The following is a 57,437-nucleotide window of genomic DNA, read 5'->3' as shown; positions in this document are numbered from 1 at the left end:
GTATGTCGGTGAGCGAATTCGCCCTCGGGACGATGATGCTCGGCGCGATGGGCAACACCGACCACGGCGAGTCCGTGGCGATGATCCACACCGCGCTGGACGCAGGCATCAACTTCGTCGACACCGCGGACGTCTATTCCGCGGGCGAGAGCGAGGAGATCGTCGGCAAGGCGCTGAAAGGGCGGCGTGACGAGGTCGTCCTCGCCACCAAATTCGGGCTGCCGATCGGATCGGACGACAACCGGCGGGGCGGATCGCGCAGGTGGATCACCCAGGCGGTGGAGGGGAGCCTGCGCCGTCTCGGCACCGACCGCATCGACCTCTACCAGATGCACCGCTGGGATCCGTTCACGGACCTCGACGAGACGCTTTCCGCGCTCTCGGACCTGATCCGGGCCGGGAAAGTACGGGCGATCGGCTCGTCGCTGTTCCACCCGGAGCAGACGGTCGAGGCGCAGTGGGCCGCCGAGCGCGGCCACCACCACCGCTTCCGGTCCGAGCAGCCGCCGTACAACGTCCTGCTGCGCGGCGTCGAGGCCACCACGCTGCCGACCGCCCAGCGATACGGCATGGGCGTCCTCACCTTCGGCCCGCTCGGATCCGGCTGGCTCTCCGGCCGCGCCGATCCCACCGCCGGTCACCGCAACGCGGGAGCTGCCACGCCCCTGTTCGACCAGGCGGAACCGGGGAACCGGGCCAAGGCGAAGGCCGTTGGAGAGCTCACCGAACTGGCCGCCGAAGCGGGGCTGAAACTCGCCCATCTGGCCACCGCGTTCGTGCTGACCCACCCGGCGGTCACCTCGGTCCTCCTCGGCCCGCGCACCCCCGCGCAGCTCACCGACCTGCTGGCCGGCGCCGACGTCGCACTCAGCGACGACGTACTGGACCGCATCGACGAGATCGTCCCGCCGGGGGTCAACCTCAACCAGAAGGACATCCTCTTCCTGCCCTCCACCCTCGGCGACAAGCACACCCGCCGCCGCCCCCGCTGACGCCGCCCCAGGACGAGTTGCCCCCGACGACGGGCTCGGTCCCCTCCAGGTGCGCGGGGACCAGCTTGGGGCTGTTTCCTCCAGGGACGACCGATGACCCCGGGGGCCCAGCGGCACACCGGGATGGGGTCCGTACGGGCAGTGACCTGTACGGGCCACGATCTTTCGGAGGGGGCCGCACCGGCACCGGGCTTGACATCGTGACGACGCGTTCGCGCGATCCTCGGGGGTAGACGACTGTCCTTGTGGCGACGGCAGTTGGGGGCGCGGATGAGCAGCGAGTACCGCCAGGACGGGGATGTGGACTGGGACGGTGAACGCCGTTGGTACGACCGCCTGTGGGTGCGTGTCGGGACGGCAGTGGCCTTCCTCGCGGTGATGTACGCCGCGCTGTGGTTCTGGCTGGGCTTCAACTTCGGCGGTTTCGCGGGAGGCTTGGGCGCCGCCACGGCGGGCTTGTGGCGGCAACGGACCTTCCGGCGACACCTCGCCCAGGAGGCCGGAATCCGGCCCCGGCAGATCCCGGTGATCGCCCGCCGCCTGCGCAAGGGACGCGTTCCCGCGGACCCGGCCGTACGGCACGCCATGACCGTCCTTCTGCGACGCCAACGCAAGGCGGCGCGCAGCGGCCTTCGGTGGCTGCCCTGGCTCGCCGGGTTCTATCTCGTCCTCGGCGCCATCTTCCTGATCGTGGGTACCACCGGCTTCGGTGTCTTCTGCCTGACGATCGGCGTCCTCCTCGCCGCCGCCCGGGCCGCCCACAGCCGCACAACCAGACGCCTCGACCGCGCCGAAGCCCGACTCATCCCTCCGCCGCCCCCTCCCGCCACCATGGCTCGCGGCTGACGGTGACACTCTCCGTCGTGCATGGTCGCCTTCAACGAGGTGCGTCGATCCGTCAGGGGTCGAGTGGGGAATTCTGGGATGCGGCCTCCGCTCGTCGGAGCTCTGGAGATTTGTCGGCGCCGCGTAATGCGGAGATTGGGAAGCGTTGTGCTCGAATTGCTAGATGTGGTCCTGGAAACAGTGTTTGCAGAAGAAGCTCCGGACGGCGTCGTGCCGGTTTTGGCTCAAGGTGAGAGTGATACACCCATATTGCTCTCAAACGGTACCGGCTACGATTTTTGGCGTTGGGACCCTCGCACCGGTGAAATGCTCTGGAGGTTTGCGGGTGAGGATCTGATATCGACGCTTGCGGTGGCCACCCCGACGAATGGTGATGCCGTCGTCGCGGTGGCCACGGATATCGGGGTGGTGCGGGTTGATGCTGCAAGTGGCAGGCCCGTGCCCGTTGGCGCGATGGCTGAGTTTGATGACACCGCTTGGGACGTCACCAGTGGGCCGCTGCCCGGTGGGCGAGCGTTCATCGCTGTTGCCGCGCAGTGTGAGCCGTTCATCCACTATTGGGACGCGACTACCGGCGAAGCGTTGAGCCCTCAACTGACGGGGCCGGATTATCCGCTGAAGACCATCACGTCACTGTCGCTCAAGGACGGCACGGTCCTCATCGCGGCGGAGGACGAGGCTGGAGTTGTGTATCGGTGGGTCGCCTCGACCGGCGAGCCATTCGGATCACATATTCATGGTTTCGGCGAATACAACATGAGGATGACCGCGCTGACGCATCCCGACGGCCGGGCTGTCCTGGCGTCACTCGACATGAATGGAAACTTGTCTCGGTATAACGGGGTGACTGGTGAGCCGCTGGGTCCTGCTTTGTCGATGGGCTCGGACGTCGGTGCCATCGCCGCGGGCTGTTTGAATGAGTCCGCGCTTCTGTTCGTGTCTTCCGGTGCGGGCCCTGTGCACATTCTCGATGCCTTCACGGGTGAAGCCGCCTATGCGCCGATCCCGGGTAACAACCCAGCGGTTCTCGAGTGTTCTGACGGCGCTATCCTGTTGGCTACGGTTCACGCATCCGACGACTATGCAACGGTGAGCCGATTGACTCATCCTTCCGGCTAGCTTGGCCACTGCGGGCGGCCCGCCGAAGTCGGCGGAACCGCCATCGGCCGGTGCTGGGCTTGGAGCCGCCCGGGAATGGATCTTCGCCCACCTGAGGCACCTGCGGTGAGCCGAGGAGGCTGCGCCGATCCGGTCGCGCGTCCGCTCGCCGGGCATCTTGCGGGTCCTCGTCCACGCCGCCGCCCGTGCGCTGTCGTCCGCTGGGCCCACGTGCGTCCCCAAGGTCCCACAGGCCGTCCAGTTCGCTTGCCTCCGGTGAGGCGCGTCCGGGCCGGCCTCTTCCTGTCTGCGGGGGCTTTCGGTTCGGAGGGGGTGGGTGCGGCGGGGTGGGATTGGATACGACCGGTGGTTCGTACCAGAGGGAGGGCGGGGGGTCGGGGGGAATCGCGGGGGAGTTGGGGTCGACGGGGGCGGCGGCGCGGGGTGTGCGGGTGGGGCGGGGGGAAATTTGCTGGTCACCTCGGTGTAATACCAGTGGTTTGCTTAGGTTATCGAGCTGTAATACCAGAGGGTTGACCACTGGTTGATACCAGATCTAGCTTGAGGCAACTCACCCCGCTACACATGGCTCAGAGGTGGACGAAACTCTCATGAACGTTACTTCTCATTCACACCGCCGACGCATGGCCGTTGCGGGGGTGGCTGTAGTTGGAGCCCTCATGCTGGCCTCGTGCTCGTCGGACACATCCGACGCGACCTCCGGCTCGACCGGCGGCTCCGGCGGCGGCAAGGCCAAGGACAAGCCGATCGTGGCGCTGCTGCTCCCGGAGAACGCGACCGCCCGGTACGAGGCGCGGGACAAGCCGACCTTCGAGAAGCAGCTCGCGGAGAGCTGCCCCAAGTGTCAGCTCCGCTACTACAACGCGGCCGGGGACGCGAGCAAGCAGCTCAGCCAGGCCGAGTCCGCGCTGACCGAAGGGGCCAGCGTGCTGGTGATCGACCCCGTCGACTCCAAGGCCGCCGGGGCCGTGGTCGCCAGCGCCCGCAGGCAGGGCGCGAAGGTCATGAGCTACGACCGCGTCATCTACAACGCGGCCGTGGACTACGGGGTGAAGTTCGACAACGTCCAGCAGGGCGCCGTCGGCATGCAGTCCCTGCTCGACAAGCTGAAGAAGGACGGCAAGACCTCCGGCAACGTCGTCATGATGAACGGCGACCCCGTCGACTCGGGCGCCAAGCCGGAGAAGGACGGCGCGCACAGCGTCATCGACAAGTCCGGCTTCACCGTCGCCGCCGAGTACGACACCAAGGGCTGGTCGGCGGCCAACGCGCAGAACCAGATGCAGCAGGCCATCACCAAGCTCGGCGCGTCCAAGATCGCCGGTGTCTACGCGGGCAACGACGGCATGGCCACCGGTGTCGTCGCCGCGCTGAAGAGCGCGGGCATCAAGCCGATGCCGCCCGTCACGGGCCTCGACACGCAGCTCGACGCCATCCAGAACATGGTCGCGGGCGACCTGTACGAGAGCACGTACCTGCCGGTCGAGACCGAGGCGCGGATCGGCGCCAAGGCCGCCGCCGCCCTCGCCACCGGGCAGAAGCCCTCCGGCGAACTGCTCAACGGCACCATCGACGACGGTGCGGGCAAGGTGCCCGCCTACCTGCTCGAATCCATCGCCGTGACGATGGAGAACATGAAGGAAATCCTGCTCGACAGCGGCTATCTGACCGTCGATCAGATCTGCACGGCCAACTACAAGAAGGCGTGCGTCGAGGCGGGACTCATCAAGTGACCTCCTTCTCCACCGGCGATGCCGCCCAGGTCGTCGCAGTCGACCTGGGCGGCACCACCGCCCGCGCGGCGCTCGTCGACCGCGGCGGAACCGTGACCGCCAGGCTCAAGGAGCCCGTCCGGCACGACGCGGCGCACGAGCAGGTCGCCGATCTCATGACGCGGATCGCGGCCGGTACGGACGCCGTCTCGGCGGTCGTCGGACTGCCGGGACGGGTGGACCACGTCGAGGGCCGTCTGCACGTGGCGCGCAATCTGCCGTCCACCGACCTCGGCCGCCTGTCGGCCGCGTACCTCTCCGAGGCCACCGGACTCGCCGTCGAGCTGGCCGGTGACGCCGAGTTGGCCGCGATCGGCGAGGCGTACTTCGGCGCCGGGTCCACCGCGGGGACGACGGCCTATCTGACCCTCTCGACGGGGATCGGCGCGGCGGTGGTGAGCGACGGCCGCGTGCTGTCCGGACGCGTGTCGGGGTTCCAGATCGGATTCCTGCACCTGCTCGGCGCCGGGCGCCCCATGATCGAGGACCTCGGCTCGGGACAGCGCGTACGCGAGGCCGGGCGTGAACTGGGCAGGGACGTCGACTACCGCGCCCTGACCGACCTCGCCTCAAGCGACGGCGCCCCCGGCGCCGACCCCGTACCGACCGCGCCCCACCCCCGCGCCCTGGCCGCCGCCGCCCTCACCGACATCGCCGACGCGGCGGCCGCCGCCGCGATCCTCCTGTGCCACGTCGTCTCACCCGACGTACTGGTCGTCGGCGGCGGCCTCGCCCGCGCGGCCGGCGCCCAGCTCCTCGACGAGCTCGACCGCCGCATCGGCGACACCGCGCGCTCGCACGTCTCCTGGGACGTCGACGTACGCGCCGCCGTGTGCGGCGACGACGCCGGTCTCGTCGGCGCCGGCGCGTGGCACCTCGCCCAACCGATCGCGGTCGCCACCGCGGCGGACCGACTCGGCATGAAAGGAGACCGCCGATGACAACGACCGTTGACAGGGCGGCCGACCGGGCGGGAGAACGCCCGCCGCCCGTGCTGGAACTCGAACACATCAGCAAGAGCTTCGGCGCCGTTCAGGCGCTCAGCGACGTCAGCATGACCGTCGCCGCGGGAGAGGTCGTCGCGCTCGTCGGCGACAACGGCGCGGGCAAGTCCACCCTGATCAAGACGATCGCCGGTACGCACCCCCGCGACGGCGGCACCATGGCGGTGAACGGCGAGCCGGTCTCCCCGCGCAAGCCCACGGACTCCACCCGCCTCGGCATCGCGACGGTGTACCAGGACCTCGCGCTGTGCGACAACCTCGACATCGTCGCCAACCTCTTCCTCGGCCGCGAGAAGCACCACGGCGGCTTCCTGAGCGCGCTCGACATGGAAGAGGTCGCCGTCGGGCTGCTCAAGCGGCTCTCGGTCAAGATCAAGGACCTGCGCGCGCCCGTCTCCTCGCTCTCCGGCGGGCAGCGCCAGTCGGTGGCCATCGCGCGGTCCCTGCTCGGCGACCCGCGGCTGGTCATCCTGGACGAGCCCACCGCGGCGCTCGGCGTCGAGCAGACCGCCGAAGTGCTCGAACTCATCGAGCGGCTGCGGAGCGAGGGGCACGCCGTCCTCATGGTGAGCCACAACCTGGCCGACGTCTTCGACGTGGCGGACCGCATCGTCTGCCTGCGGCTCGGGCGCAGCGTCACCGAGTTCCCCGTCGAGGGGACCACAGAAGAACAGGTCGTCGCCGCCATCACCGGCGTCGCCGACAGCAGTGCCCAAAAGCGCCGGACGCTGCGCCGCGACCGGGCTCAGGAAGGATGACCGTGACCACCAACACCGCAACCGCCCCCGCCGGGCAGAGCGTGCTGCCGCCAGGACCGCCGGCGCAGGAGAACTGGGTGCGCGAGCGCGTCCAGCGCCTGCGTACCGGCGACTTCGGGGCGCTGCCCGTCATCCTCGGCCTCGTCGTCATCTCGCTGGTCTTCCAGATCGCCAACCAGCGGTTCCTCTCGCCGCAGAACCTCTCCAACCTGAGCCTGCAGATCGCCTCGACCGGCGTCATCGCGCTCGGCATCGTGTTCGTCCTGATCATCGGCGAGATCGACCTGTCCGCCGGATCGGTGAGCGGGATCACCTCCGCCTCCATGGTGGTGCTGAGCATCAACCAGGGCTGGCCGCCGGTCCTCGCGATCGTCCTGGCCGTCGTGTTCGGCGCCGCGATCGGCCTGTTCCACGGCTTCATCTTCACCAAGCTCGGCGTTCCGTCGTTCGTGCTGACCCTGGGCGGCCTGCTCGCCTGGCAGGGCGGCCAACTCCTCGTCCTGGGCAACCAGGGCACGATCAACATCCCCTACGACGGCACCATCGCCTCGCTCGCCAACACCACGCTCCCCGCGTGGATCGGATACGTGATCGCCGCTGTCTACGCGGGCGCGGCCTTCGGCGGGACGGTCCTCACCGCCAGACGGCGACGCGAACGCGGCCTGACCGTACGGCCGCTCACCGGGGGCCTGGTGCGCGCCGGAGTGATCACAGTCCTGATCGTCGCGGCGACGACCGTCTTCGCGCGGTGGCACGGCATACCCCTGTCGCTGATCATCTTCGTCGGACTCGTGGTCCTGGTCGACCTGCTGCTGCGCGGCACGACCTTCGGCCGCAAGCTGTTCGCCGTCGGCGGCAACGCCGAGGCGGCCCGGCGCGCGGGCATCCAGGTCGGCACCGTCAAGGTCATCGCCTTCACGATCGCCTCGTCGCTCGCCGCCTTCGGCGGTGTGCTCGCGGCCTCACGCCTGTTCGCGGTCAACCAGGCCAGCGGCGGCAGCGACATCCTGCTCAACGCGATCGCCGCCGCGGTCATCGGCGGCACCAGCCTGTTCGGCGGACGCGGCACCGCGTACTCCGCACTGCTCGGCATGCTCGTCATCGGAGCGGTGTCCAACGGCATGGATCTGCTGAACCAGACCTCCGCCGTCAAGTACGTGATCACCGGCGCCGTACTCGTGGCCGCCGTGGTGATCGATTCCCTGGCACGACGAGGAAGGGCGGCCAGCGGCCGATGAGTGTCAACGCGTTTCTGCGCCAGGGGTTCATCCCCTTCGACGAGGGCGTGCTGAGCCAGACCAGCCGGCTCACCGAGGTCGCACCGGTGCTGCGCGAGCGGGCGCTCGCCGCGGCGGGTGCGGTCGGCCGCCCCGACCAGGCCACGTTCATCGGCATCGGCGCGAGCCTCGCGGCGCTCGCCGCACCGGTCGCCCACCTGTCGGCGCGCGGCATCCCCAGCGTCCGGCTCAACGCGGCGCAGGCGGGGCCGTTCGACGAGACCACCACGCTCGTCGCGCTGTCCCAGTCGGGCCGCAGCCGCGAGACGGTCGACGTGATGCGCGCGGCCACCGGCCGCAAGCTCGCGGTCGTCAACGTCACCGACTCGCCGATGGCCGCCGCCGCCGACTCGGTGCTGACCCTCGGCGACCTGCCCGACAGCCTCGCCTCGACGATCGGGTTCACCGCCTCGGCGATGGCCGTCTCCATGCTCGCCGAGACCTGGACCGACGGCGAACCGTCGCCGACGTGGCTCAGCCTGGGGGAGCGGCTCGCCGGGTTCCTCGACGCGACCTCCGCGCAGGCCGAGGAGATCGCGGACCGGCTGTCGGCCGCGTCGATCATCGACCTGGTGGCGCCCGCGGACCAGTACGGGGTCGCCGAGAGCGGCGCGCTGCTGCTGCGCGAGGTGACGCGGGTCCCCGCGGCGTCGTTCGAGACGCGGCAGTACCTGCACGGGCTGATGGAGTCCACCCACCCCTCGACGCTGCACATCGTTCTCGACGGTCCCGACGACGGGCAGATCCTCCGCGCCCTCGGCTCGCTCGGCCGTCAGATCGTCGAACTGCGGACGGGCGCCCCCGTCGTCCACGGCGAGCGGACCCTGGTCGTGCCGGTCGAGGCGCACAACCCCCTGGAGATACCGGTGTTCGTGGCGGCGCTGCTGCAACAGGTGGCGCTGCGCTCGGCGCGGGCGCGGGGGATCGATCCGGACGAGTTCCTCTTCCTCGACACCGGAACCAAACTCGACGACGGCGAATAGCCCGGCCGGGCGGCCGTACGAGGGCGGTACGGCCGCCTTCGCACCGTGCGACACGGGCTGCTGATTACGTTCATTCCCACCAACTCCACGAGACACAATCGGGGTCATGTCTACTTCGCCAGCACTGCACCGCAAGGTGGCGCAGCACCTCAGGGAACGCATCGAATCGGGTGTGATCGAGCCCGGTTCGAGACTGCCTTCCGAGCGGGTTCTCGCTGAGCAGTTCGACGTCAGCCGGGTCACCGTCCGTCAGGCACTGAAGGATCTGGAGGCGGCCGGCCTGGTCACCGTCGTCATGGGCGCCCGGTGGGTGCGCGGGCAGACGCCCGCGCCGGCCCCGGCCCGGCCCGCGGACCAGGACGAGGCGGAGTCGATCGAGGAGGGCGCCACCGGGCTGGTGAGCTTCTCCGACCTCGCGGAGGCGAACGGCCTGACCTCCAGCTCGAAAGTGCTGAAGTGCCTGACCCGCGCCAGCTCGCTCGACGAGGCGGACCTGCTGGGCGTCGCCCCGGGCGCACCCATCGTCGACCTGGTCCGGCTGCGGTATCTCGACGGCATCCCGACCCTGATCGACTTCTCGCTCATCCCTGAGCAGTTGGCGCCGGGCCTCGGCGACCACGATTTCACCACCGCTTCCCTGTACTCCACGCTCTCCGACGAGTACGGCCTGCACGCGGTCAGAGCCGACTGCGTCATCGAGGCGCGCGGGGCCACCGCCGACATCGCAGAGAACCTCGGCCTTGCTCCGGGCGACCCCGTCCTGGGGATCGTCCAGACCACGTTCGACGAGAACCGCCGGGTCGTGCAGTGGTGCCGCAGCGTCTACCGCGGTGACCGATACCGCTTCCGCGCCGCCCTCCAGGGCCAGGCCGGCCGCGCGCACCGCCATCAATCCGCCGCAGAGCCGACCGGCCGCGGCCCAGCCCCCCATATAGCGAGGTTGTATCCATGAGAATTTCCGCACGCGGCGCCGTCGTCGCCGGCGCCTGGGTGAAGGGCGACGTCGAGGTCGACGGCGGACGGCTGGTACGCACCGGCCTGCCCTCGACCGGCACGGGGTACGTCCTGCCCGGCCTGGTCGACCTCCAGGTCAACGGTTACGGCGGGGTCGACTTCAACGCGGCCACGGCCGAGGAGTTCGAGCGGGCGCTCGCCGCCCTCACCCGCGACGGCGTCTTCCACGTACAGCCCACCGTCATCACCGACTCCGAGGAGAACGTGGTCCGGCAGCTCGGCGTGCTGGACAAGCTCCAGGCGTCCTCGCCTCCCGGCGCGAAGGTCGTCGGCGTGCACGCCGAGGGCCCGTTCCTGTCGCCGCACCACCGGGGCGTGCACCGGCCCGAGTACCTCCGCGACCCCGACATCGGCATCGTGCGACGCTTCCTCGACGCCGGGCCGCTGCGTACGATCACCGTCGCCCCCGAACTGCCGGGCGCGGCGGAGCTGATCGCCTGGGCCGCGGGCCAGGGGGTCATCGTGCAGGCCGGGCACTCGGGCGCCGACGCGGCGACCGCGTACGCCGGTTTCGACGCGGGCGCCCGCGCGGTCACGCACCTGTTCAACGGGATGATCGCGTTCAGCCACCGCGCGCCCGGCATCGCGGGCGCCACGCTCAACCGGGAGGAGGTCGCCATCCAGCTCATCGCCGACGACATCCATCTGGCGCGGGAGACCTCGCTGTTCGCGCTCAAGGCCGCCGAGCACCGCATCATGCTCGTCACCGACGCCGCGTCGCCCGCGGGGGCCGGTGACGGTGTCTTCACCGTGGGCGGTTTCACCGTCGAGGTCACCGACGGGGTGCCGCGCCTGCCCGACGGCACCCTCGCCGGCAGTACGGTGACGCTGCTCCAGCAGGTACGCAAGCTGGTCGAGCACGACTGGCCGGTCGACCGGGCGGTGAACCTGGCCAGCCGCGCGCCCGCCCGCTTCTACGGGCTCACCGGCGCGGGGGAACTCACCCTCGGCGGCCCGGCCGACCTGATCGTCACCGACGAGGACGTCGCCGTCGAGCGCGTCCTGGTCGCAGGAGAGGAGTTCGCGGCGTGAACATCCTTCCTCGCGGCCTGATCGTCTCGCTCACCCCGTCGCCCCAGTCGCCCTGGCAGAACATCGACGATGTCGTCCGGCTCGCCGCCGCCGCTCAGGCCGGTGGCGCCGTCGCCGTGAAAATGGACGGCCCGGACGCCGTACGCGCGGTGAAGCGCGCGCTCCCCGGCTTCCCCGTGCTCGCCGTGAGCATCGACGGCTCGCACGGCGGGGTCGTCCGCATCACGCCGACGCTCGACCACGCCGCCGCCCTGGTGGACGCCGGGGCCGACGTCGTGGAACTGGAAGCGGACGCGGCGGCGCGCCGACACGACGGCCAGGACCTGGCCGAACTCGTCGCGTCCTTCGTCGCGCTGGGCAAGCCGGTCAAGGCGGGCGTGCCGGGGATCGACGACGCACGCACCGCCGTGGAGGCGGGCGCCGCGATCGTCAGTTCGTCCACGATGGGCTACCCCGCCAAGGCGAACTCCGGGCCCCTGCCCGACCTGGGACTTGTGGCCACCCTCGTCGCCGGCGCCGGGGTGCCGGTCGTCGCCGAGCGCGGCTACTCCACGCCGGACGACGTACGCGCGGCCCTGGCCGCGGGCGCGCACGCCGTCGTGGTCGGCTCGGCCATCGTCGACCCCGTCTGGCTGACCGCCCGCTTCGCGGGCGTGGCCTAGGGCCCGTCCGGCCCCACGCTCCTCGCCTTCGCGGTCCGAACGCCCAAGCCGACCAGCCCCGTTGCCGCCGGGTGACGGCGTCTCCTGTCGAGGCGGGCGGGGCGTCGCACGGCGGGTACGGCGCCTCGGACCGAATCCGCGCGGGGCTGGCAGAATCGGGGTGTGAGCGCCGAGCGGAGGATGCGGGACCCTGGCGGGGCGGTTGTCGTGACGGGAAGCTCGGGCCGGGTCGGATCGGCCCTGGCCGCGGCCTTCGACGCGGCGGGCCGGGAGGTCCGCGGCGTGGACAGGGTGGCCGGCCGCTGGACGAGCGTCGTCGCCGACCTGCGGGACCCGCGCGAGCGGCGGGCGGCGCTGCGGTCGGCCGACGTCCTGGTCCACACCGCCGCGCTGCACGCCCCGCACGTCGGGCGCGTGGCCGATGAGGAGTTCCGCGCCGTGAACGTCGGCATGACCGCGGAACTCCTCGACGACGCCGCGCGCCTCGGTGTCCGGCGCGTTCTCTACATCAGCAGTACCAGCGTCTACGGCCACGCCCTGGTGCCCGCCGACCGCGCCGTCTGGGTGGACGAGCACCTCACGCCGCTTCCCCGGGACATCTACGACGAGACCAAGCTGGCCGCGGAACGCCTGGTCGCCGCCTGCGGCGTCTCCGCGGTCACGCTGCGCATCGCGCGGTGCTTTCCGGAGCCGCTGCCCGTACGCGCCCGCCATCTGCTCCACCGGGCGGTCGACGTGGCCGACGTCGCGGCGGCGGGGGTCCTGGCCGTGACGCGCCCTGAGGTGACCGGCACGTTCAACGTCTCCGGGCCGCACGTATTCCAGCGTGAGGACTGCGTCGCTCTCCACCGCGACGCGGACGCGGTCCTCGCCGGTCGGGCTCCTGACGTGGTCGAGGCGTTCCGCGACCAGGGGTGGCCGGTGCCGGATCGTCTGGACCGCGTGTACGACTCCACCGCGGCAACGAACGCCTTCGGCTACCGCCCTGTTCGCGGCGTCCGGGAACTCTTGCGGAACGCCCGCGCGGTCTGACGGCACGCTGTCCGATCGACGGCATGCGGATCGTGGCGGATGTGACGCGGGCCGAAGCGGACGCGACGACCTCGGCGACGCTGACCCCTGATCGAGGTCCGGTCCCGCGGACGGCGGCTCCCGGGCGGGTTCGCGCATTACCCTGGCGGCTGTCCGACAGTGGGATTCGCAGACTTCACCTTATCGGGGGACCGCGTGGCAGTTCACCAACAGCCCACCGGGGCAACGGACTTGGCCGAGCTGCGGCGGCGGGCCGTCGCGGCGCCACGGCGGGAGGAGGGGCTGGTCGTCTGCGAGAACCTGGTGCGGATCTACCAGACCGAGGGCGTCGAGGTGCAGGCGCTCCAGGGCCTCGATCTCGCCGTGGCCCAGGGCGAGATGATCGCGGTGGTCGGGGCGTCCGGCTCCGGGAAATCCACCCTGCTGGGCATACTCTCCGGCCAGGACGTGCCCACCGCGGGCGCCGCCACGGTCGCCGGACACGACCTGCTGACGATGAAGCGCCGCGAGCGGCTCACCTACCGGCGGGGCACCGTGGGCTTCGTCTGGCAGCAGACCTCGCGCAATCTGCTGCCCTACCTCTCGGCGGCCGAGAACGTCATGCTTCCGATGACGTACACCGGGATCAAGCGCTCCCAACGCCGGGCGCGGGCCGAGGAATTGCTCGACCTGCTGTCCGTCGGACACTGCCGGGACCGTACGCCCGACACGCTCTCCGGCGGCGAGCAGCAGCGGGTCGCCGTCGCCGTGGCCAACGCCAACGAGCCGCAGGTGCTGTTCGCCGACGAACCCACCGGCGAACTCGACACCGCCACCAGCGACGAGGTGTTCGCGGCGCTGCGCCGGGCCAACGAGGACCTGGGCGTCACCGTGATCGTGGTGACCCACGACGCCCTGGTGTCCGAGCAGGTCCAGCGCACGGTGCGGATCCGCAACGGCCGCACCTCGACCGAGGTGCTGCGCCGGGTCACCACCGGCGAGGACGGCGTCGAGGTGCTCACCGCCGAGGAGTTCGCGGTATTGGACGCCAGCGGGCGGCTGCAACTGCCCGGCCAGTTCACCGAGCGCCTGCACATGCGCAAACGGGTGCGGCTGGCCCTGGAGACCGACCACATCGGCGTATGGCCGGACGAGGCCGCGCGGCGGGCGAAGTCCGCGGCGGAGAGCGCCGCGGGCGCAGGAGACACGGAGGGCGACACGGAGTCCACCGAGAGCGCCCCGTAAGCCCTGCGCTCGACGGCCGCACCCTGAGCCGCGGCCGTTCACGTGAGCCGCAGCACGGCCCCCAGTCGCCGCCGACGCGCGAGGACGGTCTCGGCCGCGGCGGCGACCAGGATCAGCGCGGTCACGGCGACGACGAGGGCGAGCGTCAGCGAGTAGTCGGTGCGCAGGGCCGGTTGGGCCGGGCCGCCGGTGAACTGCCGCAGGTCCAACGCCGGTGCCATGAGCCGCGGTTCGAGCAGCCCGAGCAGCGTGCCGCCCACCGCGGAGGCGACCGCCAGCGGCAGCAGTTGCAGGAAGTGCAGCGCCCCGGCCTCCTTGCCGCCGAGCCCGAGCGTGCGCAGGAACGAGGCGGTGCGACCGCGCTCGTGCGCGGTGAGGGTCAGTTCCAGGGCGAGCGTGAGCAGGCCGGCCAGCGCGGCCAGGATCGACGTGACGGCGTAGGCCGTGTCGAGTCCCCGCGTCAGCCCGTCCGCGCGCAGGGCGCTCAGCGTTTCGGAGCGGACGCGGATCCGGGCCAGCGGCCCGAGCGTCTGGGCCGCCGCCGACCGCAGCGCGGCGGGCGTGGCGGGGGCGGTCCCGTCGGGAGCGCCGCCCTTGAGCAGCATGACGGTGCTCCCCGAGGACTGCTCGGGCATCAGGTGCTCGGCGCCCGCCGTGGTGATCAGCAGCGGCGTCCCGGCGGGGATCCGCGCCGTGACCGGCCCGAGGAGAGGGTCGTGCAGGTCCGCGCCGGTGAGGGTGCCGACCGGCGTGAGAACCAGGTCCACCGGGCGCCGACCGAGGATCGAGACACTGGAGGTGAAGCCGCCGGTGCGCTCGCGCGCCCGCAGGTCGGGCGAGAGGAAGGACGGCAGCGGGACGCGCGCGTCGATCCGGGTTCCCGCCGGGGTGGCCAGCCCGGACAGCAGGGCGGTGGCCAGCGGCGACTTCGGTGCGACGGCGGCCAGTTGCCGGGGGTCCACGGTGATCACGGCGACCTGCGTGATCAGCGCGCCGTCGACCTGTCCCACCAGGTCGAGGGTGTGCAGATGCTGGACGACGGTCCGTATGCCCTTGCCTGCGCCGGTCCCCGGCGTGGCGGTCCCGGTCGTGGCCCCGTTCGCGGTCCCGGCCACGATCGCGCTCGCGTCCGCGCCGGTGGTCCAGTCCGCGCCCGCGGCCAGGCCGTCGCCGATCGTGCGCTGTACGAGTCCGCCGAACACGGCCGTCCCCAACGTCAGGACCAGGACGAACAGCGCCAGCCCGGTCGCCGGGGCGTCGTGGGCGGCCCGTGCCGCCCCGATGAAGCCCACCGCTCCCCGGGCGCGCCGGGTCCGCCGCAGCACCACGCGCAGCGCGAGCGGGGAGATCCGCAGCAGGAGCAGCACGACGGCCAGCGCCACCAGCACCGGCACCGCGCCCAGAATCCCGTCGGGCCCCTGCGAACGCAGCGCGACCACGCCCGCCGCCGTCGCGAGCAGCACCGTCAGCTCCAGGACCACGCGGCGGCCGGTGACAGCGCGGCGGCGCGAGCGCCGCGGTCGGCCGGGCCTGCGCGGCTCGCGGACCGCGAGCCACGTCATCAGCGGCACCGTCACCATCACGACCGCGGCGGCGAGCGCGGCGGGCACCGGCTGCGGCGATCCGGACGTGCCGCCGGGAGCCAGGGCCCGCCCGGCCGCCCAGCCGAGCGCAGCGCCGATCAGCACCACCGGCCAGGCCACGGCGCAGCGCAGCAGCACCAGCCGCGCGGTGGACGCGCCCCGAGCGCGCTGCAACCGCAGGTGCGCCCGCCGTCGGCGCAGCAACAGCCGTACGGCGACGGCCACGGTCGCCAGCGCGACGGCGGCCAGCGCGTCGACGGCGTACATCGCCAGCGCCCTGGCCTGATGGTCCTGAGCGGTGAACTCGGCGAGCAGCGGCGTCAGGAAGTCGGTCACCAGCAGGGACCCGGTGGCCTGACCGCGTACGTGGCAGCTGATGTCGCCGGAGATCCAGTCGGTTCCCTGGCACAGGACGGCACTCAGGTCCGCGCCGTAGTGCGACAGCGGCCCGGCCAGCGCGCGGGCCTGGTCGAGCGCCGCTCCCGACAGGTCGGCCCGCAACTGCCAGGTCACCCGGGGCCCGACGACCCCGGCCCCTGCGAGAAGGTCGGCGGCGTCGAGGCCGACGAGGCCGCTGACGGCGAGCACCGTGCCGGCGGAGCGCTCCGCCGGGTAGCGCGTCGGCTGGTCCAACGACGCCCGCCCGGCCCAGAAGCCGTCGGCCGCGGCCGTGGTGCGGTAGACGCCGCTGACCAGCAGGTCGACCTGGGGCGGCGCGTTCCCCACCGCGGGCGTCCTGGCGAATTCCAGCGTCAGTCGGCTCCCGGCCGTGACGCCCAGGGCCCGCGCCGTGGCCTGCGACAACCCGATCTGGGGCGCGGTGCCCAGCGGTGTGCGGTCGGCCGGGGCGCGGCCGCTGACGTAGCGCAGATGGGCCCGCGCGGACGGCAGGTAGCTGAGCGCCAGCTTGGTAGCGGTGTTCGCGGGGCCGGGAGGCGGCGGTGCGACCAGGGACGCCGGGTTGTAGTCGTAACCGCCGCCGACGGAGGTCAGGCGGCGCGCGCCGGTGCCGCTGAGCTGCTCGGTGAAGGTGCTTCCCGCGCCCAGCAGGGTGGCCATGTCCACCGCGGGCGGGTCGGTGTCGAAGACCTCCGGAGTGGCGCTGACGCTGATCAGCGGCGCCTCGGCCTGCGCCGCCGCGACGCGCTGCCGCAGCGCCCGGTCCTCCTGGCGGCCCACGACGGCCGGGGCCCAGGCGCACAGCGCCGTCAACACGATCACCATGACCGTCAGGCAGACCAGCAACGGGAGGTCGCCGCGGGTCTCCTGACGTATCAGGCGCAGTGTCACCGAGGCGCCCGTACCGCCCGGCCACCTCACCGCCGTGTCCGCTCCCGCCGATCCCGTCTCTGTCGTACCCGTTGCCCCAAGTCCCTTTCCGGTCATGCCCGTTCGTTCGGCTCGCGTCTCCGCCCCGTCCGTTGCCCCACGTCCGCTGTCCGCCGCGCCCGTTCCCTCGGCTGGTGTCCGCCGCCCCGCGCGGTCGCGTCCGGTCCGGCTCATCGGTCCTCACCCGCTCGCAGCACGCGTACGAGGTCCACCCGGGCCAGCAGCCGGGCGAGCGCCAGCACGATCGCGCTGATGGCCACAGCGGTCGCCACCGCCGTCAGCGTCACGGTGCCCCACGGAGTGACGTTCGGCAGCGGGGGATACGGGGCGTGGCCGCTGTCGTCCACGGTGACCAGCGGCAGCACCGCCGAGGCCAGGGCCATGCCCATCAGCGCGCCCGGCACCACCGCGAACAGCGCCAGACTCAGCTGCTCGGCGCCCAACAGCGCGTACAGGCCCGTGGACCGGACGCCGATCGCCCGCAGCAGCGCGAATTCCTTGCGGCGCTGCCGGGTGGAGACCACCGCGTGCACGGTGAAGGCGATGACCGCGAAAGCGGGGGCCAGGTAGCGGACGAGTTCCAGCACCCGGCGCAGCCCGGCGCGGAACGGGTCGTCGCGCAGTGCCGCCGCGGTCCGTTCCGCTGTCGTGACCCGGCCCAGCGCGGGCCGCGCCTCGGCGGCAGCGGCCGTACGCGCGCTGTCGGTGCTGCTGATCCACCAGAACGCGGGATCCTCCTGGTCGACTCCGGCCACGGTCATCGCGGCGGCGAGCTGGCGCTGATCGGCGATCAGATGCCCCTGCCCGCGGCCCAGTCCCGGCAGCGAGTCGACCAGGCCCACGATCGTCGCGGTGATCCGGCCGCCGCCCAGATCCAGTGTGGTGGTGCTGCCCACGCTCAGGCGCGTGTCGCGCAGGGCCGCGGCGTCGGCGCGTACCGGGAGCGGCGCAGGACGGCCGGCCGGGCCCGCCACGAGGCGCACCTGGCTGCCGGGCCGGGTCTCGTAGTCGCTGTCGGCCAGGCCGCCGAAGGCGTCTCCGGTCGCGGTCGAGGCCCTGACGCCGGTGCTGACGGTGGTCCTGAGCACCTCGGAGCGGCCCGGGGTGATCGCGCACACCCCGGGAGTGCCCGGACTGTAGTCGCCCGCCGGTTTGCCTTCGCAGGCCCCGGCGGTGGCGTCGGAGGCGTGGGTCGTACCGTCGGCCCAGACCTGGCCGCCGGGAAGGCCGGTGACCCACGTGTCCGCGCTGTCCCGCGCGCCGACCCGGATCAGCTCCAGGTCGAGCCGCGCGGGCCGCGCGTTCGGCTGCGGCAGGACGTTCACGGCGGTCACCGTCAGCGGATACGCCCGCGGGTGGCCGTCGCTCAGCGCCACGTCGAGGGGGACCACGACGGTGTGCCGGGCGCCGTCGGCGGCGGGCAGGCGGGTCGCCAGCGTACTGACGAGGCCGGACGCGTCCTGCACGGTCAACTCCAGATTCGGCGCCGCGCGGCTGCCGTCGCTGCGCAGCCGCTCGTCCAGCAGCAGCGCGGTCGGACGGCCGGGGAGCGGCACCCCGAAGACGACCGGTGACGGGGTGGGGGGAGCGGGCCCGCCGACCGTGCCGACCAGGCCCTCGGTGGCGTCGCCCGGCAGGTTCACCGTCGACTGCGTCACCGGGGTCACGGCGGTCACCGCGGGCAGCGCGCGATAGGCGGCGCCCAGTACGGACGAGGGGTAGCCGCCGTCCGCCGACGGCTGGACGCGTACGTCCGCGCCGACGGTGAACGCGGCCTGCTCGGACGCCAGTCCGCCCAGGCAGGCCAGCGCGGTGGTCGCGAAGGCGCTCACGGACACGGCCAGGCACATCAGGACGACCGGTCCCGCGTTGCGCGCGGCCCGGCGGCTCAACTGCCAGCCCGCCAGCGCGAGGGCCAGGCCCCGGCTGCGACGGCCGAACGCGTCCAGGAGCAGGGAGGTCAGCGGCAGCAGGCGCAGCAGCAGGAGGGCGGCGGCCCCGGCCACCAGGGCGGGCACCAGGACCAGCACCGGGTCCGCGCCCGCGCCGCCCGTGCCGACGTCGGCGATCAGCGAATGGTGCCGCCGCAGCTCCAGATAGCCCAGGGCCGCGACGGCCAGCAGCGCCAGGTCGGCGCCCAGCCGCTGGGCGGCGGCGCGTACACCGCGGGCCGGCCGGGACCGCGTCGAGCGCAGGACGGGCAGCAGCACCGCCGCCGCGTGCACCAGCAGGGTCAGGCCAACCGCCGCCCACGCGGCGGTTCCCCGGCTGCCCGGGCGCAGCAGCCCGGCCAGAAACGGCGCGACGGCCGCGGCCGGAACGCCGGTGACCGCCCACTCGGCCGCCGCCGCGCGCAGCAGTCGCGGGGTGCCCGCGCCCCTGGCCTGCTGGAGTGCCAGTTCGTCGCGCCGGTGCTCGGTGAGCTGGCGGGCGGCCAGTACCAGGGTGGCCAGGGCGAGGACCGCCAGCAGCACGCTCGGCAGGTACAGCGAGGACCGGGCCGCCACCATCGGCACCGCCAGGCCGTCGATCGCGCCCGGCAGCCCCGAGGCCACCGTCAGGTCGTCCAGAGCGGGCTGCCGTCCGCCGAACACCGACACGCGGCTCGCGCTGCCGGAGAAGGCGCGCATCCGGTCGTGCAGTCCGGGGAGGCTGTCGGCGTCGATCCGGGCGAAGTCCGGCTGCATACTCCAGTGGGCCGTCAGATGGCTGTTCAGGACGACGCTCCCGTTGAGAGCCGACGCCGAGACCACGAGCAGGTCCTGGCTGGCGGTCTCGTCCGCCGTCACGTCGCCGGCCATCGCGGGCCAGAATCCGACGGGGCCGGTCGGCCGGAAGACGCCGGTGATCCGCAGCGTCATGGAGTGCCTGAAGCCGTCGCGCACCTGGAGCCGGGAACCGGCGGTGACTCCCAGCCGCCTGGCCAGCGCGTCCGGCAGCGCCGCGTCGACCGGGGCGGTGGACCCGGCGGCGATCCGTACGTCGGGCAGCGAGGTGAAGGCGTCCGCCGTCGCGTCCGCTGTGCCGGCCGGCCACCGTCCGGCGACCAACTGCCCGAATCTGCCCGCGTTTTGGACGGCGACCGGGTGCAATCCGGTTCCCCCGGGGCCGCGCGGCGGGCCCGTGACCCCGTCGATCCCCGTCACCGAGACCGGTGAAGAACCCAGCAGCCCCACATAGGTGTGCTGCGGCACCCCGGCGAACGTCCGGTCGGCGGCGGCCCGTACATCCCGGTCGGCGACGGCCATGCCTCCGGCGCGGAAGGGCGCGTTGACGGTCACCTGCGCGTCGAGGTCGGCGGCCAACCGCCGTACGGCGCCCGCCTGTACCGAACTCCCGGCCAGCGCCGCCAGTGCGGCGAGCGCCGTCGCGCACAGCAGGACGGTCACGGCGACGGCGGCCAGCACCAGCCCGTGCTGCGTGGCCTGCCGTACCACTGTGGGGAGCCGCCGTCGGGCCGGTCCCGGGACTCCCGGGCGTCGTCGCGGCGACGACGTGAAGGCCGTGGCGACCACATGAACCCCCGCGTTATCGAACATGTGACGGTGACGGCGCGTCACAGTCCTACCAGGGCATCCCCCAACGGGGCAAGCAGAGGCCCGGCGCGGGCCTGTGGGGAGGAGGCCCGGCGCGGGCCTGTGGGGAGGCCCGGCGCGGGGCCTACGGGGAGGCCGAATCCCGGCCCGGCGGCGCGGGCGGGGCCGCGCGCGTACCCGATGGGCCGACCCCGCACCTGTCACGGGCGCGCCCTCACTCGGGCGGCTCACCGCTGCCACCGGGGTGGCGCACAGGGCCGGGCGCGGAGGGAGGCAGCCCCGGCTCCGGAGCCCGCTGTCGCCCCGTCACCACCGCCGCCCCTGGCCCGAGTACCGGCGGATCCAGGTTTGTTGACCGTGGTGGCCCACAGCGAGAACCCTTCTGCCGCATTTCGGACCTGGCGCGTTGCAGGCCCCCTCGGCGCATGGTGCTTTATGCGTAGCTTAAGCCTCATATCGGACTTGCTCGCTGCCGTCGCCGTCACCGTACGGCGCGGTCATCGAGGTTCCGTTCAGGGCTGAGTCGTCCCCGCTCTGCGCCGTCCCGCCCCCAGCCGGGGGGCGGCGGCCCCGCCTGGAAACGGATGGTCCATGCAGTCTTCCCACCCGCCCCGCCGCACGGCGGCCCGCGCCGCCGAACGCTCACTCGCCACCGCCGGCCTGCTGGCCCTGGTGTCCTCCGTCGTCCTGACCGGTCTGACGCCCGGTGTCAGCTCCGCCTCCAGCCACCGCGAGGCGCCGCTGATCGCCGGGGACCCCAAGGCGGACAACACCGACGTCTACGCCTTCACCAGCCCGGACAACCCCGACACCGTGACCCTGGTGGCGAACTGGATCCCGTTCGAGGAGCCCAACGGCGGCCCGAACTTCTACCCGTTCGCCAACGACGCCCACTACAACATCAAGATCGACGCGGACGGCGACGGCAAGGCCGACACCACGTACACCTGGTCCTTCACCGACCACTACCGGGACGAAGCCAACCAGTTCCTGTACAACACCGGGGTCGTGAAGTCGCTGGACGACACCACCTTGAACTTCCGTCAGACGTACACGCTGACGGTGACCGACGCGGACGGCAACACCAAGACGCTCCTCAAGGACGCGCCCGCGGCCCCCTCCAACGTCGGCAAGGCGTCGATGCCGGACTACGCCTCACTGCGCAAGGAGGCCACCGTCGCCCTCCCCGACGGCGGCCAGACCTACGCCGGGCAGGCGTCCGACCCGTTCTTCCTCGACCTGCGGGTCTTCGACCTGCTGTACGGCGGCAACCTCAAGGAGACCGGCCACAACACGCTCGCCGGTTACAACGTCAACACCATCGCCCTCCAGGTGCCCAAGTCCGCGCTGGCACTGAAGGGGGACGCCACCCGCAACCCCGTCATCGGCGTCTGGTCCACCACCGACCGGCAGGGCGCGGCGGTCGCCGCGCCGTCCGGCAAGGGCGACGAGGGCATGGCGTCCCACGGCGCGGAGGGTGCCGGGGGTGCCGGGGGAGCCGGGGGCGCCGGGGAAACCGCGGGCGCCGCGGACTCGCAGGACGAGGGCAAGGGCGGCCCGCCGATGCCCGACAAGGGCGGCGAGACGGGCTGGCACCAGGTCTCGCGCCTCGGCAACCCGCTGGTCAACGAGGTCGTCGTCCCGCTGAAGTACAAGGACGCCTTCAACACCCTCAACCCGGACCAGGACCACACCGTGCAGCCGGTCGTCGACAAGGTCCTGGACCCGATCGTGCCCAAGCTCATCCAGAGCATCTACGGCGTCCCGGCGCCCGCCACCCCGCGCAAGGACCTCGCCGAGATCTTCCTGTCCGGAATCTGCAAGGCGTGCGGACCGGTCCAGGCCGACCTCAACTCGCAGTTGCTCAACGCCGACGTGGACAAGGCGAAGTTCACACCGTCCGAGGAACTGCGGCTGAACATGGCCGTCGCGCCCTCCGCCAACCCCAACCGGCTCGGCGTCCTCGGCCAGGACCTGGCCGGCTTCCCCAACGGCCGGCGGCTCAACGACGATGTCGTCGACATCGAGCTCCAGGCGCTGGAAGGCGCGGCGGAGACCGGAAAGATCGTGCCCGCGCTGGCCGCGGGTGACGCCGTCGACACCCCCTACCGCCAGCCCGGTTCGACCTTCCCGTACGTGGCGCTGCCCAACACCGCCGCGGTCAACCAGGCCGACTCGCTGCACCCCGACGGCGGCGTGGGCGCCGGCTTCGGCGGCACCGCGTTCCACGGCGGCTTCCCCGCCGTTTCGGTGACGGCCCTGGGCGGCGGTGCCCTGCTGGCCACCGCCGGACTCCTGGCGCTGCGCCGCAGGCGCGCCGACCGGGTGTGACCGCCCCCGCCACCTCGGGCCGCCCGGCCTCCGCACCGGAGGCCGGGCGACTGCGGCGCGCCCTCAGATTCCGCCCCGCCCGGCCCTGGCGCCTGATCACCGCGCTGGGCGTCCTCGCCGGTCTGGGCATGATGACGGCCGGCGGCTGCGCGCTGCTCACCGCCCGGCCGCCGAAGACCACGCAGGTCGACGTCGGCACGCTGCCGGTCCCCGCGACCGCCGGGGGCCACGCCGCCCCCGTCGCCCCCGCGGCGCCCGCCGCACGGCCGGTCCGGATCCGTATCCCCGGCATCGGCCTCGACCACCCCCTGATCGGCCTCCAGGTCCAGCAGGACGGCCACCTCGGCGTGCCCGAGGACCCCGGCCAGGTCGGCTGGTGGAGCGACGGCCCGCGCCCCGGCGACCCCGGCGCCGCCATCGTCGTCGGCCACGTCGACTCCCTCACCGGCCCGGCCGCCTTCTACGGACTGTCCACGCTGCGCCCCGGCGACCGGATCACCGTCGACCGCGCCGACCACACCCACCTGGACTTCACCGTGCGGGCGCTGCGGCAGTACGAGAAGGACGCGTTCCCCGACGACCAGGTCTACGCGACCGCCGGTCCGCCCACGCTGCGGCTGATCACCTGCGGCGGCGCGTACGCGGGACCCGAGGGCGGCGGCTATCTCGACAACGTCGTCGTCTACGCCACGCCCGCCGACCCGAAGCCGCCGCGCCCGTCCCCCCACGCCACCCCCACGACCCCCCAACGGAGCGGGAATTGACTACGTCCGTCCGCCGGAGCCCCCGGCGTCATCTGCTGTCCGCCGCCGTCACCACCGTCCTCGGCGTGGGCCTCTTCCTCGCCGGCGGCCTCGGGCTCGCCCCCTGGCCGGTGACGGGCGCCGACCGCGCCGCGGGTCCCACGGGCGAGGCCGGGGCCCCGGCGGCCGGCGCGGACCCGCTCGCCCAGGACATCAACGGCATCCAGGCCCACCTGCGGCAGAGCCCGCGCGACGCCGTCGCGCTCGGCACCCTCGGCCTCGACTACGTCCAGCAGGCCAAGAACACCGCCGACCCGACGTACTACCCCAAGGCGGAAGCCGTCCTGAAGCGCTCGCTGTCGGTGGACGCCACGGACAACTTCACCGCGATGGGCGGCATGGCCGCCCTGGAAGCCGGGCGGCACGATTTCCGCCAGGCGCTCACCTGGTCGCGCAAGGCCGTGGCCGTCAACCCGTACAACTCGTCCCTGTACGGCACCCTCGCCGACGCCCTCACCCAGCTCGGCCGTTACGACGAGGCCGCCGACGCCGTACAGCGCATGGTCGACCTCAGGCCCGGCGCGCCCTCGCTGGCGCGCGCGTCCTACGTCGCCGAACTGCGCGGCGACATCGACACGGCGAGAACCGACATGCGCCGCGCCCTCCAGGACTCCGCGGGCCCGGCCGACCAGGCGTTCGCCCACTACTACCTCGGCGAACTCGCCTTCAACAACGGCGATCCGGCCACCGAGCTGACCGAGGCCGCCGCCGGTCTGCGCGTCGCGCCGACCTACACTTCGCTGTTCCAGGCCAAGGCCAGGGCCGAGGCCGCGCTCGGCAGGACCGACGCCGCCCTCGCCGACCTCAACCGGGCCGTCCAGCGGGTACCGCAGCCCGAGTATGTGCTCCAGCTCGGCGAGCTGTACCAGTCCCTCGGCCGCACCGCGCAGGCCGACGAGCAGTACCAGCTCTTCCGCGCCGAGCAGAAGCTCTTCGCCGCCAACGGCGTCGCCCTCGACTCCGACGCGGCCCTCTTCGAAGCCGACCACGGCGACGCCGCGCAGGCCCTCGCCATCGCCCGCCGGGGCATCGAGTCCCGCCCCTTCATGGACACCCACGACGCCCTGGCCTGGGCCCTGCACGCCAACGGCCGCGACCGCGAAGCCCTCGCCGAGAGCGACCTGGCCCTCGCCCAGGGCACCCGCAACGCCCTGTTCCGCTACCACCGCGGCATGATCGAACGGTCCCTCGGCGACACGGCGGCGGCCCGCACCGACCTCGCGACCGCCCTGTCCGTCAACCCCCACTTCAGCCCCCTGGCCGCCCCCAAGGCCCGCGCGGCCCTGACCGCCCTGACCGGCCCATCCCGGCGCACCTGACCGTCGCGGAGTCCCTGCGGCAACGGTTCGAGGCGACGACGGTCTCCTTCCTCATCGTGGACCTGACGGGAAGGCGGTCGCCCGGCTGTCCACCGTCGGAGCCGTGGCCGGTCCTCGGCGGCTGGGCCGGGCACCGGGGCGTTCGCGCTTCTTGACGGGGGTTCGGGTGGCGTGCCACGGTGAGGATATTACTTAGGGATGTTAAGTGATTCCTCGAGGAGCCGTATGAAGCTGAGGTTGTCGCCCGAGGACGCGGCCTTCCGTGACGGGTTGCGGCGGTTCTTCACCACGCGGGTGCCGGGGCACATTCGGGAGACGGTGGCGGCGCGCGAGGAGTTGACCAAGGAGCAGATGGTCGAGTCGATGCGGACGCTCGACGCGGCCGGGATCGCGGTGCCCAACTGGCCGGTCGAGTGGGGCGGGAGGGACTGGACGCCGCTGCGACGGCACATCTGGCACGAGGAGATGCAGGCGGCCTGCGTTCCGCCGCCGGTCACCTTCAACGCCTCGATGGTCGGCCCGGTCATCGCCGCGTTCGGCTCGCGGGAGCTCAAGGAGCGCTTCCTGCCGGCCACCCGGAACGTCGACATCTGGTGGTCGCAGGGCTTCTCCGAGCCCGACGCCGGTTCCGACCTGGCCGCTCTGCGCACCTCGGCCGTACGCGACGGCGCGCACTATGTCGTCAACGGCCAGAAGACCTGGACCTCCTACGCCCAGTACGGCGACTGGATCTTCACGCTGGTGCGCACCGATCCGGACGCCCCGCGCAAGCAGGCCGGCATCTCCTTCCTCCTGATCGACATGGCCTCGCCGGGCGTCACCGTCCGGCCGATCCAGCTCATCGACGGCGGGAGCCTGGTCAACGAGGTCTTCTTCGAGGACGTGCGCGTCCCCGTCGACAACCTCGTCGGCCAGGAGAACCACGGGTGGGACTACGCCAAATTCCTCCTCGGCAACGAGCGGGTGGGGATCGCGGGCGTGGGCGGGACCAAGTGGCTGCTGGCGCAGGCCAAGACATGGGCCGGGGACCGGCTGCGCGAGGATCCGCTGCTCGCGGCGGACTTCGCGCGGCTGGAGAACGACCTGCTGGCGGTCGAACTGACCTCGATCCGGGTCGCCGCCGACTCGGCGGACGGCAAGGCGCAGCCCGCCTCGTCCGTCCTCAAGCTCGCCGGATCCGAACTCCAGCAGGCCGTCACCGAACTCGTCCTCGGCCTCGCGGGCGAGCAGGGGCTCTCCGGCGACCCGGCCGCGGGCGCGCCGCCGTGGACCCGCCCGGCCGCCGCGGCCTATCTCCACCTGCGGGCCGCGAGCATCTACGGCGGCTCCAACGAGGTGCAACGACAGATCATCGCCGGCACGATCCTGGGGCTGTGAGACATGGACTTCGACCGCACCGACGAGCAGCGCGCCCTGCGGGACGCCGCACGCGGTCTGTTGGGCACGGCCTACGCCACGGTCCAGGGCCGCCGTGACGCCACGGCCGAGGAGCCGGGATACGACGAGACCATGTGGTCCCGGCTGGCCGCGATGGGCGTCCTCGGACTGCCGTTCGCGGAAGAGGCCGGCGGCATGGGCGCGGGCCCGGTCGAAGTCGGCGTGGTGGCCGAGGAGATCGGGCGCGTACTGGCCCCCGAGCCCTTCGTCGAGGCCGTCGTCCTGTGCGGCGGCCTCCTCGCGCGGGCGGGCGGCGACGTGTCCGGCATCGCGGACGGCACCCTCCTTCCGGCGTACGTCGGCGGTCCCGGCGTCACGGCCCGGCGCGACGGCGAGCGCTGGGTGCTGGACGGCGGCGCCTCGCCCGTACTCAACGGAGCCCGTGCCGACCTGCTCGTGGTGGTCGCCGACGTCGGCGGAACACCGGCGCTCTTCACGACGGCCGGGGGCGAGCGGACCCCGTTCGGTACGTACGACGGGGGACGCGCCGCCCGGGTGACCTTCGGCGCGACCGCCGCCGAGCCGCTGGGCGATCCGGCCGCCGACGCGACCGGCGTGATCGCGTACGCCCGGGCCCGCGCGCAGGTGGCGTACGCCCACGAGGCGCTCGGCGCCATGGAGCGCGCGCTGGAGATCACCCGCGACTACCTGCGCGACCGCCGCCAGTTCGGGAAACCGCTGAGCGCCTTCCAGAACCTCACCTTCCGCGCCTCCGACATGTACGTCTCGCTCGAACTCGCGCGCAGCACGGTGCTGTGGGCGTCGATGGTGCTCGCGGAAAGCGACGAGAGGGAGCGGGAGGGCGGTCAGGCGGAGAGCGGCGCGGCCGAAGGCATCGAGGCGGCGTCGCGCGCCAAGCTCCGGGCCGCCGAGTCCGGGCGGCACATCGGCCAGGAGGCGATCCAGTTGCACGGCGGGATCGGCATGACCATGGAGTACCAGGTCGGGCACTACGCGATGCGGCTCACCACCATCGAGCACCTGCTGGGCGACCGGCGCCACCACCTCTCCCGCCTGGCGGCGGCGGTCGGCGACCACCGGGCCGTGAACCCGCTGCAATAGCCGGCGCCCGGCCGCCGCAGGAGCTAACGCACGAGCCGCCGCACGAGCTGACGAACGAGCCGGCGGACGAGTCGTCCGATGAGCCGGCGGGATTCTGTCGATAATCCATTAACCATGCTAATTTATTGCGCAATCCGAAAGGGGCCCCCATGGCAGGGTCGGTCACCACACACGAAGCCCGGCTCACCCACGACGGCGCGGAACCCCTCACCGCCGGTTCGTTCGAGGTGGCCGAACGGGAACTGCCCCCGGCGGTCGACGGCGAGATCCTCGTCGAGGTCCGGTACGCCTCCCTCGATCCCTCGCAGCGGATCCGGCTCCGGTCGGAGGGCGCCGGTTTCGTCCCGCCCGCCGGAGTCGTCGGCACCGTCGTGGAGTCCCGGAGCGACGCGTTCGAGGTCGGGGACACGGTGACCGCGCCGGGCGCCTGGGCCACCGCGGTCCGCGTCCCGGCCGCGAGCGCCGAGCGGTACGACGCCCCGGAGGGTGTGGCCCTCCACCACGCGGTCGGTCTGCTCGGACTGACCGGTCTGACCGCCTACTTCGGGGTACGGCGGGTGCTCCGCCCGCGTCGCGGCGAGAAGATCGTCGTGACCGGCGCCTTCGGGGGAGTGGGCCAGGTCGCCGCGCAGCTCATCGCCGCGAGCGGCGCCGACGTCCTCGGCGTCGTGGGCGGCCCCGACAAGGCGCACGGCCTCAAGCGGCTCGGCATCACCGCCGTCGACCACCGGGCTCCGGACTGGACCGCCGAGGTCGACCGCTGGGCGCCCGAAGGGCTGCACGCGGTCTTCGACAACGTGTGGGGCGAGACGTCCGCACGGCTGGTCGAGCGGCTGGGACCGCTCGGCCGCGTCGCCCTGTGCGGGCAGATGTCCGGCATCGGCGAGGCGGTGGTCCCGCCGCTGCCGCTGGACAACTGGTTCCGGCTGGTGACCCGTTCGCTGACCGTCCAGGGTTTCCGCGCGGCCGACTTCGCCGCGGAGAACGCCGACGCGCGCCGGGCCCTCGCGGACATGATCGCCTCGGGCGCCCTCGACCAGGAGATCCACCTGGCGCCCGGCCTGGCCGCCGCGGGCCCGGCCTTCGCCGACCTGCTCACCGGCCGCGTCGTCGGCAAGCTCGTCGTAGCGGTGCGGGAGTGAGCGACGGTGCGGGAGTCAGTGACGGTGCGGGATCACGCGGCGGTGCGGGAGTCAGTGACGGTGCGGGATCAAGCAGCGGTGCGGGAACGAGCGGAGGTACGGGCATGAGCAGCGGTACGGGCGCGGGCGCGGACGCCCTGCGGGACGACGTACTCGCCCTGCTGGCCGGGGACGGCGACAGACTCGCGGACCCGTACCCCACCTGGAACCGGCTGCGCGAGGAGATCCCCGTCTGGAAGCAGGGCGACGTGGTGATCCTGAGCCGGCACGAGCACGTGCACCAACTGCTCGGGGACAACAACATCCTCTACAGCCGTCAGGGCACGAAGACCTCCGCGCGCTACGAGCGCGCCAAGCGGGAGTTCAGCCCGCACGGCAGCGCCGCCTTCGGCCGGGTCCTCGACCAGGAGTTCCACCAGTTGGTGCGGATGGACCCGCCGGACCACCCGCGGGTGCGGCGGGCGGTCCAGCCGCCGTTCTCGGCGCGCAATCTGGCCCGTGAGATGCAGGACAAGGTCAGCGAACGGGTCGACCGCAATCTGACCGCGCTGGCGGCGGGCGGCGGCGAGGCCGACTTCAAGAAGTTCGCGTACTCCCTTCCCCTCCAGGTGCTCGGCGACCTCCTGGGCATCCCGATCGACGACCTCGACATGGTCCACTCGTGGGCCCAGAAGATCGCCGAGAACAAGTTCAACGCCGACTCCGAGAGGGCGGCGGTCGAGGCCGACGAGGCGTACCGGCACCTGATGACGTACATCGACGTGCTCGTGGCGCGCCAGCGGGCGAGCGGCTCCGAGACCGGCCTCGTGGCCGCGCTGCTGGAATCGGAGGACAGCGGCGTGGTCTCCCACGAGGAGGCGATGGCCATGATGGCGCTGATGATCTTCGCGGGGCACGAGACGACCAGCAATCTGCTGGCCATCGGACTGCTCGAACTGCTGCGCCATCAGGACCAGTGGGACCTGCTCGTCGCGGAGCCCGAGCGGGTCCCGGCGGCGGTGGAGGAGCTGCTGCGCTTCGTCACGCCCGCGCACTTCCTGCCGTACGTCGCGAAGGAGGGGCGGGAGGTCGACGGCGTCGCGGTCGAGGCGGGCGACACCGTCATCGGCGTGCTCGCCGCGGCCAACCGGGACCCCGCGGTCTTCGCGCGGCCGGACGAGCTGGACATCGCCCGCGCCGACAGCCGCGCGCACGTCTCGCTCGGCCTCGGGCCGCACTTCTGCCTGGGGGCCGGTCTGGCGCGGATGGAGGCGACGGCGCTGTTCGGCACGATCGCGCGCAGGTTCCCCGGCGCGCGGCCGGTCGAGGCCGATCTGCGCTGGGGCGGCCGTTCGCTGCGTACGCCACTGGCCATGCCGGTCCGACTGCTGGGCTGATCGGATGCCGTGACGGCGGCCGATCCCGTGCCTTGACGGTGGCGGGCAGCACTCCTATCGTGTTATTTCACATTGCTAAATGAATGATCGGGAGGTTCCGGTGCGCTACCTCATCACGGGCGCGGGCAGTGGGATCGGACGTGCGGTGGCGACCCTGGCCGCGCGCGCGGCCGGGAGCGAAGGAGCCGGGCAGGCGCGGCTCGCGCTGCTCGACCGCGACGCCGGGGCCATCGAGGCGGTCGCCGCCGAACTCCGGGGGACCGGCGCCGAATGCCTGCCGCTGGCCGTCGACCTGAGCGACCCGGCGGCGGTCGGCAAGGCGGTGGAAGAGGCCGTCTCCGCCTTCGGCGGCCTCGACGCCCTCGTGAGCAACGCCGGGATCAGCTCGGCCGACCCGCTCGAAGACCTCAGCCTGGAGACCTTCCAGCGCACGTTCGACGTCAACACCCGCGCGACCTTCCTGCTGGCACGGGCGGCCTTCCCGGCGCTCCGCGCGTCGCGCGGTGCGATCGTCGCCACCGCGTCGATCTCCGCGACGCATCCGACACCGCCGCTCGGCATGTACAGCGCGAGCAAGGCGGCGCTGAAGATGATGGTCCAGCAGATGGCGGTGGAATGGGGCCGGTACGGAATCCGGGCCAACTGCGTCTCGCCGGGACCGACGGACACCGGCCTGACCCGTAAATCGTTCGGCGACGCGGAGGACACGGCCGCCGCGGCGAACCGGCGTTACCGCGAAGCGGTCTCCCCCATGCGGAAGATCGCGCGCGCCGAGGACATCGCCGACGCCGTGCTCTACCTCGCGGGTCCGCGCGCCGGGCATGTCACCGGCGTGGACCTGCCCGTCGACGGCGGCCTGTCGCTGACCGTCATGCCGCTCACGGGGGGCACACCCGGATACCGACTCGACGAGATCGCGCAGGAGGCGACGTCGTGATGACCGACACCACCGCTGGGACGCTGCCCGGATTCCTCTCCTCCGAGGTCGCGGCCGACCCCGACGCCTTCTACCGGCGGCTGCGGGCCGAGGCCCCCGTGCACTGGGACGACGGCTACCGCGGCTACCTGATCAGCAAGCACGCCGACGTCGGAGCCGCCTACCGCAACCCGCTGTTCTCCACCCAGAACTACGAGGTCAGCCTCCAGCCCGTCTTCGGCCGCTCGATGCTCCAGATGGACGGCGCCGAACACAGCCGCAAGAAGGCCCTGGTCACCCCGTACTTCCGCGGCAAGGGCCTGGAGAAGTGGGCGCCGGTCATCGCGCGCAATGTCGCGACGATCCTGGACCGCTCCGTCGCGTCGGCGTCCGCGCACCTCACCCGCGGCTTCCGGCCGGGCGACACCGTCGACCTGCTGGCCGACTTCGGCTACTACCTGCCGGTCTACGTGATCACCGACATGCTCGGCCTGCCGCACAGCGACTACGACCGGTTCTTCGACTGGTACAGCAGGCACGTGGCCTTCCTCGGCAACCTCGCCCGCGACCCGGAGATCGACGAACTCGGCCGCCGGGCCACCAAGGAACTCTGGGAGTACCTCGCCCCCGTGATCGAGGACCGCCGCTCGCACCTCGGCGACGACCTCATCTCCGGGCTGATCACCGCCGAGATCGACGGCGAGCGCCTGGACGACCTCGAAATCCTCACCCACGTCACGCAGTTGCTCAACGCCGGGTCCGAGACCACCGGCAAGGCGCTGGCCAGTATGTTCGCCTATCTGCTGCGCGAGCGGACGCTGTTCGAGGAGGTACGGGACGACCGCTCGCAGGTCATCCCCGCGATCAGCGAGACCCTGCGGATCAGCCCGCCGTCCCAGATGAACGGCCGCAAGGTCACCCAGGACGTCGAGGTCAAGGGCACCCTGCTGCCCGCGGGCACCCTGGTGATGCTCCTCATGGCCTCGGCCAACCGCGACGAGGACCGGTTCTCCGACCCGGACACCTTCGACTTCCACCGGCCCGACCTCGACCACGCCAAGACGTTCACCGCGGCCGGTGACACCTTCGCCTTCGGCTCGGGGCGGCACTTCTGCCTCGGCGCGATGCTCGCCAAGTCCGAGCTGGAGATGGCCTCGAACGTCCTGCTCGACCGGTTCCCCGGCATGCGCCTGGCCGACGGGTTCGAGCCCGCGTGGTCGGGCCTGAAGATGCGGTCGGTGGACAGGCTGACGGTGACCCTCTGAACGACCGGCCGCCGGGGCCGGGGGCGCGCGGGCGTGCCCTGTCGGCACTGCTGGTGTCCGCCGCCCTGGTGTCGGCGGCGGTCGTCACCCTCGGCGCCCCGCTCGTGCCGCGGGTCCAGCAGACCTTCGGCGTCGGCACCGAGGCGTCCCAGTGGTCGTACACGATCACCCTGCTCGTCGGCGCCACCTTGACCCCGCTGCTCGGCCGGCTCGCCGACGGACGGCGGCGAAGACCCGCGATGGTCGTGGTGTGCGCGCTGGTCACCCTCGGATGCGCGGTCTCCGCCGCCGGGACCCACTTCGGGGTCTTCCTGGCGGGACGCGCGCTCCAGGGCGTCGCGGTGGCGCTGGTGGCGATGACCATCGCGTGCGCCCGCGACCTGTACTCCGGTCCCGCGACGGCCCGCCTGGTCGCGCTGCTGTCGATCACCACGGCGCTCGGCGCCGGGGCGGCCTACCCGCTCACGACGTTCGTGGCCGATCACTTCGGTCTGCGGGCGGCGTACGGCGGCGCCACGGTGCTCGCGCTGCTCGTCACGCTCGCGGTGGCCGCCGGTCTGCCGCGAACGGTGCCGGTGGGCCGCGACGCGCCGCTGGACGTGCCGGGCGCGGTGGTCCTGATCGCCGCCACGGCGTGCGCGCTGCTGGCCGTCAGCCAGGGCAACTCCTGGGGCTGGTCGAGCGCCGAGGTGCTCGTCCTCGGCGCAGCGGCCCTCTGCCTGTCGCTGTGGTGGATCCGGCTGGAACTGCGCGCCCCCCACCCCTTGGTGCAACTGCGGCTCTTCGCCCGGCGCGACGTCCTCGCCGCGCACCTCACCGGCCTGCTGATGGGCGTGAGCCTGTACAACACGCCCGTCCTCATCACCCGCATCGGTCTCGCCTCCCGCGACACGCGGTACGGCGTGGGGCTCAGTCTCAGCGCGATCGGTGTGGTGATGGTCCCCATCGCGCTGTGCAACTACCTGAGCAGCCGCACCGCGACGGCGCTGGCGCGGGCCAGGGGCCGACGGGTCGCGCTGGCGTCGGGAGGCGTCGTCGGCGCGCTCGGGCCGCTGATGCTGATCGAGGTCGACGGGCACCTGGCGCTGCTGGTGGCGGCGGTCGTCCTGACGTCCTGGGGAGCGGGGGCGACCTTCGGCACGCTGCCCGGCCTCATCGTCGACTCGGTCGAACCGGGCGAGACCGGCAGCGCCACCAGCGTCAACATCCTGCTGCGGGCGGTCGGCGGCGCGGTGGGCAGCGCGGTCACCGCGGCGCTGATCGGCGCGGCCCACGGACCGGCGGGGGAGGCGACGACGACCGGGCTGACCTGGGCCGCGCTCGCCTGCGCCGCCACCTGCGCGGCCTCGGTCGTGGTCAGCTGCTGTGTGCCGAGCCGCCGCGCGCGCCGGTCAGAGCCGCGGCCGGCCGCCGTCGAACCAGTCCCACTCCCACGGGCGGATTGACAGCATCGGCGTGCTCAGCAGGACGTGCTCCGCGTCGCCGGGCGCGCTGTCCCGCCCGATCCAGTCGGGCCGCGCGTCCTCGACGCGAGCGCTTGTCTCCAGGACGTCGCCGTCGAGGTACAGCACGCGCACCGTCAGACCGTCGTCGGCGCTCCCGGCCGGTGACCCGAACCCGCCCGCGCCCTCGGCGAACCGGTACGTCGCCGCGCCCGCGACACCGGGCACCGCGAGCACCGCCGGGATCAACTCCCGGTCCAGCGCGGCGAAACGGGCCGCGCCCGCGGGCTCGGCGGGAGCGGCCGTCCTGGACAGCGTGAGGTGGACGCCCCGGTGCGGGCGGTGCGGGAGCGCCGCCGCCGCGACGAGGACGCGCGGGGCCGCGTACTCCTTGACCGGGTGGAAGAAGCCGACCGGGCGTCGTTCGGTCCAGGGCAGTTCGGGGCGGCGGCCCCACCACAGCGCGCGCTGGTTGAGGCCGGTCCACTCCCGCAGCGCGGACTCCAGCGGGGCACGGAACCCGTAGGCGACGGCGTACTGGACGGGTGCGTAGGCGTCGTCGCCGACATGGCCGGCCGCCGCGCACCGCGGGGTGCGGACCCAGCGGTCCCCCCAGGCGACGCCGGGGAGCAGCGCGTTCTCCGGCAGGTGGTCGAGCTGGTGCCACGCGTTGTACTCGGCGTGCCGGGTGGCGTCGTTGAGGTGCGTGAAGGTGAGGAAGAGCCGGGCGGTGCTCATATCGGGCGGCTTTCGACCCGCGGCTCTTCGGCAGGTGCCCGCGACCACTCGCGCAGGACCGCGTCGTTGTCGGCGCCGAGCCGGGGCGCGGGGGCGGGCGTGTCCTGCCCCCATCCGGCCGACCGCGTGACCGGACCCGGTACGGGGAACACGCCGACGCCCGGCTGATCCACCTGGTGGAACAGGCCGTTGGCGGTCACGAGCGGATCGCGGACGAATTCGCCGACGGTCCGGTAGTCGCCCCACAGGACGTGCCCGGCGTCGAGCGCGGCGACGGCCTCGGTGTGGGTGTGCGCGGAGAACCACGGCGCGAGGATCGCCGAGATCAGGTCCCGGTGCTCGTAGCGCGCCGCCTCGTCGCCGAAGTCCACGCCGAGCGTGCGCTGAAGGCTGTCGAGGACGGTACGTGTGCCGGTCAGTCCGACGAGCTTGTCCCAGTGCCTGGCGGTCAGGGCGACGACCATGACCCGGCGGCCGTCGCCGGTCGCGAAGTCGCAACCGTAGCTGCCGTAGAGGTAGTTGCCGTCGCGCAGCCGTCCCGCGCCGTTCACCACCGCGTCGGCGACGAAGCCGAGGTGGGCCATGGTCGCGGCGGCGACGTCCGCGAGGTTGACCTCGACGAGCCGGCCGCGACCGGTGGCGGCGCGTTCGGTGTGCGCCGCGAGCAGGGCCAGCGCCACGTGCAGACCGGTGAGCAGGTCCCAGGCGGGCAGGACGTGGTTGACCGGGAGCGAGGAGTCCACGGGCCCGGTGAGCCAGGGCAGGCCCACCTCGGAGTTGATCGTGTAGTCGACCGCCGGACGTCCGTCGCCGCGCCCCCCGATGTGGGCGACGATGACATCGGGCCTGACGCGGCGCAGTTCCTGGTAGTCCAGCCACGACTGGCCGACCGCGTTGGTGACCAGCAGGCCGTGGCCGCCGCCCGGTGCGGCCAGCAGCTCGCGCACCACGTCGCGCCCGGACTCCGACCGCAGATCGGCCTCGACCGAGCGCTTGCCCTTGTTGAGCCCTGCCCAGTACAGGCTGGTGCCGTCCGCGCCGCGCGGCAGCCGCCGGGTGTCCGTGGCGCCGCCGACGGGGTCCACCCGTACGACGTCCGCGCCGAGTTGGGCGAGCGTCATCGTCGCGGAGGGGCCCGCCACGTACGTCGACAGGTCGAGGACGTGGAGTCCGGTCAGCGGCCCGCTCATGCGAACGGGGAGACGTACGGGATGTTCTTGGCGGCGGCGGCCTCGGCGATCCAGCCGTCGATCTGCTCGGCCACCTCGTGCGAGACCAACTCGATCCACATGCCGGGGGATTCGGGGTTGTAGTGGAAGGTGGCGCGGCCGATGCCGCCGTCCTCGGCGACGCCGTTCAGCTCGCGCCGGTATCCCCTGGCCTCCAGCGCCGCCGCCGCGGCGCGCAGGTCGTCGGTGTAGTAGCCGAGGTGGTGGACCCTGCGCCCGCCCGTCACGTTGAGGTACGGCGCCGGGTCGATCTGCTCCAGCAGTTCGATGAAGTGCGGGCCCTGGAGCGAGTAGGTGAAGCGGACCTCGCGCCCGACGACGCCGTCGGGGCACTCCAGCGGAACGGTCGAGGTCAGCGGCGGTGCCCAGTCCAGGCGCAGGGCGTCGCCCATGGCCGCCATCGCCTTGTCGAGGCTGTCCACGATCATGCCGGTGTGGTACAGCCGGAGCAGCGGCTCGGTGCTCATGAAGGGCCCCTCTCTGTGGTCGGGCGACGAACGTTACATCATGCTAAGTAAATCCGGCAGTGCCGACGCGGGCCGACGCGAGCCGACGCGGAAGGTTTCCGACGACCCCTTGACAGGGGTGATCCGCGACCTCAGTCTCATAGCAGTTAGCCATGTGAAAGATTCTGGTGCGGACCGTTCCTGGGCACAAGGGAGTGCGCAATGATCTCGCTGGTCGTGACCGGCCTCTCGCAGGCGGCGGTGCTGATTCCGCTGGTCCTGGCGGTGAGTCTGGTGTTCCGTGTGAGCGGCGTCGTCAACTTCGGCGCGGGGAACTTCTGCGTCTTCGCCGGTGCCGCGTGCGCCTCCTGGGGGGCCGGCAACAGCGGTCTCGGCGTCGTCCTGACGATCGTGGTCGGCGGTGTCCTGGGCGCCGCCTGCTACGCGATCGCGATCGTGCCCGCGCAGCGCAAGAAGGTGCCGGTGATCGGCCTGACCCTCGCCACCCTCGGCTTCGGACTCCTGCTCAACTTCCTGACCCGCACGTGGTTCGGCGGCGAGCCCTCGATCGTGCAGCCCTGGATCCACGGCTCGGTCTCGATCGGCAGTTACGAGACCTCCAAGCAACGGCTGCTGGTCATCGGCCTGTCGCTCCTCCTGCTGCTCGTGATGTGGTTCCTGTTCGACCGGACGCTCATCGGGCACCACCTGTCCGCCGTCTCCTTCGACCACGAACTGGCGCAGGTCTACGGCGTCCGCACGATGCGGTTCGAACTGCTCGCCTGGGTGGTCTCGGGCGCCTGCCTGGTCATCGGCGGCATCTTCCAGGCCTCGCTCGGCAGCGTCTCGGTCGACGTCGCGCCCACCCTCCTCGTCCTGAGCCTGGTCGGCGCCGTCATCGGCGGCCTCGGAAGTCTCTTCGGCGCGGTGGGCGGCGCCGTCGTGGCCGGCTTCGTGATGACCTTCACCGACCAGCACATCGCCGCCAGTTACCACCTGACCTCACTCTTCGTGATCCTGTCCCTGGTGCTGCTCGTGCGGCCGACAGGGCTGTTCACCTTCCGCGGAACGGCTGAGCGCGTATGAGCACCATCGGACTGGACAAGGCCGCACCGCGCGAGGTGAGCGGCGCCCCGAAGAAACCCGAAGGAATACGCAGGGCACTGACCTCGGTCTGGGCCAAACACGTCGCGGGCCCACTGGTCCTGGTGATCGTCGGACTCATCGCCAGCGGCAACGACTACTACGTCCACCTGGCGTCCGCCGGAGTCATCGCGTACATCCTCACGACGGCCTTCAACATCGTCTACGGCTACGCGGGCATCTTCAATCTCTCGGTCGTCATCACCTACGGCGTCGGGGCCTTCACCAGCGTCTATCTCGAAGTCCGGTTCGGAATGCCGTTCTGGCCCGCGCTGCTGATCTCCGTCGCGGTCACCACCGTGCTCTCCGTTCTCGTGGCGGTACCCACCCGAGGGCTCAACGAGCTGTTCCTCGCCATCCAGACGCTCGCCTTCGCGCTCGCGCTCGCCGAAGTCATGGTGAACTGGCACGAGTTCAGCGGCGGCACGATCGGCATCTACTCGATTCCGCTGCCCACGTTCTTCGGCCACCAGCTCATCAGCGGCTATCTCTCGTACTACTGGCTCGCCGCGTTCTTCGCGTGGCTCACATACGAACTCGTCCTGCGCATCCACCTGTCGGCGATGCGGCGCAAACTGACCGCGCTGCGCGAGGGGCCGCGCGTCCTCGCCTCGGTGGGGGTCTCGCCCGACTCGACGCGGCTGGTCGCCTTCGCGATCTCCGGCGGCCTCGCCGGACTCGCCGGGGTGCTCTTCGCCCACTTCCAGCTCGTGATCGACCTGGAGACCTTCAGCTTCACCCGCCTGGTGGCGCTGCTGCTCGCCGCGATCCTCGGCGGAAGCGGCTACTTCCTCGGCCCGGTGTTCGGCGTCGTCGCCATCCTGGTGATGGACGAGCTGTCGCTGGCCACCAGCCAGGCCCAGGACCTGGTCTACGGCGTGGGCATCCTGGTGCTCGTCGTGCTCACCCGCGGCGGCATCGCGGGCGGCCTGGACAACCTCGTGAAGTGGCTGCTCAGGCGCCGACGGCCGGACGAAGCGGCAGAGCCCACCGGCGAGTTGGAGCCGCGGGAACCGGGCCTCGCCGTCGCCGAGACGGTGACCCAGGTGACCCACCGCCTCGCGGACTCGGTCAGGGCCGTGCACCGGGACGCACGGGTCGAGGTGCGCGGAGTGTCGGTCGCCTTCGGCGGCAACACCGCGGTCAACGATGTCTCGCTCTCCTTCGCGACCGGTGAGGTCATCGGACTCATCGGCCCCAACGGCGCGGGCAAGACCACGCTCCTGAACGCGATCACCGGGGACGTCCGGGCGACCGGCTCCGTGCGCCTCGGCGACGACGAGATCCTCGGCACGCCCGCGCAGAACCTCGTGCGGGCGGGCATCGGCCGGACGTTCCAGAGCCCGAAGGTCATCCCCGAACTGACCCTGCTGGAGAACGTCATGCTCGCCGGGGACGGCATCGGCAAGGTCGGCTGGCTCCGCCAGTCGCTGCTGAGCCCGGCCGCCCGCAAGCAGGCGCTGGCCGGACGCGACCGGGCGATGACCCTGCTCACCGACCTCGCCCTCGCCGACCGCGCCAGGAGCCTGGCCGCGGACCAGCCGTACGGCGTGCTCCGCCTGGTCGAGATCGCCCGCAATCTGATGCTCGACCCGGCGTTCCTGCTGCTGGACGAACCCGGCGCGGGACTGACCGAGTTCGAACGCCAGGAGATCGCCGCGACCGTCCGCGCGCTCGGCGCCCGCGACCTCGGGGTGGTCCTGGTCGACCACAATCTTCCGCTGATCACCAGCGCCTGCGACCGCGTCTACGTCCTGGACCACGGCCAGGTCATCGCGGAGGGCCCGCCCGACGAGGTCTTCGCACAGCAAGAGGTCATCTCCGCCTACCTGGGGGTTCCCGGATGAGCACGCCGCTTCTCGACGTCACCGGCCTGACGGCCGGCTACGGCGACCACCAACCCGTACTCCACGACGTCTCCTTCACCCTCGCCGAGGGCGAACTGCTCGGCCTGGTCGGGATGAACGGCGCGGGCAAGACGACCCTGATGCGCGCCCTCAGCGGCGGCCTCAAGCCCCGGTCGGGGGAGGTCTCCTTCCAGGGCGAGCGGATGAACGGATTCTCGACGGCCGCCAGCGTCCGCAAGGGGATCGTGATCGTGCCGGAGGGGCACCGCGTCCTGCGCCCGCTCACGGTCGAGGAGAATCTGCAGATCTCCGCGATGCGGCTGAGCAGGCGCGCCGTGCGGCGCGCGATCGCCGAGAAGCAGGCCCTGGTCTACGAGTTGTTCCCGATCCTGGCGGAGCGCCGCACGCAGCTCGCGGGCCTGCTCTCCGGCGGGGAGCAGCAGATGCTCTCCCTGGCCCGCGCCGTCATCCAGCGGCCCAGACTGCTGCTCCTGGACGAGCCGTCGCTGGGGCTCGCCCCGGTCGTGATCGAGAAGATCTACGCGTCCCTGCGGGCCCTCCAGGCCGAGGGCATCTCGATGCTGGTCGTCGAGCAGAACAGCGACCGCCTGGCCAGGGCCAGCGAACGGCTGATCGTCCTGCGCGACGGCCGGATCGCCGCCACCGGCACGCCGTCCTCCCTCCAGGGGGCCGAGCTCAACGCCGCCTATTTCGGCTGAGCGGCCGGGTCGCCCAGGTGTCCGGCCGCAGGGCCATGGGTGATACTTTACTTGGCTAAATAAATCGCCCCACGTCCTTCGCCCACGTCCTTCGCGCGACATCCCTTCGCCCGACCTTCCCCGCCCGAATCCCCGCCCGAATCCCACGGTCCGATCTCCATCGCCCGACTCCCGAGGAGTTACGCCCCATGCTCACCGTTGACTACGCGGCACGACGCTCGATCGTCGAGCCGGACAGGCTGCGCCGCTTCTTCGGCGCCCGCAGTATCGCGGTCGTGGGAGCATCGCCGAGCTCCAGTTGGGCGCGCAATCTCCTCAACGCCCTCGAACTCGGCGGCGGGGTGCGGGACGTGCGCTTCGTCCACCCCAAGTACGACGAGGTGTTCGGCAAACCGACCGTCCCGACGCTGCGGGACCTCGAAAAGCCCGTCGACATGGCCTACATCATGGTCGGCCCGAGCCGGGTCGACGCCATCCTCGAGGACGCCGCCGCGGCGGGTATCAAGAACGCGGTCATCCTCGCCTCCGGATACGGGGAGTCCGGAGCCGACGGACGCGACCGGCAGCGGCGGCTGGCGCGGAGCGCGGTCGATCTCGACCTGACGCTCATGGGCCCGAACACCATCGGGTTCATCAACGCGGTGGACGGGGTGGTGCCCTGGGCCGTCGCCACCGAGTCCGCCCCCGTGGCCGGTCCGGTCGGCGCCGTCTTCGAGAGCGGTTCGATGGCGCGGGCGACGTATCAGTTCGCCCAGGCGCACGGCGTGGGCTCCACGCTGTGGGCGTCGGTGGGCAACTCGGCCGTACTGACCAGCCTGGACGTCCTCGACTACCTGATCGAGGACGAGAGCACCCGCGCCATCGCCCTGTTCCTGGAGACCGTGCGCGAGCCGGACCGGCTCTTCGAACTCGGCACGAAGGCGCTGCGGGCGGGCAAGCCGATCGTGGTCTACAAGGCCGGGCGGAGCGAGGAGGGCATGCGCTCCGCCATGGCGCACACCGGCGCCATGGCCACCGACGACGCCGTCGTGGACGCGGCGTTCCGGCAGGCGGGCATGGTCCGCGTCGAGAGCGTCGAGGAACTGGTCGCGACCGCCGGGGTGTTCGGCTACAGCCCGCGGCTCCCGGACGGCCGCCGCATGGGTGTCGTGACCTCGTCGGGCGGCGGCTGCAACATCATCGCCGACCTCGCCTCGGTCAACGGCCTGGCCCTGCCCGGCTGGCAGGAGGACACCGGCGCCAAACTGGCCGCGCACCTGCCGGAGTTCGCCTCGATCCTCAACCCCCTCGACACCACCGGTTTCGGCCACGCCCGCGCCAGACCCCGGCCGACGAAGGCCGAGGACGACCTCATGGAGATCGCGGTCGAGGACTCCGGGATCGACTTCATGTTCTCGATGATGACGCCGCTGCCGGACGAGCGCCCCGAGGACCCGACGTTCGTCGAGAGCCGGATGAAGATCATCGGCGAGATCGTGGCCGCCTCGCCCGTACCGGTCTTCCTCTCGTCCAACACCTGCCTGGACATCTCGCCGTACGCCCTGTCGCTGCTCTCCGAGAACAAGCTGTTCCTGCTGCCCGGCGTCGACCTCGCGATCACCTCCCTCGGGCATGTGGCCCGGTGGGTCGAGCAGCGCGACGCGCTTCGGGTGACGGCGAGCGGGACCGGGGAAGTGCCGCCCGCCGCGGTCGGCGACGGGCCGACGGCCGGCACCTGGGCGGAGGACGAGGGGCGGGCCCTGCTGGAGGCGGCCGGTGTGCCGATCGTCCCGGCCGTGCTCGTCCACTCCGCGGCCGAGGCGGCGGGCGCGGCGGCCAAGGCCGGCGGCCCGGTGGCGATGAAGATCTGCTCGCGGGCCGTCGCGCACAAGTCCGACGTCGGCGGGGTCGTCCTCGGCGTCGAGGGCGCCGGGGCCGCGGCGACGGCGTACGACTCGATCACGGCGACGGTGGCGCGGAACGTCCCCGGCGCCGACCTGCGCGGTGTGCTCGTCTCGCCGATGCGGGAGCCGGGACAGGAACTCCTCGTCGGCGTCACCGTCGACTCGACCTTCGGACCGGTGCTCGCGGTGGGCCTCGGCGGCATCTGGGTGGAGGTCATGAAGGACACCAGCCTGCGGGTGCTGCCCGTCGACGCCCGCGAAGTGCGCCGGATGCTGGGGGAGTTGAAGGGCGCCGCCCTGCTGCGCGGCGCACGTGGCAGCACGGCCGCCGACCTCGACGCGCTGAGCGAGGCGATCGTGGCGATCAGCCGGGCCGCCCTGTCGGTCGGACCCAGCCTGGACACCCTGGAGGTCAACCCCCTGCGCGTCAACGGCAGTCGGGTCGAAGCGCTCGACGTACTCGTCACGGCCACGGTGGGGGAGGACGCATGACCGCGCCCGACATCGAGCGCGCGACCGCGCCTGTGGACGGAACCGGCGTCGAGCGCGCGACCGCGCCTGTGGTCACTCCGGACACCGTGCCCCAGCCCGCGCCCGGCGCGCCGGAATTCCTCGCCGGAGCGCTCGACGGGATCAAGGTCCTCGACCTCACCCGCTTCCTCCAGGGCCCCTACGCGACCCGCATCCTCGCCGACCTCGGCGCGGAGGTCGTCAAGGTGGAGCGGCCGGGCGGCGAGTGGGACCGGCGGCTGCGCCAGGCCCCGGACGGATACGCCGGGTTCTTCACCGGCCTCAACCGCGGCAAGAAGTCGATCGCCGTCGACATCACCACCCCCGAGGGCCGCGACATCGTCAAGGCCCTCGCCCGCGAGTGCGACGTCGTCGTGGAGAACTTCCGGCTCGGCGTCATGGAGAAGCTGGGCCTGGGCTACGACACCCTGCGCCAGGAGAATCCGGGCATCGTCTACGCCGCCGCGTCCGGCTACGGCCCGCTGGGCCCGCGCGCCAAGGAGCCGATGTTCGACATGGTCGCGCAGGCCGTCTCCGGCCTCTCGGACTTCGTCCGCACCCCGGACGGGGCGCCCCGGCTCGCCAGCCGCGGCATGGCCGACTCGGCCGGCGCCGTCTTCCTCGCGATGGGCATCCTGACCGCGCTCCTGGCCAAGGAGCGCACCGGGCGCGGCCAGCGCGTGGACGGCTCGCTCGTCGGCTCCTGCCTGGCCATGCACACCGCCGAGGTCACCATCGCGCTGCACGGCGACGAGGTGAAGCGCACCCAGGGCCGTGTGACGTCGACCTCGGGCGCGTTCCGCTGCGGGGACGACCGCTGGATCGTCATCGGCGCCACCGACCAGAAGGTGTGGCACGGGCTGACCGCGGCCCTTGGCCGGCCCGACCTGCGCGACGATCCGCGGTTCGAGAAGAGCAGGATCCGCGAGCGGCACCGCGATGTCCTGGAGCCGGTCCTGGAGGAGATCTTCCTGACCGCCGACCGGGACACCTGGGTCGAGCGGATGCGGGACAACGGCGTACCCGTGGCTCCCGTCAACACCTTCGTCGAGGCCGCCCGCGACCCCGACGTCCTCGCGAACGGCTTCGTCGTCGAGCAGCCGGACGCGACCTGGGGGACCGTCCGCACCGTGGGCAGCCCGTTCCTGCTCAGCGCCACCCCCGCGCGGGTCGGCGACTGGACACCGGAGCTGGGCGCCGACACCCGCGACGTACTCGCGCGCCTCGGCGTCCCGCAGGACCGTATCGACGCGCTCGTCGCGGACGGCGTGGTCGAGCAGGCGCGGCCCGCGCACGCACCGTCGGATTCGCCCCGAGCAACGGAAGAGGTGGGCAAGGCGTGAAGTACGGAACCCCGGAGAGCATCGCCGCCGCGGCGCGACAGGTGCTGTACGAGGCCGACCCGGCGTCCGGCATCGCGTATCTGACGCTGAACCGGCCGGAGAAGCACAACGCCATGAGCGTGCCCATGCGCGACCGAATCATCGAGCTGATGGCACTTGCCGGGGACGACCCGACGGTGCGGGTCATCGTGATCCGGGGCAACGGGAAGTCGTTCTGCAGCGGCAACGAGATCAACGAGCAGTGGGGCCAGAAGCGCCCGCACGAGCGGCGCCGCACCCTGACGGTCGGCTACCGGTACGGCGCGGACATGGCGTGGGGCCGACTGGGCTTCAGCCAGGCGATCTCCCGCTCGCCGAAGGTCACCGTCGCCCAACTGCACGGCTACTGCGCCGCGGCGGCCTACTTCATGATCGCGTGCAAGGCCGACGTGGTGACGGCCGCCGAGGACAGCAGGATCGGCGCGCTCGAAGCGCGCTTCCTGGGCCCGGCGGGCGCGGTCGCCAGCGTGCACATCAACCGCATCCTGGGCATGAAGGCCGCCCGCCGCACCGGCTTCACCGCGATGCCGATGAGCGGGACCGAGGCGCACCACCTCGGCCTCGTCGACACCGTCACCCCGGCCGCCGAACTCGCCGCGGCCACACGGACGATCGCGGCCGACCTCGCCGCCCGGCCCCCCGGCCACCTGCTGTACCTGAAGTCGCGGCTGCGCGCCGCCGAGGGCGCGATGGACACCAGCGTCCCCTCGATCACGGGGCTGTTGGTCTCGCACTTCCTCCAATCGGGCCCGGACGAGATGGACTTCTGGAAGACCGCGAGGGACGTCGGCGTCGGCGGCGCGCTCGACGCCGACAAGAAACGCAAAGGCGCGGCCGACCCCCGCCTGGGGGTGAAGGGATGAGCGCCGTCGACCTCCGCGTGGCCGACGGCCGCGCGTACATCGAGGTGGAGAGCTTCGCCCCGCTGACGGCTCATGACCCCGCCTTCGCCGCCGAGTTGGCCGCGGCCGTCGTCGAGGCGTCGGACGACGACCACGTCAAGGCGATCGTGCTGCGCACCACGGGGCCCGACTTCGCGCCGGAGGCGGCCACCGGATTCCCGTCCGCGGCCGAGGCGCCGACCACCTGGCACCGCGCCTTCGCCGCGTCGACCGCGGTCTACCAGGCGACCTGCTTCGCGAAGAAGGTCGTGATCGCCGAGGTGCGCGGGGCGTGCCACGGGGCGGGCACCGCGCTCCTGCTCTGTACCGACCTGGCCGTCGCGAGTGAGGACGCCGTGTTCGGCTCGCCCTTCCTCGACGTGCCCGAGGCGAATTTCGTCCTGGCCGCGCTGACGGTCCGGCTCAACCGCGCCAAGTCGTGGCTGCTCAGGGGGACCGTCCACGACGCGGCCACCGCCGGGCGGATCGGGCTGGTCAACCGGGTCGTCCCGGACGGCCGGCTCCGCGCGGAGGTCGTGTCGATGACCGCCGCCGTCATCGGCATGCCGCTGGACGGCATGACGATGTCGAAGATGCTCCAGCAGGCCGTCTACGACGCGCACGGCGTGGGCCGGGAGTTCGACCTGGCCGACCACTACGCGATCCACCGCGCGGCGGTCGGGTCCGGTCTCACGGAGGAGAGCGCATGAGCGAGGGCCGGGTCGAACTGGGCAAGGACCACGAGAACCACATCGCGACCGTCACCGTACGGCGTCCCGCGACGGGCAACCTCATGACCCGCGCCATGGCCGAGCAGTTCGCGGCCCACCTCGCGGACGTCGACCGGGACGACGACGTGAAGGCCGTCCTGATCCGCGGCGAGGGCGACGACCTGTGCGCGGGCTGGGACCCGGCCGACGCCTGGGACCAGTACGTGCAGGCGCCCGGCGGATCGGTGCGCAAGCACCCGAGCCAGCGGGCGCGGCTGATCGCGCTGGACGAGGCGTGGTGGGGGAGCACGGGCCTGTACAGCCGGCTGCTGCACTGCCGGAAGGTGACGGTCGTCGAGGCGCGTGGCCGCTGCTGGGACACCGGCCTCTACCTGGCGCTCTGCGCGGACCTGGTGGTCGCGGGCGAGGACGCGACCTTCGGTTCCCCCCGGTGGCACAACGTCGGGGTGGACGGCGACATGTCGCTGCTGTTCGCGACGGTCGGCCTCAAGCGGGCCAAGGAGTTGATGTACTGCAACGTGGCCTGGTCGGCGCGGACCGCGCTCGACTACGGTCTGGTCGACCGCGTCGCCGAGGACGCGCCACGGGGGGCGGCCGAACTCGCCGCCATGTGCGCGTCGATCATGCGGGACGGCATCGTCACCGAGAAGTACGCCGTCTTCGCCTCGCTGGAGAAGCTGGGCGTCGGGCTCTCGTTCGCCGCGACCACCGTCGTCGGCGCCTCGCTGAGCAACATCCACTTCCAGCCGGGCGAGTTCAACTTCCTGCGGGAGGTGCGTCGCGAGGGCGCCGAGGCGGCCCTGGGGCGCTCACGCGAGGAGGTCGAGATCCGCTGACCGCCACCTACGGCCGGTGCCCGCCGGCCGCCGCGGGCCGGGGGACGTCAGGGGCGGCGCGGCAGCTCGGGGTCGCAGAGCCGCTCCAGGGCGGGCAGCGCGGTGAGCAGGCTCTCCAGCTCCGTGTCGTCCAGCCGTCCCAGGTGCTCCTCCAGCCAGACCTCGCGGCTCTTGAGCACCTGCTCCCGCTCGTCGGCGCCGCTGGGCGTCAGCTCGATCAGCGCCGCCCTGCGGTCGGCGGGGTCGGCGGTACGGGAGACGTAGCCGAGTTCGATGAGGCGGTTGAGCGACCTGGTCACCGACGGCGGGGAGACCCTTTCCGACGCCGCCAGCTCGCCCGCGGAGACGGGCTGGTTGCGGCCGATGTTGAAGAGCAGCGAAATGAGGGCATAGCTCAGACCGTCGTCATTCTGCTGCCGCAATACCCGTCCGAGGCGACCGAGCGTCATCCGCAGGCGCGTCAGATCCTCGCGCCGGATGGCGTGCTCGTGCTTGACGCGGTCGACAGAGCCGTTAGTGGTCGTGGTCATCCTTACCCCGAATCTGGGCGTTCGCCTCATCAACTTCGCGCTGCTAAGTATGCGCCCGGCGGGCTTCCCGACGCCACGTGCCCACGCCGTAGATCTGTCAGGGCCATGTCCAGAAACCCCGTTTCATCGGGGGTTTGCGTACATCTGCGCTGATTCGCCGAACACCCTTGCGGGTGTCGGATTCAGCCATTAGTTTACATGGTTAGATAAATTGTGGCGACCGTCACACGGAGATCCCGTATCCCTGAGGAGGGAAAATGAAGGACTTCAGGCCGGAGCTGACGTACACCAGCTTCGAGGCGCACATGCACAAGGCCAAAACACCTCTGCAGCTCAAGCATCTCGAGACGGTTGTCCACCACTCGAAGGGCGAGGTGCTGGCCGACCTCGACATGGTCCTGCCGACGCTCTCGGACGACCCGCAGTACCACGAGTACGGCGTCCTGGGGAACGTCAAGGGGGACACCGGCCCGAAGGGCATCGAGCAGGTTCGAGCCAACTACACCGAGATGGTGAACAACGGCTCGTACGTCATCGAGTCGAAGAAGACCCGTGTGGTGGTCGGCGACTACGACATCGTCACCGAGGGCACCTTCCGGCAGATCCTGACCGCCGCGGTCGCCCGCAAGATGGGCTTCGTGGACGACACCTCGCCCGCGAGCCCCTTCTACGTGCTGTCGGCCAGGACCGTCGTCTTCTGGGAGTTCGACGAGAACGACAAGGCCAGGGGCGAGGACCGCTACGTCCTGGACCACCACATCGTCCCGCTGGCCGAGGAGGACCTGCCGGACGACTACCCCGACAAGTTCCGCACCGCGCCGAAGGCCGAGGTCTGAGCACATGACGACACGCACCGAGGGCCGGTCGCTGGAGCAGCGGATCGACGAGCTGGAGGGCCGGGCGGAGTTCGCCGACATCGTCGCGGGCTACTGCGAGGGCACCGACCGCCGCGACATCGACCGCTTCATGAGCATCTGGCACGACGACGCCGAGTACCTGATCCCCGGCGGGCGCGGCGACTTCCACGGCACGGACGAGATCCGCCGCTCGCAGGAGGTCATCGGGAAGGTGTGGAAGGAGACCTATCACTGGACCACCAACCACACGGCCCGCTTCGAGACCCCCGACCGCGCGACCGGCCGCAGCGACGCCATCGCCGTCTGCGTCCACCCGGACGGCAGGATCAGTTGGGTGAGCTGCACCTACCACGACGTCTACGAGCGCCGCGCGGGCGCCTGGAAGCTCGCCCGGCGCCTGGTCGAGCGCTACTTCGTGAGCGCGCCGCAGGACGTCGCACTGCTTCCGCCCTTCTGACCGCAGGACCGCCGACACGGGCCCCATCGTCAAGGGAGACGAGATGAGTGCTGGACGAGTGCTGGTGGCCGGGGCCAGCGGGCTCATAGGGGCCGCGGCGATCACCGCCTTCGCCGCCGAGGGGTGGGACGTGGTCGCCTTCTCACGACGCCCGCCCGAGGCGGCCGGATTTGTACGGTGCCGGCACGTGCCGGTGGACCTCACGGACGGGTCCGCGGCCCGCGAGGCCGTCGCCGCGCTGGCACCCCGGCCGACCCACCTGGTCTACGCGGCGGCGTACGAAAAACCGGACCTGGTCGCCGGGTGGTCCGACCCGCGGCAGATGGCGACCAACGAGGCGATGCTCGGCAACGTCCTCGGGCCGCTGGCCGAGGGGGGCGCGCTGCGGCACGCCACCGTCATGCAGGGGACGAAGGCGTACGGCGCCCACCTGCACCCGATCCCGGTCCCGGCGCGGGAGCGGGCGCCGCGCGATGACCACGAGAACTTCTACTGGCGCCAGGAGGACCTGCTCAGGGAGGTGGCCGACCGCCACGCGTTCGACTGGACCATTCTGCGGCCGGTCCAGGTCGTGGGACCGGCGTACGGCGTCTCCTACTGCACACCGCCGGTGATCGGCGCCTTCGCCGCGCTCAGTGCCGCGACGGGCATCCCGTTCGGCTTCCCCGGCGGCACGGTCCACCCGGTCCGCCAGGTGGTGGACGCGCGGCTGGTCGCGGGCGCCCTGGTGTGGGCGGCGACCTCGCCCGCGGCTCGGGGCGAGCACTTCAACCTGACGAACGGCGAGGTGTTCTCCTGGCAGGAGCTCTGGCCGTCCCTGGCCGACGCGATGGGCGTGCCGTGCGCGCCGCCCCGTCCGATGAGTCTGACCGAGGAGCTGCCCCGGCTGGCCGGGGTCTGGCAGGACATCGTGACCAAGCACGGGCTCCGCCCGCTCTCCCTGCTCGACGTCCTCGGCCGGTCGCATCAGTACGCCGACTACACCTTCGGTTACGGCCTGACGACGATGCCGCCGCCCGCGCTCGTCAGCACGGTCAAGGTGAAACAGGCCGGCTACACCCGGGTCCACGACACCGAGGCGACCTTCCGCGACGCGCTGCGGACGCTGGTCGAGCGCCGTGTGCTGCCCGACCTGACGGGAGCCGCCGGGTGAACGCGCCGCCCGCGGCGCGCGAGCCCCGGCTGGTCCTGGCCTGGGGCACCGTGCGCGACGCGTCGTTCCCCGACCGTGTCGCCGCGGCCCGCCGGGCCGGGTGCGAGGGGATCGGGCTCGCGATCCCGTACTACCGGGACCTGCTCGCGCGGGGGTGGAAGGACCGCGACCTCGCCGCGGTGCTCGCCGAGTGGGACGTGCGGATCAACGAGGTCGAGGTGCTGTTCGGCTTCCACGGCGCGCCGGGCCGACCGGCGGGTGTCGCCGGCCGTCCTGGTCTGGTCTACGCCGACCCGGAGCTGGAGAGGACCGCCTTCCACCTGGCCGACACCTTCGGGGTGCCCTTCGTGCAGACCGTCGGCACCTTCGACGCCCGGCCGGTTGCCGACGCCCGGCCGATCGGACCTGAAGTGGTGGACGCCTTCGGGGAGTTGTGCGACCGGGCGGCGGCGCACGGGCTGAGGGTGGCGCTGGAATTCGTGCCGTACAGCAGCATCCCCGACCTGGCGTCCGGGCTGGCCGTCGTGGCCGGGGCGGACCGTGGCAACGGCGGTCTGTGCGTGGACAGTTGGCACTTCTTCCGCGGTGACCCGGACCTGGGGCTGCTGCGTACGGCGCCGCCGGAGCGCGTGTTCATGGTGCAGTTCAACGACGGCCCGGTGCCGCCGGTCGACCCCGACCGCATGGTGGACGCCGTCCACCATCGGGTCCTGCCCGGCGAGGGCGACTTCGACCTGCGCGCGTTCGTGGCGGCCCTCGACCGGCCGGGCGTCGAGGCGCCGTTCTCGGTCGAGGTCTACTGCGACGCGCTGCGGTCGCGGCCGACGTCCGAGGTGGCGCGGCGGGCGGCGGACGCCACGCGCGCGGTCGTCGCGTCCGCGCCGCGCACCCTCTGAAACGACCCGTGGTGTGACCGTTGACACGTATTGCTTCGCCTGGTTAAGTACACATGGCTAAGTAATGGTGGGGATGAGGAGCAGATGAACCCTTACCGTGTCGCCGTCGTCGGTTCGGGACCGGCGGGCATCTACGCGACCGACGCTCTCGTGCGCGGCGCGCTCGATGTGTCGGTCGACGTCTACGACCGGCTGCCCACGCCGTACGGCCTGGTGCGGTACGGCGTCGCGCCCGACCACCCGAGGATCAAGTCCATCGTGGTCGCCCTGCGGAAGGTGCTCGAACGCGACGGGGTCCGCTTTCTCGGTGACGTCCACGTCGGCCGCGACGTGACGACGCGGGAACTCGCGGAGCTGTACGACGCGGTGGTGTTCGCGACCGGCGCCTCCGTCGGCCGCAGGCTCGCCGTACCGGGGGAGGAGCTGGCCGGGGTCTGCTCGGCCACCGACTTCGTCGCCTGGTACAGCGGCCATCCCGACCACGCCCGCGCGGGGGAGTCCTTCCCGCTGGAGGCGGAGTCGGTGGCCGTCGTCGGCGCGGGCAATGTGGCGCTCGACGTGGCGCGCCTGCTGGTGAAGTCGGCGGCGGACCTGGCGCGGACCGACATGCCGCCGCACGTCCTGGACCGGCTCGCGCGCAGCCGTGTCCGCGACGTCCACCTCGTCTGCCGCCGCGGGCCGGAGCACGCGAAGTTCACCGCGAAGGAACTGCGTGAACTGCTCGAACTCCACGATGTCGCGACCGAGTTGGACGCCGGGCTGCTGCCCGCCGGGTCGCAGGACCCGCTGACCGCGGCCAACCTCAAGGTCTTCGCCGACCTCGCCTCCCGTGAGGTGCCCGCCGTCCGGCGCACCCTGCGCTTCCACTTCTGGTCCCGCCCCGTGGAGCTGTTGGGCGACGGCGGCGCCGTCACCGCCGTACGCCTGGAAAGGACGCGGGAGGCCGGCGGCGCGGTCGTGGCGACCGGCGAGGTCACCGATCTCACGGCCGGCATGGTCGTCCGGTCGGTCGGCTACCACAGCACACCGGTCGGCGCCCTGCCGTTCGACGAGGACCTGGGCCGAGTCCCGCACGACGCCGGCCGGGTGCTGGGCCCCGACGGCCGGGCGCTCGACGGTCACTACGTCGCCGGGTGGGCCAAACGCGGGCCGTCCGGGGTCGTCGGCACGAACCGGGCCTGCGCCGCCGACACGGTGGCCGGTCTCGTCGCGGACCTGGCGGCCCGGCCGCCCCGCGGCGCCGGGCCCGACGAGGTCGACCGGGTGCTCGCCGAGCGCGGCGTCAGGCCCGTCACGTACGACGGCTGGCTGTCGATCGACGCGGAGGAGGAGAGCCGCGGCCGGAACCTCGGCCGGACGCGTACCAAGATCCCCGACTGGGAGACCCTGCGGCACGTCGCCGCCGCGGACGCCGACCGGCCGGACCGGGGCGCGGCCTGACGCGCGGGCGCCCACGACCGCCCGAACCCCGGGCGCACCGGGAGCCGTTCGCCACCGCCCGAACCCCGCCCCACCGGAGGTTCATCACCGCCTGAACCGGCGGGCGTCCAACACCGCCCCCACCGGGAGCCGTTCATCACCGCCCGAACCGGCGGGCGTTCACCACTGTCCCTCTCAACCAGGAAGTCGGCATTCCCATGGCCTACGTCATCCACGGCGCCTGCATCGACGTGCTCGACCGGAGCTGCGTCGAGGTCTGCCCGGTCGACTGCATCTACGAGGGCTCGCGCAAGGCGTACATCCACCCCGACGAGTGCGTGGACTGCGGTGCCTGCGAGCCGGTCTGTCCCGTCACGGCCATCAAGTACCGCGACGAAGTACCCGAGGGCCAGGCCGACTTCGTGGAGGACAATGCCCGCTTCTTCCTCGAACCCCTTCCGGGGCGCGACGAGCCGCTGGGCCACCCCGGCGGCTCGGCCGACCTCGGACCCACCGGTGTCGACACCGCTCTGGTGTCCCACCGCCCGGCGTCGTCGGGCGGCGCCTGACCCCATCCACCTCGGAGGCCCAACCCGCCATGGAGAGCCTGAAGGAAGCACGCGACCAAGACCCGTATCCCTTCTTCGCCGACCGACTCGCCCGCGGTCCCGTCCACTGGGACGAGGGCATGAACGCCTGGATCGTCGTCGGCTACGAGGAGTGCCGGTACATCCAGCTCAACGAGGATCTCTTCGCCCACCCGTACTTCGAACTCAAGGGCGCGGCGGACGTCTACGGGGGACCCAAGGGAGTGCTCCTCCTCCAGGGCGAGCAGCACCACCGCGTCCACAACTTCCTCCTCCAGCACTTCACGCCGACGACGGTCCGCAAGTACCGCACCGCCTTCATCGCGGAGCTGGTGAGCGCCCGGCTCGACGCGATCGAGGGGCGCACCCATGTCGACCTCGCCGCCGAGTTCGCCTCGGTGGTGCCCAGCGACGTCATCGCCGCGCTGCTCGGACTCGACTGGCGCGACGAGGAGTTGATGGCCAAGTGCCGTCGCTGGAACTCCACGATGTTCCGCTGGACCGAGACCTTCGGCGAGGACGAGGAGGCGTACGCGGAGGCGGCCGCCGCGGCCTCCGCCCTCAACGAGGTGCTGCTCCCGGTCATCAGGGCGCGCCGGGACGAGCCGCGCGACGACCTGATCTCGGTGCTGTGGGAGCAGGGGCAGGGCGTGCTGGAGCAGTGGGGCGAGGAGGAAATCCTGGCGCAGGCGCGGGTGCTGTTCTTCGCCGGTACCGACACCACCGCGCACTTCCTGAAGAACGCCATCCACACGCTGCTGAACCACCCCGAGTTGCAGGACCGCATCCGCGGGGACGAGCGCCAGATCGTGGCCTTCGGCGAGGAGGTGCTGCGCTACCTGGCGCCCGTGCAGTTCCGGGTGCGCGTGGCGACCCGTGACGTGGAGGTGGCGGGACGGCTGATCGCCAAGGGCGACCGGGTGCACCCGGTCAACGGGGCCGCGAACCGGGACCCCCGGCAGTTCCACCACCCCGAGACCGTCGACCTGGACCGCGGCAATCTCAAGACGCACGTCGCGTTCAACGTCGGCCCGCGCTACTGCGTCGGCGCGGCGCTCTCGCGCGGCGAGGAGGTCGAGGTGATCTCGCAGTTGCTCGACCGCTACGGGACGCTGCGCTGGGACCGCGACGCGGAACCGGCGCGCTACCGCGGCTACATGCCGCGCTCGTTCAGCCCGCTCAACGCCGTGGTGGCCCCGGCCGAAGAGGCCGCCCCGGCCACTGCCACCGCCACCGCCACCGCCACCGTCAGCGCGGACGCGGACGCCTGCGTGGGCGCGGGGAACTGCGTCCTGGTGGCGCCCTCGGTCTTCGGCCTGGACGACGACGGGGCCGTGGCCGTGCTGCGGGAGCGGATCGGCGCCGCCGACCGCCCCGCGGCGGACGCGGCGGCGGCCGGGTGTCCGGCGGCGGCGATCATCGTGGAGGAGTGACGACGCGGACAGCGAAAAGGTGGCCGGGCCCCGAGGGCCCGGCCACCGTCGTACGCGGCTGACGTACCGTCAGATCGCGGCCACGCGGCCCGATCGCGCGGAAGCCTCGGCGAAGTCCACGACGGTCGTGTCCCGGACCGAGCCGAGACGGTCCCGCTGGGCGATGATGTCGTTCAGTCGCAGCGCCGTGCTCCCGGTGATCTCGTCCGCGGGCGTCCACTCCCGCATGCGGGACACCGTCGGGCCGTGGACGACGAAGACCTGGCCGGTGATCCCCCGCGAGTGCGCGCAGCCGAGGAAGGCCGTGAGCGCGGCGACGCTCTCGGGGTCCCACTCGTCGGCCGCGCCCTCGGCGGGCGCCATGCCCTCGACGACGCCCTCGGTCATGCCGGTCCGGGCGCGCGGGCAGATGGAGTTGGCGCGTACGCCGTAGCGTGCCAGCTCGCGCGCCGCGACCTGGGTGAGGGCGACGATGCCCGCCTTGGCAGCCGAGTAGTTGACCTGCCCGAAATTGCCGTAGAGCCCGGCCTCCGAGGACGTGGTCACCACGGCGGCGTCGACCGGCTCGCCGGACGCCTGGTGCAGCGCCTTCCAGTGGGCGGCGGCGAAGTGCAGGGGACCGGCGTGGCCCTTGAGGTGGACGGCCATCACCGCGTCCCACTCGGCCTCGGAGATGTTGACGATGGTGCGGTCCCGGATGATGCCCGCGTTGCAGACGAGGAAGTCGAGCTTTCCCCGGACGCCGGCCGCCTGGGCGATCAGCCGCTCCGCGCCGTCCCAGGTGGAGATGTCGTCCCCGTTGGCCTCGGCACTGCCCCCGGCCGCGCTGATCTCCTCGACGGCCTCGTCGGCGGCCGGCCGGCCCTCCGGCGTACGGCCCACGTCGTTGACCACCACATGCGCGCCCGCCCGTGCGAGCGCCCGCGCCTCGGCGCGCCCGATGCCCTGGCCGGCCCCCGTGACGACGGCGACCTTCCCCTTCAGCTCGTCCATTTCTCGCCCTTCTCCTCCGTGCTCGTGCGGCTCGGTCCGCGAGATGTGCCCCCGGGTGATCAGCGTGAACAGCGTGATCAGGAGGCACTGAAACACATTTGCTTAGCCAGGTAAAGAGATTGACGCGATCCATTGCGCTCGGTTTAAGACGATGTTACACATGGCTAACCACTTCCCGTGAACGGCCTCCGCTTCGCCGTCCGCACAGTTCGCGACGAGAGGAAAGAGCATGGCCGCTGCTCCCGCGCCGACGACGAAGACCGACCGCGAGGCGTACTACCGCGAGCACGGATACTGGACCTCCGAACGCCTCGGATGGTGGGTGTTCGACGTCGCCGAGCGCACCCCGGACCGCGAATTCCTGGTGATCGGCGACCTTCGGCTGACGTACGGCGAATTCGCCGCGTGGGCCGACGTGCTCGCCGCGCACTTGGTCGAGGCGGGAGTCGTACGCGGCGACCGCGTCATGATCCAGCTGCCGAATCTGGCGGAGGCGCTGCTGGGCCAGGTCGCCGCCTTCCGGATCGGCGCGGTCAACGTCCCGGTCGTGCCGATCTACCGCGAACACGAGATGGCGCACATCGTCAACGACTGCAAGCCGCGCGCGGTGATCTCGATCGCGGAGAACCGCGGCAGGCGCCCCGCCGAGGAGCTGGACGGCATCCTGGAGGGCGCCACCTGGGGGCCGGTCGCCCGCTTCTGCGTGGACCTGGAGGAGCCGCGGCCCGGCTGGCGCGCCTTCCCCGGCCGGGACGACCGGCGGCCCGCCGTCTCGCTCCCCGACCCGCTCGAACCCGACCGGTGCTGCCTGATGCTCTACACCTCGGGGACGACCTCCGCGCCCAAGGGCGTCGAGCTGACGGGCCAGGGATTCGTGTCCAACGCGCGCAGCATCCGGCACACCATGTCGCTGAGCGCCAAGGACGTCTTCTTCTGCGCCTCGCCCCTGTCCCACCTGGCCGGTTTCAACGCCGGGGTCGTCTGGCCCGCGTCCATGGGCGCCAAGATCGTCGTGATGCCGGTCTGGAACGGCGCGGAGGCGGCCCGGATCATCGAACGCGAACGGTGCACCTTCACCACCGCAGCCTCGGTGTTCCTCCACGACCTGGTCGCGGCCCACCGCGAGGGCATCGGCGCCGGCCACCCGATCTCGGTGTTCATGTCCGGCGGCGCGGCGACCGTACCCGATCTGATCCGGGAGGCGGGCGAGGTCGGGATCACCGCGCTGCGCGGCTACGGCATGACGGAGACCGGCGGGGGAGTCTCCTGGGTCGCCCCCACCGAACCGCTCGACATCAGGGCCGAGTACGACGGCGCCGTCGTCCCCGGCAGCGAGATCCAGGCTGTCGACGCCGAGCGCCGGCCGCTCCCGCCCGGCGCGGAGGGCGAACTGCGGATCAGGGGTCCGCAGGCCCTCATCGGCTACACCGACCCGGCCCTCACCCGCGAACAGCTCGACGAGGAGGGCTGGTTCTACACCGGCGACCTCGGCCGGGTCGACGCGCGCGGTCTGGTCCGCATCACCGGCCGTACCAAGGACATCATCAACCGCGCGGGCGAGAAGTTCTCCGCCCGCGACATCGAGGAACTCATCCAGCGGCACCCGGCCGTCGACATGGCGGCCGTGGTCGGACTGCCCGACCCGCGGCTCGGCGAGGTCGTCGGCGCCTTCGTCACCCTCGCCGCGGGCCAGGAGTGGCCGGGCGACGCCGAGATGACGGCGTACCTAGACCGGGCCAAGCTCGCCAAGCAGAAGATCCCCACCTCGTGGCAGGTGCTCCCCGAGCTGCCGAGAACCGCCTCGGGCAAGATCCAGAAACACGAACTGCGCCACACGAACTCCACGACGAACAGGAGGAGTTGAGCCGTGACCCGCCCCGACCGCACCCCGGTCATCGCCGCCGTCGGACTGTCCGACGGTCCCAAGGCGCCCCATCTCGACGCGCTCGGCCACCAGGCCCAGGCGATGCAACGCGCGCTGGCCGACTCCGGCCTGCGCAAGGACGACATCGACGGCTTCGGCTGCGCCGAGGCGTGGATCCCCGGCGTCCCCGGCGTCGACCTCCCCGAGACCGCGGAGTACCTGGGCCTCGACCCGCGGTGGATCGAGGGCACGTACACCGGCGGATCGGCCTATGAGTTCCAGATCCAGCACGCCGAGGCCGCGATCCGGTCCGGCATGGCGGACACGATCCTCCTCACCTACGGCAGCGACCTGCTGACCCGGATGGGACGGAGCCTCGGCACGGCGTACGGCCGCAGGCCCGTCGGCGGCGCGGCGTACGAGGAGCCGTACGGCAAGACGACGGTCGCCGCGTACGCGATGGCCGCCCGGCGCCACATGTACGAGTACGGCACCACGCCGGAACAGCTCGCCAGCGTCGCCGTCGCGGTCCGCGAACACGCGGCCCACAATCCGCAGGCCATATACCGCAAGCCGCTGACCGTGGACGACGTCCTCGGCTCCCGGATGATCGCCGACCCGCTGCACCTGTTCGACTGCTGCGCGATCACCGACGGCGGCGGCGCCGTCATCGTCACCACCGAGGAGCGCGCCCGCGACCTCAGGCAGCCGTACGTCTCGATCCTGGGCACGGCCGCCCGCCAGAACCACTGGAACATCTCGCAGGCGCCGGACGTGACCACCACGGCGGGAGCCCGCTCCGGCCCCGACGCCTTCGCGCGCGCCGGACTGACCCCGGCCGACGTGGACATGGCCATGCTCTACGACAGCTTCACCATCACGGTCATCCTGCTGCTGGAGAGCCTGGGCTTCTGCGAGCCGGGCGAGGGCGGCCCCTTCGCCGAGGAGGGCAACCTCCGGCTCGGCGGGAAGCTGCCCGTCAACACCGACGGCGGCGGCCTGTCCGCCTGCCATCCGGGACTGCGCGGGATCTTCCTGCTGATCGAGGCGGTCAGACAACTGCGCGGCCAGGCCGGTGAGGTGCAGGTGCCGGACTGCGAGGTGGCGCTCGCGGCCGGCTCCGGCGGCTGGTTCTCCACGATCGGCGTCACCATCCTCGGGAAAGGCAGATGAGGCAGATGGCAACCGAGAACATCCGCGGCCCACAGGGGACCCTCGACGTCATCGACGTGGCCGACACCTGGGCGAAGCCGGTCCCCGAACTCGACCCGGTCAGCGCCACCTACTTCCGCGCCGCCCAGGAAGGCACGCTGCTGATCCAGCGCTGCCCGTCCTGCCACGCCACGCAGCACTACCCGCGGCTGATCTGCCGCGTCTGTGCGGCGACGCCCGAGTGGGAGGCGGCGAGCGGGCGGGGCACCGTCTACACCTACACCGTCGTCCGGCAGGCGGGCATGCCCGGATTCGACGAGGACGCGCCGTACGTGATCGCGCTGGTCGACCTCGACGAGGGGCCGCGCATGATGGGCAACATCACCGACTGCCCTGTGGACGAGGTCCGCGTCGGCCAGCGCGTCCAGGCGTATCAGTTGCGGATCGCCGACGGGATCGGCCTGCCCCAGTGGCGGCCCGAGGCCACCTCCGGCT

At 72.1% G+C, this 57,437-nt stretch carries 48 protein-coding genes (1 of these 48 running past the window's edge); 41 read left to right on the top strand and 7 right to left on the bottom strand.

Annotated elements, in window-relative coordinates:
- The 13 genes from ACIP4Z_RS16760 to ACIP4Z_RS16700 all read left to right on the top strand — a co-directional run.
- Positions 1-992, top strand: partial view of an aldo/keto reductase gene (locus ACIP4Z_RS16760; protein WP_401308694.1) — the 3' portion only. It extends 28 nt beyond the left edge of the window; the window shows 992 of its 1,020 coding nt (coding positions 29-1,020); the start codon falls outside the window, past its left edge; its stop codon occupies positions 990-992.
- Between the two features lie 270 nt (positions 993-1,262).
- Complete coding sequence (locus tag ACIP4Z_RS16755) at positions 1,263-1,838, top strand: hypothetical protein (protein WP_401308691.1); 576 nt, start codon at positions 1,263-1,265, stop codon at positions 1,836-1,838.
- Between the two features lie 147 nt (positions 1,839-1,985).
- Positions 1,986-2,957, top strand: coding sequence for a PQQ-binding-like beta-propeller repeat protein (locus tag ACIP4Z_RS16750; protein WP_401308688.1), 972 nt, complete (start codon positions 1,986-1,988; stop codon positions 2,955-2,957).
- A gap of 659 nt (positions 2,958-3,616) precedes the next feature.
- On the top strand, positions 3,617-4,690 hold the full coding sequence (locus tag ACIP4Z_RS16745) for a substrate-binding domain-containing protein (RefSeq protein ID WP_366823751.1): 1,074 nt from the start codon (positions 3,617-3,619) through the stop codon (positions 4,688-4,690).
- A complete protein-coding gene (locus ACIP4Z_RS16740) occupies positions 4,687-5,670 on the top strand; it encodes an ROK family protein (protein WP_355342535.1) in 984 nt (327 codons plus the stop codon). The genes ACIP4Z_RS16745 and ACIP4Z_RS16740 overlap by 4 nt, the downstream gene beginning before the upstream one ends.
- On the top strand, positions 5,667-6,491 hold the full coding sequence (locus tag ACIP4Z_RS16735) for an ATP-binding cassette domain-containing protein (protein ID WP_188280229.1): 825 nt from the start codon (positions 5,667-5,669) through the stop codon (positions 6,489-6,491). The genes ACIP4Z_RS16740 and ACIP4Z_RS16735 overlap by 4 nt, the downstream gene beginning before the upstream one ends.
- Positions 6,488-7,729 (top strand): sugar ABC transporter permease, encoded by a 1,242-nt coding sequence (locus tag ACIP4Z_RS16730; RefSeq protein WP_391046090.1) that lies wholly within the window; start codon positions 6,488-6,490, stop codon positions 7,727-7,729. Before ACIP4Z_RS16735 ends, ACIP4Z_RS16730 begins: the two co-directional genes overlap by 4 nt.
- On the top strand, positions 7,726-8,751 hold the full coding sequence (locus ACIP4Z_RS16725; RefSeq protein ID WP_355342528.1) for an SIS domain-containing protein: 1,026 nt from the start codon (positions 7,726-7,728) through the stop codon (positions 8,749-8,751). The genes ACIP4Z_RS16730 and ACIP4Z_RS16725 overlap by 4 nt, the downstream gene beginning before the upstream one ends.
- A 106-nt stretch (positions 8,752-8,857) precedes the next feature.
- Positions 8,858-9,703: a GntR family transcriptional regulator gene (locus ACIP4Z_RS16720; RefSeq protein ID WP_355342525.1), complete on the top strand. Its 846-nt coding sequence runs from the start codon at positions 8,858-8,860 to the stop codon at positions 9,701-9,703.
- Positions 9,700-10,797 carry an N-acetylglucosamine-6-phosphate deacetylase gene (gene nagA / locus ACIP4Z_RS16715; protein ID WP_401308681.1) on the top strand — a complete coding sequence of 366 codons (1,098 nt, stop codon included), beginning with the start codon at positions 9,700-9,702 and terminating at the stop codon, positions 10,795-10,797. Before ACIP4Z_RS16720 ends, nagA begins: the two co-directional genes overlap by 4 nt.
- The gene (locus ACIP4Z_RS16710; protein ID WP_391046085.1) at positions 10,794-11,459 is read left to right on the top strand and encodes an N-acetylmannosamine-6-phosphate 2-epimerase; all 666 of its coding nucleotides are present in this window, start codon (positions 10,794-10,796) and stop codon (positions 11,457-11,459) included. Before nagA ends, ACIP4Z_RS16710 begins: the two co-directional genes overlap by 4 nt.
- 207 nt (positions 11,460-11,666) lie before the next feature.
- Positions 11,667-12,491: an NAD-dependent epimerase/dehydratase family protein gene (locus ACIP4Z_RS16705; RefSeq protein WP_401308678.1), complete on the top strand. Its 825-nt coding sequence runs from the start codon at positions 11,667-11,669 to the stop codon at positions 12,489-12,491.
- A 231-nt stretch (positions 12,492-12,722) separates the two neighbouring features.
- On the top strand, positions 12,723-13,715 hold the full coding sequence (locus ACIP4Z_RS16700) for an ATP-binding cassette domain-containing protein (protein WP_391046208.1): 993 nt from the start codon (positions 12,723-12,725) through the stop codon (positions 13,713-13,715).
- Between the two features lie 38 nt (positions 13,716-13,753).
- Here the strand turns inward: ACIP4Z_RS16700 and ACIP4Z_RS16695 are convergent, their stop codons facing one another.
- Together ACIP4Z_RS16695 and ACIP4Z_RS16690 are read right to left on the bottom strand one after the other, a co-directional pair.
- Positions 13,754-16,588, bottom strand: a complete 2,835-nt coding sequence (locus tag ACIP4Z_RS16695) for a hypothetical protein (RefSeq protein ID WP_401308675.1) — start codon at positions 16,586-16,588, stop codon at positions 13,754-13,756.
- Between the two features lie 209 nt (positions 16,589-16,797).
- The gene (locus tag ACIP4Z_RS16690; protein ID WP_401308672.1) at positions 16,798-20,064 is read right to left on the bottom strand and encodes an FtsX-like permease family protein; all 3,267 of its coding nucleotides are present in this window, start codon (positions 20,062-20,064) and stop codon (positions 16,798-16,800) included.
- 690 nt (positions 20,065-20,754) lie between these two features.
- On the opposite strand from ACIP4Z_RS16690, the gene ACIP4Z_RS16685 reads away from it, so the two are divergent.
- The 10 genes from ACIP4Z_RS16685 (at position 20,755) to ACIP4Z_RS16640 (ending at position 33,259) form a co-directional block, all read left to right on the top strand.
- A complete protein-coding gene (locus ACIP4Z_RS16685; RefSeq protein ID WP_401308669.1) occupies positions 20,755-22,494 on the top strand; it encodes a DUF4331 domain-containing protein in 1,740 nt (579 codons plus the stop codon).
- Positions 22,491-23,258, top strand: a complete 768-nt coding sequence (locus ACIP4Z_RS16680) for a class F sortase (RefSeq protein WP_401308666.1) — start codon at positions 22,491-22,493, stop codon at positions 23,256-23,258. Before ACIP4Z_RS16685 ends, ACIP4Z_RS16680 begins: the two co-directional genes overlap by 4 nt.
- Positions 23,255-24,616: a tetratricopeptide repeat protein gene (locus ACIP4Z_RS16675; protein WP_355342501.1), complete on the top strand. Its 1,362-nt coding sequence runs from the start codon at positions 23,255-23,257 to the stop codon at positions 24,614-24,616. Before ACIP4Z_RS16680 ends, ACIP4Z_RS16675 begins: the two co-directional genes overlap by 4 nt.
- A gap of 225 nt (positions 24,617-24,841) precedes the next feature.
- Entirely contained in the window at positions 24,842-25,993 is a 1,152-nt protein-coding gene (locus ACIP4Z_RS16670) for an acyl-CoA dehydrogenase family protein (protein ID WP_355342498.1), read from the top strand.
- 3 nt (positions 25,994-25,996) lie between these two features.
- Complete coding sequence (locus ACIP4Z_RS16665) at positions 25,997-27,115, top strand: acyl-CoA dehydrogenase family protein (protein WP_401308661.1); 1,119 nt, start codon at positions 25,997-25,999, stop codon at positions 27,113-27,115.
- Between the two features lie 149 nt (positions 27,116-27,264).
- Complete coding sequence (locus tag ACIP4Z_RS16660) at positions 27,265-28,257, top strand: zinc-binding dehydrogenase (protein ID WP_401308658.1); 993 nt, start codon at positions 27,265-27,267, stop codon at positions 28,255-28,257.
- Between the two features lie 104 nt (positions 28,258-28,361).
- A complete protein-coding gene (locus ACIP4Z_RS16655) occupies positions 28,362-29,633 on the top strand; it encodes a cytochrome P450 (protein ID WP_401308655.1) in 1,272 nt (423 codons plus the stop codon).
- 79 nt (positions 29,634-29,712) lie between these two features.
- Positions 29,713-30,570 (top strand): SDR family oxidoreductase, encoded by an 858-nt coding sequence (locus ACIP4Z_RS16650; RefSeq protein ID WP_391046062.1) that lies wholly within the window; start codon positions 29,713-29,715, stop codon positions 30,568-30,570.
- Positions 30,570-31,814, top strand: a complete 1,245-nt coding sequence (locus tag ACIP4Z_RS16645) for a cytochrome P450 (RefSeq protein WP_391046059.1) — start codon at positions 30,570-30,572, stop codon at positions 31,812-31,814. Before ACIP4Z_RS16650 ends, ACIP4Z_RS16645 begins: the two co-directional genes overlap by 1 nt.
- A 53-nt stretch (positions 31,815-31,867) precedes the next feature.
- A complete protein-coding gene (locus tag ACIP4Z_RS16640; protein ID WP_401308652.1) occupies positions 31,868-33,259 on the top strand; it encodes an MFS transporter in 1,392 nt (463 codons plus the stop codon).
- On the opposite strand, the gene ACIP4Z_RS16635 is transcribed toward ACIP4Z_RS16640, so the two are convergent.
- Genes ACIP4Z_RS16635 through ACIP4Z_RS16625 form a run of 3 tightly spaced genes read right to left on the bottom strand, consistent with a single transcriptional unit; the run spans position 33,206 to position 35,690 of the window.
- Positions 33,206-33,994, bottom strand: a complete 789-nt coding sequence (locus ACIP4Z_RS16635; RefSeq protein WP_401308647.1) for a hypothetical protein — start codon at positions 33,992-33,994, stop codon at positions 33,206-33,208. The genes ACIP4Z_RS16640 and ACIP4Z_RS16635 overlap by 54 nt on opposite strands.
- Entirely contained in the window at positions 33,991-35,184 is a 1,194-nt protein-coding gene (locus ACIP4Z_RS16630; RefSeq protein ID WP_401308644.1) for a CoA transferase, read from the bottom strand. The genes ACIP4Z_RS16635 and ACIP4Z_RS16630 overlap by 4 nt, the downstream gene beginning before the upstream one ends.
- Positions 35,181-35,690, bottom strand: coding sequence for a VOC family protein (locus ACIP4Z_RS16625; protein ID WP_188284259.1), 510 nt, complete (start codon positions 35,688-35,690; stop codon positions 35,181-35,183). Before ACIP4Z_RS16625 ends, ACIP4Z_RS16630 begins: the two co-directional genes overlap by 4 nt.
- Positions 35,691-35,891: 201 nt before the next feature.
- Here ACIP4Z_RS16625 and ACIP4Z_RS16620 point away from each other — a divergent pair, with 201 nt between their 5' ends.
- From ACIP4Z_RS16620 to ACIP4Z_RS16585, 8 genes are all read left to right on the top strand, one after another.
- Positions 35,892-36,755, top strand: coding sequence for a branched-chain amino acid ABC transporter permease (locus tag ACIP4Z_RS16620; protein ID WP_355342471.1), 864 nt, complete (start codon positions 35,892-35,894; stop codon positions 36,753-36,755).
- Positions 36,752-38,659: an ATP-binding cassette domain-containing protein gene (locus ACIP4Z_RS16615; RefSeq protein ID WP_401308639.1), complete on the top strand. Its 1,908-nt coding sequence runs from the start codon at positions 36,752-36,754 to the stop codon at positions 38,657-38,659. The genes ACIP4Z_RS16620 and ACIP4Z_RS16615 overlap by 4 nt, the downstream gene beginning before the upstream one ends.
- Entirely contained in the window at positions 38,656-39,378 is a 723-nt protein-coding gene (locus ACIP4Z_RS16610) for an ABC transporter ATP-binding protein (RefSeq protein WP_355342465.1), read from the top strand. The genes ACIP4Z_RS16615 and ACIP4Z_RS16610 overlap by 4 nt, the downstream gene beginning before the upstream one ends.
- 188 nt (positions 39,379-39,566) lie before the next feature.
- On the top strand, positions 39,567-41,753 hold the full coding sequence (locus ACIP4Z_RS16605) for an acetate--CoA ligase family protein (protein WP_401308635.1): 2,187 nt from the start codon (positions 39,567-39,569) through the stop codon (positions 41,751-41,753).
- Positions 41,750-43,114 carry a CaiB/BaiF CoA transferase family protein gene (locus ACIP4Z_RS16600; RefSeq protein WP_401308632.1) on the top strand — a complete coding sequence of 455 codons (1,365 nt, stop codon included), beginning with the start codon at positions 41,750-41,752 and terminating at the stop codon, positions 43,112-43,114. Before ACIP4Z_RS16605 ends, ACIP4Z_RS16600 begins: the two co-directional genes overlap by 4 nt.
- Positions 43,111-44,016 (top strand): enoyl-CoA hydratase/isomerase family protein, encoded by a 906-nt coding sequence (locus ACIP4Z_RS16595; protein ID WP_355342456.1) that lies wholly within the window; start codon positions 43,111-43,113, stop codon positions 44,014-44,016. The genes ACIP4Z_RS16600 and ACIP4Z_RS16595 overlap by 4 nt, the downstream gene beginning before the upstream one ends.
- A complete protein-coding gene (locus ACIP4Z_RS16590) occupies positions 44,013-44,744 on the top strand; it encodes an enoyl-CoA hydratase-related protein (RefSeq protein ID WP_391163032.1) in 732 nt (243 codons plus the stop codon). Before ACIP4Z_RS16595 ends, ACIP4Z_RS16590 begins: the two co-directional genes overlap by 4 nt.
- On the top strand, positions 44,741-45,601 hold the full coding sequence (locus tag ACIP4Z_RS16585; protein WP_401308629.1) for an enoyl-CoA hydratase/isomerase family protein: 861 nt from the start codon (positions 44,741-44,743) through the stop codon (positions 45,599-45,601). Before ACIP4Z_RS16590 ends, ACIP4Z_RS16585 begins: the two co-directional genes overlap by 4 nt.
- A gap of 47 nt (positions 45,602-45,648) precedes the next feature.
- Here ACIP4Z_RS16585 and ACIP4Z_RS16580 read toward each other — a convergent pair whose 3' ends face one another.
- Complete coding sequence (locus ACIP4Z_RS16580; RefSeq protein WP_355342447.1) at positions 45,649-46,131, bottom strand: MarR family transcriptional regulator; 483 nt, start codon at positions 46,129-46,131, stop codon at positions 45,649-45,651.
- A gap of 257 nt (positions 46,132-46,388) precedes the next feature.
- Between ACIP4Z_RS16580 and ACIP4Z_RS16575 the strand changes: the two genes are divergently transcribed.
- The 7 genes from ACIP4Z_RS16575 (at position 46,389) to ACIP4Z_RS16545 (ending at position 52,933) form a co-directional block, all read left to right on the top strand.
- Positions 46,389-46,967, top strand: coding sequence for a hypothetical protein (locus ACIP4Z_RS16575; protein WP_401308625.1), 579 nt, complete (start codon positions 46,389-46,391; stop codon positions 46,965-46,967).
- Positions 46,968-46,971: 4 nt separating this feature from the next.
- Positions 46,972-47,445 carry a nuclear transport factor 2 family protein gene (locus ACIP4Z_RS16570; RefSeq protein WP_391046044.1) on the top strand — a complete coding sequence of 158 codons (474 nt, stop codon included), beginning with the start codon at positions 46,972-46,974 and terminating at the stop codon, positions 47,443-47,445.
- A gap of 43 nt (positions 47,446-47,488) precedes the next feature.
- Positions 47,489-48,598, top strand: coding sequence for an NAD-dependent epimerase/dehydratase family protein (locus ACIP4Z_RS16565; RefSeq protein WP_401308621.1), 1,110 nt, complete (start codon positions 47,489-47,491; stop codon positions 48,596-48,598).
- On the top strand, positions 48,595-49,494 hold the full coding sequence (locus ACIP4Z_RS16560) for a sugar phosphate isomerase/epimerase family protein (RefSeq protein ID WP_401308618.1): 900 nt from the start codon (positions 48,595-48,597) through the stop codon (positions 49,492-49,494). Before ACIP4Z_RS16565 ends, ACIP4Z_RS16560 begins: the two co-directional genes overlap by 4 nt.
- Before the next feature lie 84 nt (positions 49,495-49,578).
- The gene (locus ACIP4Z_RS16555) at positions 49,579-50,934 is read left to right on the top strand and encodes an FAD-dependent oxidoreductase (protein ID WP_401308615.1); all 1,356 of its coding nucleotides are present in this window, start codon (positions 49,579-49,581) and stop codon (positions 50,932-50,934) included.
- Between the two features lie 197 nt (positions 50,935-51,131).
- Positions 51,132-51,482, top strand: coding sequence for a ferredoxin (fdxA, locus tag ACIP4Z_RS16550; RefSeq protein ID WP_355342430.1), 351 nt, complete (start codon positions 51,132-51,134; stop codon positions 51,480-51,482).
- Between the two features lie 29 nt (positions 51,483-51,511).
- Positions 51,512-52,933 carry a cytochrome P450 gene (locus tag ACIP4Z_RS16545; RefSeq protein ID WP_401308611.1) on the top strand — a complete coding sequence of 474 codons (1,422 nt, stop codon included), beginning with the start codon at positions 51,512-51,514 and terminating at the stop codon, positions 52,931-52,933.
- A 69-nt stretch (positions 52,934-53,002) separates the two neighbouring features.
- On the opposite strand, the gene ACIP4Z_RS16540 is transcribed toward ACIP4Z_RS16545, so the two are convergent.
- On the bottom strand, positions 53,003-53,926 hold the full coding sequence (locus tag ACIP4Z_RS16540) for an SDR family NAD(P)-dependent oxidoreductase (protein ID WP_401308608.1): 924 nt from the start codon (positions 53,924-53,926) through the stop codon (positions 53,003-53,005).
- A gap of 229 nt (positions 53,927-54,155) precedes the next feature.
- Here ACIP4Z_RS16540 and ACIP4Z_RS16535 point away from each other — a divergent pair, with 229 nt between their 5' ends.
- From ACIP4Z_RS16535 to ACIP4Z_RS16525, 3 genes are all read left to right on the top strand, one after another.
- Positions 54,156-55,790 (top strand): class I adenylate-forming enzyme family protein, encoded by a 1,635-nt coding sequence (locus tag ACIP4Z_RS16535; RefSeq protein WP_401308605.1) that lies wholly within the window; start codon positions 54,156-54,158, stop codon positions 55,788-55,790.
- Positions 55,791-55,793: 3 nt separating this feature from the next.
- Entirely contained in the window at positions 55,794-56,963 is a 1,170-nt protein-coding gene (locus tag ACIP4Z_RS16530; protein WP_401308602.1) for an acetyl-CoA acetyltransferase, read from the top strand.
- Positions 56,960-57,437: Zn-ribbon domain-containing OB-fold protein (locus ACIP4Z_RS16525; RefSeq protein ID WP_355342415.1), on the top strand; the 478-nt coding region annotated here is incomplete at its 3' end. The genes ACIP4Z_RS16530 and ACIP4Z_RS16525, both read left to right, overlap by 4 nt.

It is taken from the genome of Streptomyces sp. NPDC088910 (genome assembly GCF_044749865.1).
Classification (GTDB): domain Bacteria; phylum Actinomycetota; class Actinomycetes; order Streptomycetales; family Streptomycetaceae; genus Actinacidiphila.
The sequence above is the reverse complement of the archived record's forward strand: the minus strand, read 5'-3'. Positions and strand labels throughout refer to the sequence as shown.

What these genes read in the sequence shown, in the direction of transcription:
- ACIP4Z_RS16755 (WP_401308691.1), top strand. Translation starts at nt 1,263, where the DNA reads ATGAGCAGCGAGTACCGCCAGGACGGGGATGTGGACTGGGACGGTGAA.
- ACIP4Z_RS16745 (WP_366823751.1), top strand. Translation starts at nt 3,617, where the DNA reads ATGCTGGCCTCGTGCTCGTCGGACACATCCGACGCGACCTCCGGCTCG.
- ACIP4Z_RS16735 (WP_188280229.1), top strand. Translation starts at nt 5,667, where the DNA reads ATGACAACGACCGTTGACAGGGCGGCCGACCGGGCGGGAGAACGCCCG.
- ACIP4Z_RS16730 (WP_391046090.1), top strand. Translation starts at nt 6,488, where the DNA reads ATGACCGTGACCACCAACACCGCAACCGCCCCCGCCGGGCAGAGCGTG.
- ACIP4Z_RS16725 (WP_355342528.1), top strand. Translation starts at nt 7,726, where the DNA reads ATGAGTGTCAACGCGTTTCTGCGCCAGGGGTTCATCCCCTTCGACGAG.
- ACIP4Z_RS16720 (WP_355342525.1), top strand. Translation starts at nt 8,858, where the DNA reads ATGTCTACTTCGCCAGCACTGCACCGCAAGGTGGCGCAGCACCTCAGG.
- nagA (WP_401308681.1), top strand. Translation starts at nt 9,700, where the DNA reads ATGAGAATTTCCGCACGCGGCGCCGTCGTCGCCGGCGCCTGGGTGAAG.
- ACIP4Z_RS16685 (WP_401308669.1), top strand. Translation starts at nt 20,755, where the DNA reads ATGCAGTCTTCCCACCCGCCCCGCCGCACGGCGGCCCGCGCCGCCGAA.
- ACIP4Z_RS16670 (WP_355342498.1), top strand. Translation starts at nt 24,842, where the DNA reads ATGAAGCTGAGGTTGTCGCCCGAGGACGCGGCCTTCCGTGACGGGTTG.
- ACIP4Z_RS16665 (WP_401308661.1), top strand. Translation starts at nt 25,997, where the DNA reads ATGGACTTCGACCGCACCGACGAGCAGCGCGCCCTGCGGGACGCCGCA.
- ACIP4Z_RS16660 (WP_401308658.1), top strand. Translation starts at nt 27,265, where the DNA reads ATGGCAGGGTCGGTCACCACACACGAAGCCCGGCTCACCCACGACGGC.
- ACIP4Z_RS16655 (WP_401308655.1), top strand. Translation starts at nt 28,362, where the DNA reads ATGAGCAGCGGTACGGGCGCGGGCGCGGACGCCCTGCGGGACGACGTA.
- ACIP4Z_RS16650 (WP_391046062.1), top strand. Translation starts at nt 29,713, where the DNA reads ATGAATGATCGGGAGGTTCCGGTGCGCTACCTCATCACGGGCGCGGGC.
- ACIP4Z_RS16645 (WP_391046059.1), top strand. Translation starts at nt 30,570, where the DNA reads ATGACCGACACCACCGCTGGGACGCTGCCCGGATTCCTCTCCTCCGAG.
- ACIP4Z_RS16635 (WP_401308647.1), bottom strand. Translation starts at nt 33,994, where the DNA reads ATGAGCACCGCCCGGCTCTTCCTCACCTTCACGCACCTCAACGACGCC.
- ACIP4Z_RS16630 (WP_401308644.1), bottom strand. Translation starts at nt 35,184, where the DNA reads ATGAGCGGGCCGCTGACCGGACTCCACGTCCTCGACCTGTCGACGTAC.
- ACIP4Z_RS16625 (WP_188284259.1), bottom strand. Translation starts at nt 35,690, where the DNA reads ATGAGCACCGAGCCGCTGCTCCGGCTGTACCACACCGGCATGATCGTG.
- ACIP4Z_RS16620 (WP_355342471.1), top strand. Translation starts at nt 35,892, where the DNA reads ATGATCTCGCTGGTCGTGACCGGCCTCTCGCAGGCGGCGGTGCTGATT.
- ACIP4Z_RS16615 (WP_401308639.1), top strand. Translation starts at nt 36,752, where the DNA reads ATGAGCACCATCGGACTGGACAAGGCCGCACCGCGCGAGGTGAGCGGC.
- ACIP4Z_RS16610 (WP_355342465.1), top strand. Translation starts at nt 38,656, where the DNA reads ATGAGCACGCCGCTTCTCGACGTCACCGGCCTGACGGCCGGCTACGGC.
- ACIP4Z_RS16605 (WP_401308635.1), top strand. Translation starts at nt 39,567, where the DNA reads ATGCTCACCGTTGACTACGCGGCACGACGCTCGATCGTCGAGCCGGAC.
- ACIP4Z_RS16600 (WP_401308632.1), top strand. Translation starts at nt 41,750, where the DNA reads ATGACCGCGCCCGACATCGAGCGCGCGACCGCGCCTGTGGACGGAACC.
- ACIP4Z_RS16590 (WP_391163032.1), top strand. Translation starts at nt 44,013, where the DNA reads ATGAGCGCCGTCGACCTCCGCGTGGCCGACGGCCGCGCGTACATCGAG.
- ACIP4Z_RS16585 (WP_401308629.1), top strand. Translation starts at nt 44,741, where the DNA reads ATGAGCGAGGGCCGGGTCGAACTGGGCAAGGACCACGAGAACCACATC.
- ACIP4Z_RS16580 (WP_355342447.1), bottom strand. Translation starts at nt 46,131, where the DNA reads ATGACCACGACCACTAACGGCTCTGTCGACCGCGTCAAGCACGAGCAC.
- ACIP4Z_RS16575 (WP_401308625.1), top strand. Translation starts at nt 46,389, where the DNA reads ATGAAGGACTTCAGGCCGGAGCTGACGTACACCAGCTTCGAGGCGCAC.
- ACIP4Z_RS16570 (WP_391046044.1), top strand. Translation starts at nt 46,972, where the DNA reads ATGACGACACGCACCGAGGGCCGGTCGCTGGAGCAGCGGATCGACGAG.
- ACIP4Z_RS16565 (WP_401308621.1), top strand. Translation starts at nt 47,489, where the DNA reads ATGAGTGCTGGACGAGTGCTGGTGGCCGGGGCCAGCGGGCTCATAGGG.
- ACIP4Z_RS16555 (WP_401308615.1), top strand. Translation starts at nt 49,579, where the DNA reads ATGAACCCTTACCGTGTCGCCGTCGTCGGTTCGGGACCGGCGGGCATC.
- fdxA (WP_355342430.1), top strand. Translation starts at nt 51,132, where the DNA reads ATGGCCTACGTCATCCACGGCGCCTGCATCGACGTGCTCGACCGGAGC.
- ACIP4Z_RS16545 (WP_401308611.1), top strand. Translation starts at nt 51,512, where the DNA reads ATGGAGAGCCTGAAGGAAGCACGCGACCAAGACCCGTATCCCTTCTTC.
- ACIP4Z_RS16540 (WP_401308608.1), bottom strand. Translation starts at nt 53,926, where the DNA reads ATGGACGAGCTGAAGGGGAAGGTCGCCGTCGTCACGGGGGCCGGCCAG.
- ACIP4Z_RS16535 (WP_401308605.1), top strand. Translation starts at nt 54,156, where the DNA reads ATGGCCGCTGCTCCCGCGCCGACGACGAAGACCGACCGCGAGGCGTAC.